The organism is Haloarcula sp. Atlit-120R (assembly GCF_003665885.1).
GTDB classification, from domain to species: domain Archaea; phylum Halobacteriota; class Halobacteria; order Halobacteriales; family Haloarculaceae; genus Haloarcula; species Haloarcula taiwanensis.
In genome coordinates this window covers 1-54,929 of the sequence record NZ_QPLN01000003.1, presented here as the reverse complement: position 1 = coordinate 54,929, position 54,929 = coordinate 1, and the positions used below count along the sequence as shown (strand labels likewise).

Annotated in this window: 59 protein-coding genes and 7 pseudogenes (1 of these 66 running past the window's edge); 33 read left to right on the top strand and 33 right to left on the bottom strand. The window is 54.8% G+C overall.

What is annotated here, in order from left to right:
* A protein-coding gene (locus DVK01_RS12170) for a Cdc6/Cdc18 family protein (RefSeq protein WP_101351648.1) crosses the window boundary here: on the top strand, nucleotides 1-1,050 show its 3' portion. It extends 195 nt beyond the left edge of the window; 1,050 of the gene's 1,245 nt are visible here — the last part of the coding sequence; its start codon lies off the left edge, out of view; its stop codon occupies nucleotides 1,048-1,050.
* A gap of 649 nt (nucleotides 1,051-1,699) precedes the next feature.
* Here the strand turns inward: DVK01_RS12170 and DVK01_RS12165 are convergent.
* From DVK01_RS12165 to DVK01_RS12160, 3 genes are all read right to left on the bottom strand, one after another.
* On the bottom strand, nucleotides 1,700-2,101 hold the full coding sequence (locus DVK01_RS12165; RefSeq protein WP_233560793.1) for a hypothetical protein: 402 nt from the start codon (nucleotides 2,099-2,101) through the stop codon (nucleotides 1,700-1,702).
* Nucleotides 2,091-2,231 (bottom strand): hypothetical protein, encoded by a 141-nt coding sequence (locus DVK01_RS22255; RefSeq protein WP_198560269.1) that lies wholly within the window; start codon nucleotides 2,229-2,231, stop codon nucleotides 2,091-2,093. The genes DVK01_RS12165 and DVK01_RS22255 overlap by 11 nt, the downstream gene beginning before the upstream one ends.
* Before the next feature lie 307 nt (nucleotides 2,232-2,538).
* Nucleotides 2,539-2,901 (bottom strand): HalOD1 output domain-containing protein, encoded by a 363-nt coding sequence (locus DVK01_RS12160; RefSeq protein ID WP_121513175.1) that lies wholly within the window; start codon nucleotides 2,899-2,901, stop codon nucleotides 2,539-2,541.
* A gap of 521 nt (nucleotides 2,902-3,422) precedes the next feature.
* Here DVK01_RS12160 and DVK01_RS12155 point away from each other — a divergent pair.
* On the top strand, nucleotides 3,423-3,866 hold the full coding sequence (locus tag DVK01_RS12155) for a hypothetical protein (protein ID WP_232794586.1): 444 nt from the start codon (nucleotides 3,423-3,425) through the stop codon (nucleotides 3,864-3,866).
* Between the two features lie 198 nt (nucleotides 3,867-4,064).
* On the opposite strand, the gene DVK01_RS12150 is transcribed toward DVK01_RS12155, so the two are convergent.
* Both DVK01_RS12150 and DVK01_RS12145 read right to left on the bottom strand, forming a co-directional pair.
* A complete protein-coding gene (locus tag DVK01_RS12150; protein ID WP_101351645.1) occupies nucleotides 4,065-4,721 on the bottom strand; it encodes a lactate utilization protein in 657 nt (218 codons plus the stop codon).
* A 580-nt stretch (nucleotides 4,722-5,301) separates the two neighbouring features.
* Nucleotides 5,302-6,258 (bottom strand): bile acid:sodium symporter family protein, encoded by a 957-nt coding sequence (locus DVK01_RS12145; RefSeq protein WP_121537313.1) that lies wholly within the window; start codon nucleotides 6,256-6,258, stop codon nucleotides 5,302-5,304.
* Between the two features lie 549 nt (nucleotides 6,259-6,807).
* Between DVK01_RS12145 and DVK01_RS12140 the strand changes: the two genes are divergently transcribed.
* A complete protein-coding gene (locus tag DVK01_RS12140; RefSeq protein ID WP_199722337.1) occupies nucleotides 6,808-7,245 on the top strand; it encodes a hypothetical protein in 438 nt (145 codons plus the stop codon).
* 36 nt (nucleotides 7,246-7,281) lie between these two features.
* Here the strand turns inward: DVK01_RS12140 and DVK01_RS12135 are convergent.
* Nucleotides 7,282-7,557: pseudogene (locus DVK01_RS12135) on the bottom strand (transposase); the annotation flags it as partial.
* A gap of 179 nt (nucleotides 7,558-7,736) precedes the next feature.
* Here DVK01_RS12135 and DVK01_RS22555 point away from each other — a divergent pair.
* A pseudogene (locus DVK01_RS22555) lies at nucleotides 7,737-7,952 on the top strand (hypothetical protein); the annotation flags it as partial.
* Nucleotides 7,953-8,115: 163 nt separating this feature from the next.
* Here DVK01_RS22555 and DVK01_RS12125 read toward each other — a convergent pair.
* The 3 genes from DVK01_RS12125 to DVK01_RS12115 form a co-directional block, all read right to left on the bottom strand.
* Entirely contained in the window at nucleotides 8,116-8,463 is a 348-nt protein-coding gene (locus DVK01_RS12125; protein WP_158598766.1) for a hypothetical protein, read from the bottom strand.
* 137 nt (nucleotides 8,464-8,600) lie between these two features.
* Entirely contained in the window at nucleotides 8,601-9,350 is a 750-nt protein-coding gene (locus DVK01_RS12120) for a glucose 1-dehydrogenase (RefSeq protein ID WP_101351643.1), read from the bottom strand.
* A 194-nt stretch (nucleotides 9,351-9,544) separates the two neighbouring features.
* Nucleotides 9,545-10,102 carry a TetR/AcrR family transcriptional regulator gene (locus tag DVK01_RS12115; protein ID WP_101351642.1) on the bottom strand — a complete coding sequence of 186 codons (558 nt, stop codon included), beginning with the start codon at nucleotides 10,100-10,102 and terminating at the stop codon, nucleotides 9,545-9,547.
* Between the two features lie 387 nt (nucleotides 10,103-10,489).
* On the opposite strand from DVK01_RS12115, the pseudogene DVK01_RS12110 reads away from it, so the two are divergent.
* Nucleotides 10,490-11,182, top strand: a pseudogene (locus DVK01_RS12110) (VOC family protein); the annotation flags it as partial.
* A gap of 400 nt (nucleotides 11,183-11,582) precedes the next feature.
* On the opposite strand, the gene DVK01_RS12100 reads toward DVK01_RS12110, so the two are convergent.
* A complete protein-coding gene (locus DVK01_RS12100) occupies nucleotides 11,583-11,855 on the bottom strand; it encodes a hypothetical protein (protein ID WP_101351640.1) in 273 nt (90 codons plus the stop codon).
* Nucleotides 11,856-12,003: 148 nt separating this feature from the next.
* Here DVK01_RS12100 and DVK01_RS12095 point away from each other — a divergent pair, with 148 nt between their 5' ends.
* On the top strand, nucleotides 12,004-12,567 hold the full coding sequence (locus tag DVK01_RS12095; RefSeq protein WP_101351639.1) for an HTH domain-containing protein: 564 nt from the start codon (nucleotides 12,004-12,006) through the stop codon (nucleotides 12,565-12,567).
* A 222-nt stretch (nucleotides 12,568-12,789) separates the two neighbouring features.
* Here DVK01_RS12095 and DVK01_RS12090 read toward each other — a convergent pair whose 3' ends face one another.
* Together DVK01_RS12090 and DVK01_RS12085 are read right to left on the bottom strand one after the other, a co-directional pair.
* Complete coding sequence (locus DVK01_RS12090; protein ID WP_121536909.1) at nucleotides 12,790-14,181, bottom strand: ATP-binding protein; 1,392 nt, start codon at nucleotides 14,179-14,181, stop codon at nucleotides 12,790-12,792.
* Between the two features lie 331 nt (nucleotides 14,182-14,512).
* Nucleotides 14,513-14,713, bottom strand: a complete 201-nt coding sequence (locus tag DVK01_RS12085; RefSeq protein ID WP_121536907.1) for a hypothetical protein — start codon at nucleotides 14,711-14,713, stop codon at nucleotides 14,513-14,515.
* Between the two features lie 198 nt (nucleotides 14,714-14,911).
* Here DVK01_RS12085 and DVK01_RS21850 point away from each other — a divergent pair, with 198 nt between their 5' ends.
* A complete protein-coding gene (locus tag DVK01_RS21850; protein ID WP_157829449.1) occupies nucleotides 14,912-15,052 on the top strand; it encodes a hypothetical protein in 141 nt (46 codons plus the stop codon).
* 12 nt (nucleotides 15,053-15,064) lie between these two features.
* On the opposite strand, the gene DVK01_RS12080 is transcribed toward DVK01_RS21850, so the two are convergent.
* A complete protein-coding gene (locus tag DVK01_RS12080; protein WP_101351924.1) occupies nucleotides 15,065-15,478 on the bottom strand; it encodes a TRAM domain-containing protein in 414 nt (137 codons plus the stop codon).
* 1,093 nt (nucleotides 15,479-16,571) lie between these two features.
* Here DVK01_RS12080 and DVK01_RS12075 point away from each other — a divergent pair.
* Nucleotides 16,572-16,838 carry an AbrB/MazE/SpoVT family DNA-binding domain-containing protein gene (locus tag DVK01_RS12075; protein WP_121536905.1) on the top strand — a complete coding sequence of 89 codons (267 nt, stop codon included), beginning with the start codon at nucleotides 16,572-16,574 and terminating at the stop codon, nucleotides 16,836-16,838.
* Between the two features lie 3 nt (nucleotides 16,839-16,841).
* Nucleotides 16,842-17,243, top strand: coding sequence for a PIN domain-containing protein (locus DVK01_RS12070; RefSeq protein WP_121536903.1), 402 nt, complete (start codon nucleotides 16,842-16,844; stop codon nucleotides 17,241-17,243).
* Between the two features lie 136 nt (nucleotides 17,244-17,379).
* On the opposite strand, the pseudogene DVK01_RS12065 reads toward DVK01_RS12070, so the two are convergent.
* The 3 pseudogenes from DVK01_RS12065 to DVK01_RS12050 all read right to left on the bottom strand — a co-directional run bounded on the left by DVK01_RS12065 (nucleotide 17,380) and on the right by DVK01_RS12050 (nucleotide 18,853).
* A pseudogene (locus DVK01_RS12065) lies at nucleotides 17,380-17,631 on the bottom strand (hypothetical protein).
* A pseudogene (locus DVK01_RS12060) lies at nucleotides 17,628-17,857 on the bottom strand (hypothetical protein); the annotation flags it as partial. The pseudogenes DVK01_RS12065 and DVK01_RS12060, both read right to left, overlap by 4 nt.
* Before the next feature lie 545 nt (nucleotides 17,858-18,402).
* Nucleotides 18,403-18,853, bottom strand: a pseudogene (locus DVK01_RS12050) (radical SAM domain-containing protein).
* 63 nt (nucleotides 18,854-18,916) lie between these two features.
* Between DVK01_RS12050 and DVK01_RS12045 the strand changes: the two are divergent.
* On the top strand, nucleotides 18,917-20,551 hold the full coding sequence (locus DVK01_RS12045) for a hypothetical protein (RefSeq protein WP_233562773.1): 1,635 nt from the start codon (nucleotides 18,917-18,919) through the stop codon (nucleotides 20,549-20,551).
* 168 nt (nucleotides 20,552-20,719) lie between these two features.
* On the opposite strand, the gene DVK01_RS12035 is transcribed toward DVK01_RS12045, so the two are convergent.
* From DVK01_RS12035 to DVK01_RS12025, 3 genes are all read right to left on the bottom strand, one after another.
* Nucleotides 20,720-21,028, bottom strand: a complete 309-nt coding sequence (locus DVK01_RS12035) for a hypothetical protein (RefSeq protein ID WP_147435167.1) — start codon at nucleotides 21,026-21,028, stop codon at nucleotides 20,720-20,722.
* Nucleotides 21,029-21,410: 382 nt separating this feature from the next.
* Entirely contained in the window at nucleotides 21,411-22,103 is a 693-nt protein-coding gene (locus DVK01_RS12030) for a hypothetical protein (RefSeq protein ID WP_101351632.1), read from the bottom strand.
* A gap of 191 nt (nucleotides 22,104-22,294) precedes the next feature.
* Nucleotides 22,295-22,975 carry an IS6 family transposase gene (locus tag DVK01_RS12025; RefSeq protein WP_121536901.1) on the bottom strand — a complete coding sequence of 227 codons (681 nt, stop codon included), beginning with the start codon at nucleotides 22,973-22,975 and terminating at the stop codon, nucleotides 22,295-22,297.
* Nucleotides 22,976-23,095: 120 nt separating this feature from the next.
* Between DVK01_RS12025 and DVK01_RS12020 the strand changes: the two genes are divergently transcribed.
* The 5 genes from DVK01_RS12020 to DVK01_RS21845 all read left to right on the top strand — a co-directional run bounded on the left by DVK01_RS12020 (nucleotide 23,096) and on the right by DVK01_RS21845 (nucleotide 27,068).
* The gene (locus DVK01_RS12020) at nucleotides 23,096-23,569 is read left to right on the top strand and encodes a hypothetical protein (protein WP_233562772.1); all 474 of its coding nucleotides are present in this window, start codon (nucleotides 23,096-23,098) and stop codon (nucleotides 23,567-23,569) included.
* A gap of 52 nt (nucleotides 23,570-23,621) precedes the next feature.
* The gene (locus DVK01_RS12015; protein WP_121536899.1) at nucleotides 23,622-24,998 is read left to right on the top strand and encodes a hypothetical protein; all 1,377 of its coding nucleotides are present in this window, start codon (nucleotides 23,622-23,624) and stop codon (nucleotides 24,996-24,998) included.
* Between the two features lie 60 nt (nucleotides 24,999-25,058).
* Nucleotides 25,059-25,547: a hypothetical protein gene (locus tag DVK01_RS12010; protein ID WP_121536897.1), complete on the top strand. Its 489-nt coding sequence runs from the start codon at nucleotides 25,059-25,061 to the stop codon at nucleotides 25,545-25,547.
* 53 nt (nucleotides 25,548-25,600) lie between these two features.
* Nucleotides 25,601-26,743 (top strand): hypothetical protein, encoded by a 1,143-nt coding sequence (locus tag DVK01_RS12005; protein ID WP_121536895.1) that lies wholly within the window; start codon nucleotides 25,601-25,603, stop codon nucleotides 26,741-26,743.
* A 184-nt stretch (nucleotides 26,744-26,927) separates the two neighbouring features.
* Nucleotides 26,928-27,068 (top strand): hypothetical protein, encoded by a 141-nt coding sequence (locus tag DVK01_RS21845; RefSeq protein ID WP_158598765.1) that lies wholly within the window; start codon nucleotides 26,928-26,930, stop codon nucleotides 27,066-27,068.
* 184 nt (nucleotides 27,069-27,252) lie between these two features.
* On the opposite strand, the gene DVK01_RS12000 is transcribed toward DVK01_RS21845, so the two are convergent.
* Nucleotides 27,253-27,447, bottom strand: coding sequence for a hypothetical protein (locus DVK01_RS12000; protein ID WP_232794580.1), 195 nt, complete (start codon nucleotides 27,445-27,447; stop codon nucleotides 27,253-27,255).
* A 243-nt stretch (nucleotides 27,448-27,690) separates the two neighbouring features.
* Between DVK01_RS12000 and DVK01_RS11995 the strand changes: the two genes are divergently transcribed.
* Entirely contained in the window at nucleotides 27,691-28,674 is a 984-nt protein-coding gene (locus DVK01_RS11995; protein ID WP_101351627.1) for a DUF3592 domain-containing protein, read from the top strand.
* A gap of 805 nt (nucleotides 28,675-29,479) precedes the next feature.
* On the opposite strand, the gene DVK01_RS11985 is transcribed toward DVK01_RS11995, so the two are convergent.
* A complete protein-coding gene (locus tag DVK01_RS11985) occupies nucleotides 29,480-29,776 on the bottom strand; it encodes a hypothetical protein (RefSeq protein ID WP_101351625.1) in 297 nt (98 codons plus the stop codon).
* 475 nt (nucleotides 29,777-30,251) lie between these two features.
* Here DVK01_RS11985 and DVK01_RS11980 point away from each other — a divergent pair, with 475 nt between their 5' ends.
* From DVK01_RS11980 to DVK01_RS11965, 4 genes are all read left to right on the top strand, one after another.
* Nucleotides 30,252-31,061 (top strand): DUF6498-containing protein, encoded by an 810-nt coding sequence (locus DVK01_RS11980; RefSeq protein WP_121536889.1) that lies wholly within the window; start codon nucleotides 30,252-30,254, stop codon nucleotides 31,059-31,061.
* Between the two features lie 818 nt (nucleotides 31,062-31,879).
* Nucleotides 31,880-32,368: a hypothetical protein gene (locus DVK01_RS11975; protein ID WP_101351623.1), complete on the top strand. Its 489-nt coding sequence runs from the start codon at nucleotides 31,880-31,882 to the stop codon at nucleotides 32,366-32,368.
* A 260-nt stretch (nucleotides 32,369-32,628) separates the two neighbouring features.
* Entirely contained in the window at nucleotides 32,629-33,009 is a 381-nt protein-coding gene (locus DVK01_RS11970) for a hypothetical protein (RefSeq protein ID WP_101351622.1), read from the top strand.
* Nucleotides 33,010-33,338: 329 nt separating this feature from the next.
* Nucleotides 33,339-33,800, top strand: a complete 462-nt coding sequence (locus tag DVK01_RS11965; RefSeq protein WP_101351621.1) for a DUF3592 domain-containing protein — start codon at nucleotides 33,339-33,341, stop codon at nucleotides 33,798-33,800.
* Nucleotides 33,801-34,533: 733 nt separating this feature from the next.
* On the opposite strand, the gene DVK01_RS11960 is transcribed toward DVK01_RS11965, so the two are convergent.
* Nucleotides 34,534-34,794, bottom strand: a complete 261-nt coding sequence (locus DVK01_RS11960) for a hypothetical protein (protein ID WP_101351620.1) — start codon at nucleotides 34,792-34,794, stop codon at nucleotides 34,534-34,536.
* Nucleotides 34,795-34,842: 48 nt separating this feature from the next.
* Between DVK01_RS11960 and DVK01_RS21840 the strand changes: the two genes are divergently transcribed.
* Entirely contained in the window at nucleotides 34,843-35,016 is a 174-nt protein-coding gene (locus DVK01_RS21840; RefSeq protein WP_157829448.1) for a hypothetical protein, read from the top strand.
* Between the two features lie 154 nt (nucleotides 35,017-35,170).
* Here DVK01_RS21840 and DVK01_RS11955 read toward each other — a convergent pair.
* Nucleotides 35,171-36,811: pseudogene (locus DVK01_RS11955) on the bottom strand (transposase).
* 64 nt (nucleotides 36,812-36,875) lie between these two features.
* Nucleotides 36,876-37,706: a TrmB family transcriptional regulator gene (locus tag DVK01_RS11950; protein WP_199722335.1), complete on the bottom strand. Its 831-nt coding sequence runs from the start codon at nucleotides 37,704-37,706 to the stop codon at nucleotides 36,876-36,878.
* Between the two features lie 291 nt (nucleotides 37,707-37,997).
* On the opposite strand from DVK01_RS11950, the gene DVK01_RS11945 reads away from it, so the two are divergent.
* From DVK01_RS11945 to DVK01_RS11935, 3 genes are all read left to right on the top strand, one after another.
* The gene (locus tag DVK01_RS11945) at nucleotides 37,998-38,804 is read left to right on the top strand and encodes a TrmB family transcriptional regulator (RefSeq protein WP_121536885.1); all 807 of its coding nucleotides are present in this window, start codon (nucleotides 37,998-38,000) and stop codon (nucleotides 38,802-38,804) included.
* Between the two features lie 226 nt (nucleotides 38,805-39,030).
* Nucleotides 39,031-39,249, top strand: coding sequence for a HalOD1 output domain-containing protein (locus DVK01_RS11940; RefSeq protein ID WP_233562771.1), 219 nt, complete (start codon nucleotides 39,031-39,033; stop codon nucleotides 39,247-39,249).
* A gap of 268 nt (nucleotides 39,250-39,517) precedes the next feature.
* Entirely contained in the window at nucleotides 39,518-39,871 is a 354-nt protein-coding gene (locus DVK01_RS11935; protein ID WP_199722333.1) for a helix-turn-helix transcriptional regulator, read from the top strand.
* A gap of 450 nt (nucleotides 39,872-40,321) precedes the next feature.
* Here the strand turns inward: DVK01_RS11935 and DVK01_RS11925 are convergent, their stop codons facing one another.
* Together DVK01_RS11925 and DVK01_RS11920 are read right to left on the bottom strand one after the other, a co-directional pair.
* A complete protein-coding gene (locus tag DVK01_RS11925) occupies nucleotides 40,322-40,732 on the bottom strand; it encodes a hypothetical protein (protein ID WP_121536881.1) in 411 nt (136 codons plus the stop codon).
* On the bottom strand, nucleotides 40,729-41,523 hold the full coding sequence (locus DVK01_RS11920) for a ParA family protein (protein WP_121536879.1): 795 nt from the start codon (nucleotides 41,521-41,523) through the stop codon (nucleotides 40,729-40,731). Before DVK01_RS11920 ends, DVK01_RS11925 begins: the two co-directional genes overlap by 4 nt.
* Before the next feature lie 313 nt (nucleotides 41,524-41,836).
* Here DVK01_RS11920 and DVK01_RS23000 point away from each other — a divergent pair, with 313 nt between their 5' ends.
* Together DVK01_RS23000 and DVK01_RS11910 are read left to right on the top strand one after the other, a co-directional pair.
* On the top strand, nucleotides 41,837-42,472 hold the full coding sequence (locus tag DVK01_RS23000) for a YIP1 family protein (protein WP_121536877.1): 636 nt from the start codon (nucleotides 41,837-41,839) through the stop codon (nucleotides 42,470-42,472).
* Between the two features lie 481 nt (nucleotides 42,473-42,953).
* Complete coding sequence (locus DVK01_RS11910) at nucleotides 42,954-43,532, top strand: stage II sporulation protein M (protein ID WP_121536875.1); 579 nt, start codon at nucleotides 42,954-42,956, stop codon at nucleotides 43,530-43,532.
* A 104-nt stretch (nucleotides 43,533-43,636) separates the two neighbouring features.
* Here the strand turns inward: DVK01_RS11910 and DVK01_RS11905 are convergent, their stop codons facing one another.
* The 3 genes from DVK01_RS11905 to DVK01_RS11900 all read right to left on the bottom strand — a co-directional run bounded on the left by DVK01_RS11905 (nucleotide 43,637) and on the right by DVK01_RS11900 (nucleotide 45,309).
* A complete protein-coding gene (locus DVK01_RS11905) occupies nucleotides 43,637-44,113 on the bottom strand; it encodes a radical SAM domain-containing protein (RefSeq protein WP_121536873.1) in 477 nt (158 codons plus the stop codon).
* 133 nt (nucleotides 44,114-44,246) lie between these two features.
* Entirely contained in the window at nucleotides 44,247-45,116 is an 870-nt protein-coding gene (locus DVK01_RS21615) for a hypothetical protein (RefSeq protein WP_147435166.1), read from the bottom strand.
* Complete coding sequence (locus tag DVK01_RS11900; protein WP_121513829.1) at nucleotides 45,109-45,309, bottom strand: hypothetical protein; 201 nt, start codon at nucleotides 45,307-45,309, stop codon at nucleotides 45,109-45,111. Before DVK01_RS11900 ends, DVK01_RS21615 begins: the two co-directional genes overlap by 8 nt.
* 803 nt (nucleotides 45,310-46,112) lie before the next feature.
* Between DVK01_RS11900 and DVK01_RS21610 the strand changes: the two genes are divergently transcribed.
* Together DVK01_RS21610 and DVK01_RS21605 are read left to right on the top strand one after the other, a co-directional pair.
* Entirely contained in the window at nucleotides 46,113-46,661 is a 549-nt protein-coding gene (locus DVK01_RS21610; protein ID WP_147435164.1) for a hypothetical protein, read from the top strand.
* Between the two features lie 192 nt (nucleotides 46,662-46,853).
* On the top strand, nucleotides 46,854-47,972 hold the full coding sequence (locus DVK01_RS21605; RefSeq protein WP_147435163.1) for a hypothetical protein: 1,119 nt from the start codon (nucleotides 46,854-46,856) through the stop codon (nucleotides 47,970-47,972).
* Nucleotides 47,973-48,183: 211 nt separating this feature from the next.
* On the opposite strand, the gene DVK01_RS11885 is transcribed toward DVK01_RS21605, so the two are convergent.
* Nucleotides 48,184-48,435: a hypothetical protein gene (locus DVK01_RS11885; protein WP_121513185.1), complete on the bottom strand. Its 252-nt coding sequence runs from the start codon at nucleotides 48,433-48,435 to the stop codon at nucleotides 48,184-48,186.
* Nucleotides 48,436-48,682: 247 nt separating this feature from the next.
* On the opposite strand from DVK01_RS11885, the gene DVK01_RS11880 reads away from it, so the two are divergent.
* Nucleotides 48,683-50,713, top strand: coding sequence for a hypothetical protein (locus DVK01_RS11880; protein ID WP_121536869.1), 2,031 nt, complete (start codon nucleotides 48,683-48,685; stop codon nucleotides 50,711-50,713).
* Nucleotides 50,714-50,863: 150 nt separating this feature from the next.
* Here the strand turns inward: DVK01_RS11880 and DVK01_RS11875 are convergent, their stop codons facing one another.
* Together DVK01_RS11875 and DVK01_RS11870 are read right to left on the bottom strand one after the other, a co-directional pair.
* A complete protein-coding gene (locus tag DVK01_RS11875) occupies nucleotides 50,864-51,124 on the bottom strand; it encodes a hypothetical protein (protein ID WP_121536867.1) in 261 nt (86 codons plus the stop codon).
* On the bottom strand, nucleotides 51,121-51,417 hold the full coding sequence (locus DVK01_RS11870; protein WP_121536865.1) for a hypothetical protein: 297 nt from the start codon (nucleotides 51,415-51,417) through the stop codon (nucleotides 51,121-51,123). The genes DVK01_RS11875 and DVK01_RS11870 overlap by 4 nt, the downstream gene beginning before the upstream one ends.
* A 152-nt stretch (nucleotides 51,418-51,569) precedes the next feature.
* On the opposite strand from DVK01_RS11870, the gene DVK01_RS22995 reads away from it, so the two are divergent.
* On the top strand, nucleotides 51,570-51,809 hold the full coding sequence (locus tag DVK01_RS22995; RefSeq protein ID WP_121536863.1) for a FaeA/PapI family transcriptional regulator: 240 nt from the start codon (nucleotides 51,570-51,572) through the stop codon (nucleotides 51,807-51,809).
* On the opposite strand, the gene DVK01_RS11860 is transcribed toward DVK01_RS22995, so the two are convergent.
* Entirely contained in the window at nucleotides 51,770-51,973 is a 204-nt protein-coding gene (locus DVK01_RS11860; RefSeq protein WP_121537305.1) for a winged helix-turn-helix domain-containing protein, read from the bottom strand. The genes DVK01_RS22995 and DVK01_RS11860 overlap by 40 nt on opposite strands.
* Before the next feature lie 479 nt (nucleotides 51,974-52,452).
* Here DVK01_RS11860 and DVK01_RS11855 point away from each other — a divergent pair, with 479 nt between their 5' ends.
* From DVK01_RS11855 to DVK01_RS11845, 3 genes are all read left to right on the top strand, one after another.
* On the top strand, nucleotides 52,453-53,133 hold the full coding sequence (locus DVK01_RS11855; RefSeq protein ID WP_121536861.1) for a transcriptional regulator: 681 nt from the start codon (nucleotides 52,453-52,455) through the stop codon (nucleotides 53,131-53,133).
* Complete coding sequence (locus DVK01_RS11850) at nucleotides 53,130-53,447, top strand: PadR family transcriptional regulator (RefSeq protein WP_121536859.1); 318 nt, start codon at nucleotides 53,130-53,132, stop codon at nucleotides 53,445-53,447. The genes DVK01_RS11855 and DVK01_RS11850 overlap by 4 nt, the downstream gene beginning before the upstream one ends.
* Nucleotides 53,448-54,480: 1,033 nt before the next feature.
* Nucleotides 54,481-54,780: a hypothetical protein gene (locus DVK01_RS11845; protein ID WP_121536857.1), complete on the top strand. Its 300-nt coding sequence runs from the start codon at nucleotides 54,481-54,483 to the stop codon at nucleotides 54,778-54,780.
* Nucleotides 54,781-54,929: the final 149 nt, after the last annotated feature.

The window sequence follows — 54,929 nt, the reverse complement described above, 5'->3', positions numbered from 1 at the left end:
ACGCGGTATCTAATCGACCATCTCGAAGAGGACGCGGCGAAATACGAGGATATCGACCTCACGGTGAAGATGCTAAACTGTGATGGCCTTTCCAGCAGCTATCAGATCGCTACCCGACTCGTCAACGAATTCAGGGACGAAACGAGTCAGATCAGTACGACTGGATATCCTCGTGCGACGGTGTATGATATGCTGTGGACCGAACTCGACTCCTGTGGCGGTACTATCTACATCGTTCTCGACGAAGTCGATCACATTGAAGATGATAGTATTCTCTATCAACTCCCGCGTGCGCGAGCGAATGATAATCTAAGCTCTGCGAAGATCGGTATCATCGGTATCTCGAACGACTTTTCTTTTCGCGATGATCTCTCCCCAAAAGTCAAGAGTTCGCTCTGTGAAGAGGAGATCCAGTTTCCCGCATACGACGCAAAGGAGTTGATCCAGATCCTGCGACAACGCGCTGACGTAGCGTTTCACGATGGCGTTCTCGAAGATGGTGTCATCGAACTGTGTGCTGCATACGGCGCGAAAGATGCGGGTGACGCGCGACAGTCACTCGACTTGTTGATGAAAACGGGTGATCTGGCCCGCGACAAAGCCACCGACACGATCTCGGAAGACCTTGTTCGAGAGGCACGCGACGTTCTGGAACGCGGTCGGATCCAGGAAGGGATCTCGGGACTGACCCAACACGGTCATCTGGTCGTGTACGCAATGGTTACGCTCGACCAGGAGGGGAAGACGCCGGCCCGGACACGGGACATCAGACCTCGATACACGAACTTCGCCGAAAAGGCGGGAATCGACCCACTCGTTCCACGCCGAATGCGTGACCATCTCGGTGAACTGTCGATGTTAGGCATTATCTCAGCAATCGAGCGAAACGAGGGACGACGTGGGGGAACGTATCGCGAGTACTCTCTCGAGATGGACCCGGAAATGATCCTCGCAGCACTTGAGAAGACCGTCGACGACGTTGGAATTCACAAATCCGTCACTAACCTCGTCGACAGTGAAGCGACGCTCTCGGATTTCCAGTCCACTTAGGAACGGCGGACATTGTGGTGTCGAACCCAACCGATACGGGGCCATTTTCAGGATATAGAACAGCGGACAGAGTGGTGTTGTCACCGACGACCGGGAGTTTCTATACTTTAACATATAAGTCGTAGAACTCCGGACACGGTGGTGTCTATTAGCGACACCACTGCTTTTGCTGCGATAACTCCTCATGTGTAGCCTATCGGTACTACATTTGAGAATTACACGTGAGTAATATGTATAACCAAACTATCTTTCACTATGGACTGGCCGAACGTTGTTTTCGCGTCAAATGATTGTTTATTTGAAGAAACTAGAGATAATTTCGTCTATCTCTTGGCTCGTCACTCACACCTGCCAGGGGCTTTTGACACACCCCAACTCATACGTCTTGTCAGGTCCTCCGATTCCTCCTAATGTGACAGCCTCCGCGTCGTGAACGACGCGGCTTCCCTGCATGGGAATACCAGCTAATCGCTGGTAGTGGGTTCCGACCCGAACTCACCGAGCGTCATCTACTCTGATTGGCTCTGTTCGGTGTGGATCGTGGTGCTGTCACAGCCACTCCCGTCCTGTGGCGAGTCATTGTTTGCCGGTTTCAGTAGCACACTCTCTCCCCACGGGTCTGCCCGTTGTGCGATATTGATAGCGCCGTTTATATCGCCTTCAAACGTTGTGACGCGACGGTTGATGCGAAGTGGTATCCAGAAATTCGGCCCGTGTCCGGGTTGGGGTACTTCCCCACGTAGCTGTGGTTCCGGTCCGCCGAATAGTCGAACCGGGCGGCACGGTTGACCATCCGTGTCGGGTGGTCGTCGTCCAGCTCCGAAGCGTTGTACGTGTCCCGCAGTTTCGGCACGTAGCTCTTGAGCGCGTCTTTGACCTGATACGGCAGGTCGTAGGACGTCACAATGTCGTTGACTGCCGACTTCGTATCAGCGCCAGCGCCGAACGCCTCGTGTAGCCCCTTGTGATACAGGTCGTGGATTTGTTGTAGCTTTCGCTCTTTGTGGGCTGTCGGTGGTGCGAGTGATGCTTTGAGCGTCTTAGTCGGCATCAGCTGCCTCTAATCCCTTTTCGATTAGCTCGCGGTATGCTCGTGGGTGACGGACACCGTTCTCACGGACATACTCTTTGACCCGTTCGTGGAGGTTGCCGTCCCGCTCCATGTCTACATCTGTTCGCACAGAGCTGTGTAAGTGACTGTGTAACTAAACGCTGACATCTGGTATTCAGTCAGGCGACAGTCCCGGCGGTTGTCGCCCGGAGCTTACGCGATTCCCACCCGCCCTGTTCGCTCCTCGGTTCCGACCAATCGGAACACTCGTCACTCACGGGAAGGGCGGGATTCTCTCGCTGTATCAAGATGTTGTTTCCTACCGAGTGGCGGTCCGACGTTTGGTCCGCAGTTCTGGTGTCGATCAACCGGTTTAAATATCTATCGAGGTACACAAGCGACAATCTACTGAGCCGGACGGACCCGTATCATTGCGATTAGTCCTGCTTTCCGCTGCTGTTGTCAGCGGCTGACAGCTGTATCAGTCCGTCAGCGCGAACTGTCACCAGAACACCCTGATATTGAAAACTGATGGTCTGCGTTGCTGGCCCGGTCGACCGGTTCGGTGGTGAACCAAATAGTAGTGTCTCAATGGCTCCGATATCGATGTAGTCGTGCAACGGCGACTCATGATACGTGTTTATTTCTCGCCCCGCCAGATCAGCGATAGCCTGAACAATGACCCAAGCAAGCTCCTGCTCGCTGGTTGGGTCGTACCGAACCTCAGTTAGAGTGCCCCCTGGTGGTTCAAATAGGCCCGTATCCCTCCCAGCCTCGTCGGTTTGGCTCTCGTCAGTCATTTATCTAGTAAACAACTGGAACGTACATATAATACGTGTATGAATATTCGGGCATAGCGAGCAGTTTATTGCTCCACTATTTCCTAACAGAATAGTCAGACTGTTTGACTATTCTATATAGCTATACTCAAATTCTGCCGTCTGAGTCTACACACAACACGTGAATCTACTGGCGAATATATCGAAATACTTGATAACAATAGTCATGCACTGTCGGGTAGAATCAGACTGTTGAGGTGTCCGTCTCCATGCACCAACTATCCAGACGCCAGTTACTCGGAGGCGTGTGCTCGGGAGTAATTGCACTTGCCGGTTGTAGCGGCGACCAGAACAGCGGCTCAGACGCGACAGAGAGTGGCGGTGGTGCCGAATCAACGCCAGAACCCGCTGCGACAACCGCTACGGATAAATCGACCGTCAGCGGAACCGACGACAGACCGACACAATTCGGTCAGATCGCACGGTTCCCGGAATCGTATGCGATGACAGCCACGATGCAGTCTGCGGGACGGACTGTTGAGATGACTGGTCGGTTCTATCAGGGGGATATGTACTGGTCGTTCGACCAGCAAGGTCAACAGATGGAGCTGTATCACATTGGAAACAGCACGTATACCGTTGCTGGCGGGCAGTGTTTCCGAGGAACGATGCAACAGGGGATGGACCGTGACGAGGTTGATCCAAGCCGGTTCTCCAACCGGCCAGAGGAAAATCCAGACGTCACGCCGGCCGGCCGTGACACCATCGATGGTGAAGCGGTGTTGGTGTACGAAATCTCTCAGAGTCGCTCCCGACGGCCGGTTACATACTATATCCTCGCGGACTCCGGATATCCGCGCCGTATTGAAGCTGGGTCAATGCAGTGGGACTTCCACTCCTGGGGGTCAGTCGAACCGATCCAGAAACCCGAAGGAAACTGCCAGTCGATGCCCGGTGGCGGCACGATGGCTGACGGTGGCAGTTAATCGTTCAGTTAGACGTGACTTGATGGAGCTATTCGGAGAGCAAATGCTCTTAACAAACTCTTTAGGATTCTTACTGGGAGTCGGCCCCGACTGTCGACCTGTGCCAGTGTACAGGAACTTCCTTTGATAATATACGAAGGTCGGCAACGGAAAGCGACGCGACTGAGTATCACCGTCTGGCCGCTCGATGTGCTACAGTCAGTAGCCGAGGTGATCCCGGATGAGGACCACGGTCGTACGGCCCTCTTCGAGTTCTTGACGGAGGATGAGTTGCTTGGCGATTGCGGAGTCGACGCCGTACGCCTCCTTCGCACGCTCGTTTTCAAGTGGGTACGCGACGCTCTCCAGTCGGTCGAGCGCGTCTTCGAGCGTCGGCACGATTTTGTTCACGCCACTGACGATGACGACGTTACTGGCCGCGAACGGATACGCTCCGATGCGGCTCCCCGAACGGTCCGCCGCGACGAGTTCGCCGGTCTTGGAAATACCGTTGATGCCACCGAGGAAGTAATCGGCCGTCTGTGACTCTCGGCGGGCAGCCTGGCGCTTCGCGTCGTCATCGATACTCCAGATCTGGTCCGGCAGACTTTCCCACTCGTGGTCCCCCTCGGTCAGGTAGTCGACAAAGCCAATCTCTTCGAGCGTCGTTGAGTGGCCGTTCATTACAGACGCCTCTGCCGGGATGAGCGACTGCAGTTCCGTGAGCGCCTCGTCGGCTGAGTCAACAACGATGACATCGAACCCGTTTGCCTCTAGGTTCTCGACAGTCTCTTCGATGGTCTCTTCGGAGGCCAGCTCGTCCAGCGATTCGTCGATGTCCGCATCGTCCGCGTAATCAGATTTCTGTTGAGACATATTGTGTTATGTGAGTGTAGCAGCATCAACATGGAAGTGTAGCTACCACAAAAGTGCTCGCGGACACCGGTGTCAGGTAGTTACATTGGTGATACTCCATTCTCAGGTATGATGTACTGCGTCGATAGACTCTCCGTGAACACCACTGTCTAAGGTGCAGATTTTCAATCCCAGCGTGATCAGACGCGCCTCTGTCCGAAAACAGCAGGAGGTCTCTGATTGCCCACTCCGATATCAACTGCTGAAAACCGGGGGGTAGCATATATTGCCCCGCATTCCTCATGTTGTGCTATCAATGCAAATGGCTCGTAAGGAACCTACAGACACTTTCGGGACACCATCGAAGATGGTACTGTTCTGCCCGGACTGTGACTTTGAGAGCGGGATGGTCGGGGGAGACTGGAACGTTTCGAGCACCGGATATACGACTACTTATCACTGCCCGCAATGTCGGCACTCGTTCAGCGTTGGCAACCGCCGGTGACACACAGGCAGAGTCTGTCGGACGCAGAGAGATAGTGGTCATGCAACACCGAAAACCGGGTAGCTCCGACAATCGAGTACGGCGGAAACCCGTGGTTTAGTCGTCGCTCGGCACAGCTGAAAGGGAATTCTGATTCTCGCCCTGCCAGCTAAAGAAACTCGCCAGCGCCGGTCCCGTGATGTTGTGACAGACGCTGAACAGCGCGGGGATGAGCGCGGCTGCAGGCTCGAACAGGGTCGTCGCCAGCGCAACCGCCAGTCCGCTGTTCTGTAGGCCCACCTCAAACGCACAGGTCCGAACCCGGTCTTTTGACATCCCAGTTGCCCGACCGACACCGTATCCCGAGCCAAGCCCGATAGCGTTGTGAGCAACGACTGCCACCAGCACGAGCAGACCAGCCGTGAGAATGTTGTCCACGTTCGCCCCGACGACGCCGGCGACAATTGCGACGATGGCAGCGACACTGATAACGGGGAACACGTCGGTCCCGATTTCAGCGGCTTTCGGCGAATAGCGGTCCAGCAGATATCGGAGCGTGAACCCGAGCAGCACTGGAATAATGACGATCTGGATGATGCTCTGGAACATCTCTGCAAAGGTAACGCTGATCTGCTCACCGAGAGTGAACACTACCCAGGCCGGCATCACGATCGGTGCTGCAATAGTCGTGAGGGTCGTGATGGCGACAGACAGGGCCACGTCGCCTCGACCGAGATACGTCATCACGTTCGATGCGGTCCCACCGGGGGCGGCACCAACTAGAATGAGACCGATACCGACAGCATCTGGAAGATTGAGCAGAACGTAGAGCCCGTACGCAGCGGCAGGCATCACCAACCACTGCGTGACCGCGCCGATGCCAATGTCCACCGGGTCCTCGATCAACCGCCGAAAGTCTGCCGGCTGAAGCGTCAACCCCATTCCAAGCATGATTAGCCCGAGCAGCGGGGTCACGTAATTCAAAACTGGGACGAACGGATCTGGCCTGATGAGAGCAAAGCCTGCCAGAATAATAACCCAGACGACAAAGTATTTGCTCGCAGCACGACTCACCGCTCGAAGCGTCGATATCGAAGTCACATATCTGGATGATGAACAACGTAAAAAAAGTTTACTCCGGATCGTCGTAACGCCGACTCACGAACTCGCGGCTGGAGGCGAGTACTGCTCCGTCGGCATCCCGGTTGATGGCTAATTTCAAAACTAATCCGGATATTTGATACAACGCTTGAGAGTGAAACCACTCCTGTGGCTGAACTGCTAAACTCTGATTCTCTTTTTAGAGATACTCTGATTCACCCACCTCTGGCTGTCTAAAGACTTCTACTAGCTGAATAGACTGGAAGGCACCGAACCAATCAGCAACGTACAGCTGATGTGATATACTGCTAACAGATACGATATAATCGACTGGTTCGGCCATGCTCTACACTGTTACTTATCACCGATTGATGAGTCACTGCTGTCCAAGCGTAACCAACTAGAAACTACAATTAGTAGTATATACCAACCAGGCTGGGGCATGACCAATCAACCCTCGCTACTGCTACACTGGGAGCGGCACCAGTACAGTGCCACAGTTACAGCGGAGGTGAACCGCCGGTGAGCACCCTTGCACGCAATATCAGCTCCTGGCTCCTCATCGCCACTGTGGTTGCCACCAGCGGGATAGTCGGAACAACAGTTGCACTCCAGGATTCTGCACAGGACGTACAGACAACGAACAAAGCCCTTCGCGCTGAAAACGAGGAACTGCGCGAACAGTTGAACGAGACCCGTGAAGACCGACAGGCCGCGCAAGCCCGTGCTGAAGAACTCAACAATCAGTTAGAAACACGCAACCAGGACGTAGAAAGACTCGTTTCGGAACTAGAGAGGAAAGAAAAAATACTCAATGCCAGCCAGGCCCGGCTTGCGGAGTCCCGAGAAAGTCAAACGGGTATGTCGCGATCTGAAATGGAAAAACGGCTTGATTACCTCTGTGCCCAACCAGAGAACAGGGAGAGATTCGGCTGTCAAGAGTTCGGTCACGATGAGTGACAACTACGGGCCGGCTTCAAAACTGGTGAGCGTTGTTCCACGCTGTTGCGGGACGTGCTGGCTATCAAACTCTCGCGCCAGCAGCACGTTATCGACGTCGACGCGTCTTTCAGCTGAATCAAGCACATCTTCGACGATTTCCAGTCGTGCCTCGCCTTTCCGTACCGGGCGGGCATCGAGGCCGAGTGGAACAGCGTTACCGACCAGTTGGACTGTCGGCCACTGGCACGCGTACTCGTCTGTCTTCTCTTTCGTCCCGATTATCTCATCCTCGTGGCTGGTGTGGTCACTGGTGAAGGGGTCCGTTTGCGAGGCATTGCGGCAGTTGGTAATCGAAGCAGGTTCGAACGGTGTCGACGTTCGGGGCGGCTGGCCGGCCGAAAGAAGCGATGCCGAGCGTGCGTGGGAACTCGAGAGTACGGAGATTTCAAGACAATCTATTGTAACGACAGAAAACTCGGAGTGCCCCGCATCAGCGCTCCGCAACGCAGGTGCGGCGAACCGCGAAGGCGATTCAGGAGGAAGCGGCGACCAAGGCCGTCAATGTGCTTGCGCCGAACGCGAGTCAGTACGGTGAACGAACGCTCGGTGCCGTGTTTCGGGATGTTGATGGGATTCCGTCAGAGGTGCTTCGAGAGCTGGCGCTCACTAGGGTGGCGTTACAGCCGACGCTGTCGCAAGCTGACTATCAGCATGTTGCGGCGACGGGTAGAGCGCTACCAAACAATCGCTGGCCAGCCCTCACGACTGTTGGGTCGCCAACGACCGATTGGTTTCTGGCCATCGTTTGTTGCCCAAGTAGTTCCTGAAACCACCGCTCAGTAGGCGTGCAAAGGGACACTGCTCTGGAGAAGGGCGGGTAACAGGGACTCAGCGCAGGTAGTGGTAACTCACTACAAGAACGAGCCCAAACACGAGGTGCGTGAGCAGGCCCATCGCTCCGAGGTTCGGCAGCGGCGGAGGGCTGGGGAAGCCGACGGCCGACAGCCACAACGGCATAACGACGCCGGCGGCGACGATCCAGAGGACCGCGGCGCACCCGAGACCAAAACCGACAACGCCGCCGACCGACTCCCCGACGGCTGCCAGTCGCGGCTGCGGTAGCGCCGCCGCGAAGACGACGCCGAACACCGCGCTGATCCTCGCCGGTTCACGTCCGGAGATCGCCTCCAACAGCTCCGGATTTTTGGCCTGAGGAGACGACTGCATTCTGCGCACGAGCCAGCGTTCAGCACTGGCTGGCCCCCGTCGAGGCCTGCACCTTTTCGTGCGGCCTTGATTCGGTTATGAGTGTGCGAGGTGCTTGCTAACACACCCTGACTGCTCTCACTGTCTTTTTTAACCCGACCAGGTAATTACTGCTGGGACTCACCGCCGTCTACCGGTATCGCCTGTCCGGTAATGAACGACGCCTCGTCCGAGCAGAGCCAGAGGATAGCGTTTGCCACTTCTTCTGGCTGTGCAGGTCGCTGCATCGGTACTTTCGATATGATCTGGTCCTGCTCTGATTCAGACAGTGACCGTAAGGCCGGCGTGTCGACGATTGTTGGGCAGACTGCGTTCACACGAACGTCCTGATCTGCAAATTCAAGTGCAGCCGATTTCGTCAACCCCACGATACCGTGCTTACTTGCACCGTACGGTGTTCGGCCAGGGCTGCCACGTATTCCGGCCAGTGAGGCGACATTGACTATTGCACCGCCACCAGAGTCCTGCAGCGCTGGAATCTGGTGTTTCATCCCTCCCCAGACTCCCTTCTGATTGACTGTATTGATGCGATCCCATTCATCCTCCTCAATGTCAGTTATGGGGGCAGGCTCGTTCCCCGTCGCTGCGTTGTTTACGACGTAATCGAGCTGTCCGTACCGGTCGATAGTTACCTCAACTGTCGACTGAATTGACTCTAAGCGGCCAACATTTGTTTCGAGAAAGGTTGCGGTCCCGCCCCGGTCCTCGATCTGTGTGACTGTTTCAGAACCCCCGTTCGTATCGATGTCAGCGACAACGACAGACGCCCCCTCTTCAGCGAAACGCGTTGCCGTTTCTCGACCGATACCGGATGCAGCGCCGGTAACAAGTGCGACAGCCTCTTCCATCTCGTACATACTTTTATATATTGAATATTTTGTCAAAAAGGTTCTGATCGATCCCAGCAACAGACAATCTGGGCGCTTAGAGCGAACGCAGCGACTCTAACGGAAATACAGATACTGCACGCCGGTATCGCAACCGAACTCAGTTGCTGGCGGTATCTCAAGAACTGATGTACCTATTCCGGCGAAGAACAACGTATCCAGAGTTAGTTCGAATCCGTCGTGATTCGCTCAATCTGCGTATTAATTGCAGTCCGCAATTCAGCGATGGATTGCTCGGGCTTGTATACGGTGAGACGGCGGGTACGAGTGCCTGTCAAGATGGACAAGAACAGCTCTGCTTCAACAGCTGGATCAATGTCGGTAAACTTGCCAGAGTCGACGCCACGCTGAAAAATCGACTCAAGCGTGTCCTTGATCTCTCTATCGACCTGTAGATACTGCTCACGTGCCGCTTCGTTGTGTGGTCCGTTTACGCGAAGTTCAAACATGGCTAGTTGGACTTGATACACGTCTTCATCCAGTGTTGGCGGGAGAAGCGTCTCGACAAGTGTTTCAAGCTCTTTTTGTGCTGACCCTTCGCCATCCGGTAGTTGCTCAAGAAAGTCATGGAGGACGTACTCAAGGAAGTCAACCAGTAGATCATCACGACCGTCGTAGTGATAGTAGAGCAGTGTCCGACTCCGTTCAAACTCGTCGGCGATATCCTGAATAGTGAGGTTGTCGTACCCGTGCTCACTCAGCGCTTGATACGTCGCCTGCATGATTGCTGTCTTGGTCGACCCGAGTTCATCAGGACCAGTGTACTGAGTCACTACCCGAGTAATACTCTCACTATGAAGTGGTCTTTTCGGAGTCTCGGTCAATCACACTGAGTTAGAGAAGTGCTTGGTTTGAGAGTGTGTGCAGCCTGCTGAATTGATTGCAACGAATGCAGAAACACTGTATTCGTCGCAGGCACAAGGCGGAACAACAGTACTGGAGTGAGTATGCCACAGCGGGATATCTCGAAGACGCGATAGGATTTGACCTACCCGCCGAACGGACGGCACTTCCCGACGTGCGGTCTGGTGCTGGTGGCTTCGACGAAGCTCGGCAGAATCCAGACTAACTGACACCAAGTTCACGATGTTTCTCCCTCTACTACTCACATGCTCACTGATACATCCGGAATCCACCACATCATAGGCATCGTTCGTGACGCCCAGAAGAACGTTAACTTCTACAGCGACGTGCTCGGTCTCCGACTCGTCAAGTAAACGGTGAACTTCAACGACAAGTTCACACGCCATCTCTTCCACGGTGACGAAACTGGCTCACCGGGCACTGCTCTTACCTTCTTTCCGTATCCCACCGAAGACGATGGTCGTCCCGGCAAGCCACAAATCAGCACCGCTGCGCTGACCATCCCGTCGAACTCGGTGTCCTACTGGCAGGACAGACTAGCCGAACATGATGTCATCGTCGAGGGACCACTCGATCGGTTCGATGAGACAGTCCTTCGGTTTTCCGACCCGGACGGCACGCAACTCGAACTCGTCACTGGCGAGTCGGCTGTAGAACCGTGGGCGAAGGGTCCGGTTCCAGATCAGCACGCGATTCGTGGCATCCACGGCGTAACGCTACTATCGACGAGCATCTTTGTCACTGCGAGTGTACTGGAGACACTGGGATTCGAACTTCGCGATCAGGCGGGCGACCGAGTTCGATATCAGACACAGGGAGAGCGTGCGTCCGTCGTCGGTCTCCTCGACCGGGACGCCGAGTCTGGGCGAGAGGGTGCTGGATCTATTCATCACGTTGCTGTGCGGATCGCTGAAAAAGCCCAACTCTACGAGTGGCACGTCGCTCCTCGAACGTGAGCCGATGGTAGAACTCGTCAACGAGTGGCAACTGTGGTAGCGCCCCAATATGTTCCATCGAGACGTTACACCCAGCCATCCGGCAATCGTTCTCCATGGCGCTGGACTAACTCGAGGAACGGTTCGATCTCAGCGAACCGAGGCCCTTGACTAATCTCATAGGTCTGCTCATCCAACACGATGTAGCCAGCGTCGGCCAATTTTGGGAGGTGGAGATGGATATATTCGGCGTGGATCGGCGTCCCAGTGTTTGACTCATCGGTTCGGATTTCTGTGAAGTGGACTGTCTCCGTCGGTTCCGTGGCAGCTAAGCCTGTCAAGACCCGCCGACGAGGTTTCGCTTTGAGACACTCACAGAGTGTGTCCCAGGGATTGTGTCCAGTCATAGCCACGCCTCCTCCAGCGTCGCGGCCACGATTATAGTGACAACCTGTCTTGCGAGAACCGTGGCTGACAGCCACGAGAAGCCAGCTAGTGCGGACAGATGATGCTGCATCTTAACTGCCGCTGTCGCCAGTGGGCTGGCGGGGATGACCGCAACGAACGCCCCGAGTCCGTATTTCTCATCAATCTGCCCGCGCTGCCGGTTCTGGTTAGTATACGATACCCTCTCCATCGGTGTACAGCGGTCCGCACTATTTTCGGTCGCTTCCATCGACACCTTTGCCGACGATGGTAGGGGACAAAAACCGGGACGACCGTTTTAGATCTTCTACCGAGGGTTTATGACTATCAAGAGGCCCCTGTATCAGCGTCAACCCATACTTCTTGCCTTTATTACCCAGGTTGTCTAACCAAATCGTATGGCTCGAGTCCCGTCGGCGTTCGCTGATGAATTCGACGCCAAAGGAGACCGGTTTTTCGCGATTGCCGAGCTGTTGTACGCCAACCCCGACCGGCAATACACCCAGCAGGAACTCGCCGAGCGATTCGACTGCTCAACGACGACGATCAGTAATCACACCGGCGAGATGAGTGAGTGGCTCGACCGTCGCGACAGCCAGACCACCTACGCCTGGGACGTCGACGTCCACGATCCAGGCCACACGGAGACCACTATGGCTGTCCAACGGTTCTATGCCGACCTCTGGAATCTCCTGAAAAAACACTCTCGGACTGGCCCGGGGGCGTTCGCCCTTTTTGGGTTCATAATGCTTCTCACCGGGAGCGTCGTGTTCTCGTTCTACGTGGGGTTCACGTTCAATCTTTTTGCCGAGTCAGCACTCCCGGTCAGTGTCTATCTGGGTATTGCCATTGGGTGTGTACTCACTGGCATCATTGTGACACTCTGCTCACCGTATATGGCCTGGGTGAGCGGATTCCTGTGGCCACGGCTGCCTGAGGGCCCGTTTGGCAAGGACAAATGACGATGGTCATTACGGACTGTCAAAACCCAGTCACTCTGTTTGATTAGTCCTGGCCGGGCTCGTCGGTATCAGACTCTCATACGAATGGAAAAGCAGTATATAAGACTTCAGTGACATCCTCTATTACGTCGTCGAGTTCAGAGAGAGTATCCAAGACTGACAACGATATACTCAACCTGTTTCTTTCCCGTCGTATATAATCGGTTCAACGCAGACTACCCTTTAGGACGGTGTGAGAAGATCATCCATCTTTGCGAGATTCCATAGCGACCAGTGCTCGTCGAGTTGATCTTCGAGTCCTTCAACGAACCCACTCTTTGAGAACAGTGCGAAGCACTCTTCCCGATCATCTGGCCCCCATCTAACTGTCCCTGCTTTTGCCTGCAGGTCATTGACGAGCTCCGTCCCGACTGGCTCCGATGCCCACTTGCACTCGGCGAACAGGATTCGGTTATCGTTCGGTGCGAGCCCCACAATATCGACCTCGTCTTCCCCGTACCACCACCGCCCGACCTCCGAGTACGGTTCGAACTCACCGCGTCGAATCCCCTCCCACACGGCTTCCTGACATATGTCCTCGAATGCGGTGGCGACGTGCATTGGAAGATCAGGGGCGATCGTACCGTCGTAGACGATATCCGGTGCTTCTTCGATACTGGAGCGGTTCGGCTCAACGTACCGGAACCAGAACCGAAGGAACTCGTCAGCGACGCGGTACCGCGACCGCTTCGACTTCTTTCCGGATGCTGTCACAGGGATTTCCCGATCGATCAGTCGGAGTTGCCGCAACGTCTGTAGATACTTCGATAACGGACCGGCATCGATTCCCGTCGCTCCTGAGATCTCGTTCGGCGTCGTGTGCCCTAGCGCCACCGCTTCGAGAATACTCATGTACCGCGCGGGATTCCGGAGCTCCGTCCGAAGCAAAAACTCCGGCTCGTTGTACAGTACTGCTGACGGCGATAGCACCTGTGACCGGACGTTCTCCGCGAGCGATCGTCCGTAATCGAACAGCGTGAGATACATCGGCGTCCCACCGGTAATCGCGTACGATCGAATCGCGTCCGCGATCTCGTAGTCGATGACCTCACGAGCCTGCTGAAATGAGAACGGTTGCACGTCGAGTTGTCCCGTACGACGACCATACAATGGGCTCTCGTGGCCGAGTACCTCAGATTCCATCGTACTCACACTAGACCCACAGAGAATCAGCATCGAATCGGTCTCTTGGAGTTGTTCGTCGACAAATCCCTGTACGTAGGATGGGACTGAGTCGTTCTCCGAGACAAGATACGGGAACTCGTCGATCACAACCACTACCTCCTCAGAACGGAGTTTCTCCCCGAGGTAGTCGAAGGCCTCGTCCCACCCGTCGATCCGTGGAGTACGATCGTCGAAGAACGCTGCAACTTGGTCGATGAACTTCTCGCGCTGCCGATGCTCGGCTTCCTGCGCCGCGAGAAAGTAAATATGCGGCCGATCAGTACAGAACTCCTTCAGCAACTCCGTCTTGCCGACACGCCGACGCCCGTAGACGACGAATACGTCCGAGCCAGGCGACTCAAACGCAGTTGAAAGCGCATCAATCTCTTCTCTCCGGTCATAAAAAGTCATACTTTGAATAATGATTACTACGATAATGACTTATGCATTTTGGCGTGACCCTCCAACGCGTTGTGCAGTGCTTCAAGACCCTGCTCAAGCTCTTGGGCAACGTCGGATTGGTCCACTTCTTCCTTCGCAAGTGAAATCTGTTTCAGTGCTTCTTGTAGCCTGTTTTCACTTCCATCAGTGAACCGCTCACTCTCTTACCATGAGTAGTACGGGGTGAATTCACACGGGTTCTGGTCAATCGATTATTCCAGAGTAGCTGACGTAGTAAAACGCTTGTCAGTATTTTTCACGACGGCAGCAAGCACGGCCTGGCCCATGTTGGGGGACGCACTCAGTCTAGTGATCGGAGGAGGAGTTTGAGTGCCTGGTGAGGGTGCCCCGAGTCATGTAGTTTCTCAACCTCCTCAGCGATTTCGGGTGGTATTTCGTCTGTGGAGATGAACTCTTCAACAAGTTTGGCAATCTCTTGTTCATCTGAAGTCCATCCAGATCGGGCTTCTTCATCATCTGAATACTGGTCGTCCCCTCCCATGCTACTGATTCACATGAAACTGTCACCCAGATCTTCATAAATCTATGCCATAATATGAGTGGTTGTATCACATGTGTAGGACCAGTGGAGAAGAGAGTACCTGCTACGTTCAAATAGCAAAATAGCGTATAACATGTTTTTAATATACATCTAGCAAATAACCAACAAATATATGAGATTACAATAAAACACAGGAATGTGCCCTCAGAAAACGTCGAAACTGAAACCGACAACCCCGTAGAAAAGCACATTCGGCACGCTCACCAGCAGACGGATGATGACGAAGTGCGCTATCACCTCCGTGAAGCCCTGCAGCTCGTCTACGCCAACGAAGAATAGATCCGAGACAGCTCACTCGTAGGAACTACCCCGTGCAACAATCTCAGCGAAGGCGACGTTTTCTCTAACATCAGTAATCTCTACAGTAACACGCTCCCCAATCTCGGTGTCGGGCACAATCACTACGAACCCTCGCTCAACACGCGCGAGTCCGTCGCCTTGGTCGCCGAGATCTTCGATGTCGACGGTGCGTTGTTCACCTTCCACGACCGGCGGGGTCTGTGGCCTGCGGTCTCTCTGTAGCTCTGTCTCACTCTGTGTGGGTTCACTATCTGTCGGAGGCGAAAGCAGTGCAACGCGGTACATTGCACCGGCCTGCAGAGACCCAGTCTGTAGTTCCTGTTTGGGCACTTCAATCACATAGGAGTCGTTGCGTTCTTCGACAGTACCAGCAAACAAACAGCGTAGTTGAGGCGGAATATCCATCGTCATATCGTACGCAGTGTACGTCTTCAGCAGCATTTGAGTCTATGGTCTATGACTACGCTGGTCCAGCGATTTCGTTGGATCCTCCGGGCGATGGTCTCCGTATCGGTTGCTCCGTTCCATCAGTCCTGCTTCCACTTCGCGCTTTCGCGACTGTCGTCGTCGCGCTACAGTCACCGAACTGCCTCTCCCAGAACGGCCCACTGCCTCTGAGAGGGGTTACAAGAGCCACAATAGCGACACACAAACTCACCAGCAACTGACTGTCCCGCAGCTGGGCTCATAGGGGCAGGTGTGGTACATAGTATTCCATAGGGCTATACACTAATGTCTCGATTAGTGGGTTTATACGCCTTGAGAACGGTGTTCTAGATATGATTCAGCGGGTGTGGGAAACGGTCAAACAGTACCTTGAGTCGGGTGCAGACAACCACGCCGCAGTTGATGCGTGCATAGAATGTGGGGACCCATCGTTCCCGGGCGCTGGCCGGTGTGCTGATTGTTTGGACAACTAACGAGACCAGTCCTGAGGGGCACTGTTCCTCACTTGTGACAGCAGCGCCAGCACCCAAGAGATGCAGTGAGACGTCCGGTTCCAGTATACATTCATGCTGCAGTCTGGCAAACACTTATCCTCGACGCCGGTCGAGTTCTGCACGGAAAGAACACTGTCACACGCTTCTTCCTCCCCGTTCCATGCCTGATGACACGCGAAGTCTCGGCCGCTGCCCTAACTGTGACGAGCGTATCACGAGTCCGTGGATTCTGGTCGAATATGAGCGAGACGATGGTACGGAGGACATCTGGGCGGAGTGTCTGACGTGTGAAGATGTCGTTGCGCCGGAGTAATCACAAGTTCAGTCTGCGTACTCTCCGGGAGAAGTGGCCGATAATGGTGTTTCAGCTATCCGCGTTGAGGATTCGACGCAGCGGTCTTCGTACCGAGTTTTTCGTATCTCCGATTTGGTCAGTACAACTCAAGCAGTAAATGAGCTTGAAAATTGGTCGGACTGGACGACTCAATATGGGTGGGAAATCTACTGTATTTACGGGAATATTTTTTATTCTTTCCCACACTAAGGCTGAATACGTCATGTCGAAGACGACAGACGAACGAGGACGGATCTACCTCCCGAAGGATGTCCGCGACCGGTTCGGTGACCAGTATCGTATCGTTGAACTCCCGAGCCACGTTGCACTCTTCCCAGTTGACGAGGACCCGCTAGAGGGCCTCCGAGCGGCCGTTGGCGATGCCTTTGCAGAGACAGAGGCCGACAAGCTGAAAACTGAATCGCGGAAGGCGATCTCACGAGAGATTCAAGAGGGAGCGAAAGACCGGCCACAAGATGGCGAGGCGTAAGTCGTGTACGTTGACACTGACTTTCTCACCGCACTGTTGAAGGACGACGATTGGCTTCAGGACGCCGCAATCCGCGCCCTCGAAGAGCATGATGACATACATACCTCGATACTCGCGTACGCCGAGGTTCTGGTGCTGTTCTACGACCGTGAGGCGGCCGAGTACGAGATCGATGCGCCGCGGGCAATTACCAACCTGCTCGAACTGGTTCCAATCGTGCCGGAAGAGCACGAGGACGCGGTTCTGGCCGCCGCAGCGTTCCTCGACGAGTATGATCTCTCCCCGTTCGATGCACTCCACGCTGGACTCGTCACAACCGGCGAAGAGCGAGTCCTTTCGACCGAGCAGGACTACGACACTGTCGGCCTCGACCGCGCATCGTTGGAACCTGCGCCCTCTGAGTGAAGATGGTAGATACGCACATCTACTGACTGGGTATTTCTGGTGAGTTTGTGAGAAACAAATGGCAGGCGGAAATCACTCGGTTCTTGGCTAACCAACAGTCGTGGGAGGTCTCCTTTTTGTTGGTTAGCGACCTTCACTATACTGTCGCGGCCACATGCTGATACTCGGCCTGGGACGGCGTCGGCTGCAACGTCAACCAAGCCAACGCTAACTCCCTAAGCACTTCCGGCGGCACACCCTCCGCGTCCCGAAGCACGGCGTCGAGCGTCCATGCACCATACTAACTCGCGCTCGGCGCAAGCATGTCCACGGACTCAGTAGCCACCTCCTCACGAATCGCCCGTGCAGCACGCCGCACCCGCCGCCGTTCCTCGACGGTGCAGCTCATGCCTCAACACCTCGCACGAGATCGCCGACAAGCGATCCACCGACGTGCGGCCCAGCGTCCCAGCCGCGCTCACCACGCGCGTGTTCACACCACTCTCCGAGCGTCTCGAATGGCGTCTCTGCCAGCACAACCTTCTCTGCTTCACCATCGACCGAAACAACAGCCACAGCGAACTCGTAGCTGTCCAATGGGCCGCACCCTCGCCGTCGACCCCAAGGAAGAGCGGGGCCTTGGGCGAGTGGCTCGTGTACGTGATAGGCAGTACAAATTACGTATCTATCGATAGGAAGTGGGAAGCCAACAGGACTCCAGAAAAGTTAGAACAGCCACAGTCCGATGTCAGTACGTGACTACCAATGGCCCTCCTCCCCAGTGGACAAATCCAGAATACGTCGCAACTGTCATCGGCGTCCTTGCAACTGGTGCTCTCGTGTTCTACAGTTCACTAACTCAGTCTGGCCCGACTGTCGATGAAATCATATTCGTAGTGCTCGCTATCACGATCCCTGTTACCATCGCTTACGAACTTACTCGTCGGTTCGGATGATAGGCACACTTCCTGAACGGTTCGTCCAGGGGATCGAGGAGAGAAACAAATGACGGTTAGAAATCCGAGTGGGGTAGCTAACCAACAGCTGTGGGTTCTGCCCGGGTCTTGTTGGTTAGCACTTTTCGCGACACCGTGTCCTGCCACGTACTGATACTCAGCGTGTGCCGGCGACGGCCGTAACGTCGACCTGCCGGACCCTGACGCGGTGCTTGATAGATACGTCAGATGAGATGCTCTATGGATTCGCCGCCCCGGGCTAACTCGGACTGCTCAGGTGGGGCGTGCGTATCACGCTCGGAGAACGACTCCGGTGAGACGGCCTGTTGTATTGCTGTGAGCTTCGACCGCAGTTGGCCGCTCGTCGAGCGCACCAGCTCATCGTCTGGCCAAGAATGGACATCGAGCCTGTCGAAGCGCGTTGCAACTTGCTGGACCGTGTTCAGTTGGTTGAGGGCGTACTCGACCCAGTACTGGTGGCTGTCCTGCATCTGCTGGAGTTCCTCGACCACGTCGTCGTAGCCGGCTTGCTCGGCGGCGGTGAGACACTGCTGGAAATTCGCGCCACGGAGGTTGATTGGTTCGTGGAAGACGACGACCTGCCCCGAGTGCTCTGAAGTAGCTGAGTAGTTCGTGAAAGTCGTCTTCGCCCATCGTCGGGTATGTAGGTGACATCGAGACGAACACCGACACACCGGCCTGCTGGAGCTCGTCTACCGCCTGCCAGCGACCATCGAGGTGACCGGTGCGAGCGGAACCACAGTTTCGAAAGACCTCGCTATCGGGACCGTCGGCACCGTTCAGACGACGGTCAACGTCTCCACGCTCGCTCACGGCCCCGCGAACATCAGCCTCTCAGCTGACGGCGTCAACATGCGAGCGGAGGTCGTCTCGCGCAAGACCTTCGACAGCGACGGCGATGGCATCCGTGACTCTGTAGAGAACCAGAACTGGACGCTGCCGACCGCCGCCGCAAGCACGTTCTCGACGGACCCGTACGACGCTGATACTGACGGAGACGGCATCCCCGACGGGGAGGAGGTCATCTACAGGACTACCGCTGAAAACGGCACGCTCACGACGAGCATCGCGGTCGCCAACTCCGACCCGACCGAGGTCAACAGCGACGGGGACGAACTCACCGACCTCGAGGAAAACCGCGGGTGGAACACCTACCTCGCGCGCTCGCCCTCAACAGCTGAACAGTTCGTCAGCGCCCGCCAGAACGGTGGGGACGCCCTCGGCGTGCTCTGGAAGCAAAACGTCAGCTCCGACCCACTGTCGACAGACACCGACGGCGACCTGCTGGACGACCACGAGGAGCGTCGCCTCGGGACCAGCCCGACTGTCGCCGACTCCGACAACGACGGCAGTGACGACTACTACGAGGTTTCGAACGACTACGACCCGACCATCCACGACCACAAAGCGCCACTGGTCGAACCACTCGAGGTCAGCGCCGACAACACCGCCCGAACCAGCTACACAGCTCGCGTCAGCGTCTCCGACCAGAGCGGCATCTCCCGAATCGAGTTCTACAAGGCCGGAAGCAGGCAGTGGTCGGGCCTAGGCGATGGCGCGACCGCCCGAAACTTCGACGCCAGCATCGAGGTTGAGCGTGACGCGCTAGATGCCATATACACCGGCGCAACCGGCTTCTTCACGCCGGTGACCGTCGACGCCAGCGCCACGGATATCCACGACAACCGCAAACGCACGGAGCTCAGCGGGCCGGACACGTTCGGACAGGCGGCCGACAAATACGCCAGCTTCCCGGCCAGTCTTGGCAAAGGCGGCTTCGTCGCCTGGATGGGCCTCTCCTCGGGCGCGTCGACGGTGGTCGGCGAGAGCGTCGCTGGCGTCGCCCAAATGGTCTCCGACCCTGGCGGCTACGCGAGCCAGATGGCCCAGCTGGCGACGACCATCGCCAACAACCCCGCGATAATCACGAAACTGCCCCAGATGATGGCGAGCCAGCTCCGCCAGCAACACGAGACCCGCAATCCCTTCGACTCCCGCGAGCAGTACTACCAAGAGTTTGGCGGCGGCTGGTCGCTGGGCTACTCGACTGGGACAGTGGCGCCCGCGTTTGCCTCTGGCGGGTCGAGCGTCCTCCAGAAGGAACTGAGTAGTTCATCGAAGCTCAGACGGCTGGTCGACGCCGCCGGCGCGCTCCTGCAGATGGACGACGCTGCTACCCAGCGCCGGTTTGTGAAGACCCACAAGCAAGGTGACGTTTCGACAAACGAACTATCGACGGCCGTCAAGCACTACGACAACCTCGATCCGAGCGGCAAAGGCGCTGCCGACGATGTCCTTGCTGCAACCGGCGACGACGACGCCGAGAAACAGCGGGCGGCTCTGGGTGAGTAGCTCGCGTGCGGTATGATCAGTACAGGTCACACACCTATCACGCCCGGCGAACACTCCCCAGAAGTCTATCGGAAACGCCATGCAAGATATAGAGGATCAATGCAGCGATTGGCGTCCGTTGGTGATACGACAATATCGGTAGATCGATCGGTCAGAGACGTTCACCTACTACACACCATTCCTTGAGATGACAACCGTCACTGTCTGGCCGTCCCGTCCCATTGCTTGGACAGTCCAGCCGTACTCTTCAACAGCCGCGCGGAGGTCATCAGGAACGAGATCTGGATTGCCTGCGTCACAGTAGACACGCGGGAGAAAACGCCGCAGCCCTTCTGGGGGTTCTCGGCGATGTTTTTCAGGGAGTGCGACTTGTCCGCTTGCTTCGTCTGAAAACCCTTCAGCCCGATCAATGGCGTCATATCCGAGGTCATAGACAGCATCAAGAATGGTGTCGAGCGAGACCTGCTCCCCGCACATCTGTAGCTCTCCTCACCTCTGACTTATGAGGAGGACGATGATAAAGCTGCGCAGTGACTCGTCACGTAGCATAATCAAAGCTGTCGTATTCACAACTGACCGATGCTTTCGGTTTCGAATAGACTGCACCGTCGTGCAAGACTCGCGCTCTGTATCTTGCACGGCTATCAGAACACCTCTCAGAACTGGTAAAAACCTGACTATTAATACGCACACCCGCTGAGCGGATAGTTCCCTCAGCAGTCGTGAAACGACCCTGTTGAACTACTGCTGGTGGACTGAGTTTTTAGTGGCTTGCGTATCTGTACTGACCGTCCCGCACGCGAATTACTTACTCAGACCGACCGCTTTTTTCAGCGTTGACGGCGACGGCGCGAATAGATTACAGATGAGTCAAATAGCGGTGGCCACCGGCGGCTACTAGCCCGAGTCCAAGGAGCCACTGGAGTACGCTGGCGACGAACTGTATCACTGGCTTGCCTGGGGAGTAACTGGTGGTTACGACGGCGAAGCCGTCATCGGTCTCGACGATCATCCCACCGTCGTCGTACTCGTCTGCGGAGACAGACGGTAGATCGGTGTCTATCTCTGCACCGTGGACATAGTGGTCAGTCGTAAACGAGTCCCGCTGAATCACGCGGGCCAGTTCCGGTGGTGCTCTCTCAATGGGAACGGCGATAGCGTCGAGCGTCTGCATGGCTGAATGAGGGGTCAGCGTAACTCTGACCTGCCCTTCTGGCACCGTCTCCGAGGCACGATGCGTCGTCTGGGTCCGTTCGTAGAACTGCCCACCGTGGACGGCGTATGGCTGGCCTGCGGTCCAGTACTTGTCCGTTCGGTCGATGGTCACCGTCCGCGGTTGGCCACTCTCATTTGCCAGCCACGTCTCCAGCACACAGAGTTGTGCGCTGCTGGTGTCGGTCCAGCCATCACATCCGATGCCAGCGATGCTTTCCGGTCGATTTGCCCACTCGCCGTCGACAGAAAAGCGCATACTGTCGTCGGTGGCGGTCACGGATACGCGCTGGTACTCGTAGCGCTCGCCGCCGGGTGAGATAATGTGGAAGTGACCCACATTTAACAGGAGAACGGAACCGATGAGCAAAAAGATCAATCCTCTACGGGCGGGTGCGTCCAAAGCCACGAATTACCGATCCTGTATCGAATAAATATATGTTTGCTTCGGACAGTCCGGACTCTAGGGTACGTGTACCTCTCAGACTCGTTGCTACCAATTAGTATATATATTTGCCACCACGGCACTGTCTAGTTCTGGATCTCCTCAGCTGGCGTTTTTCCGTCAAGAGCTTGGATCGGTCGTTCGTGGTTGTAGTGGTGTCTGAACCGTCTGAGCCACTGTTTCGCGCTGGATTGACTGCCCCTCCAAAACGTGTGGAAGCGGTCGATTCGCATGGTCACAGTTTGGAACCATTTTTCGGTGTGGTTCCGGAGTCGATAGTCGAGCCGACCGCTCAAATCGTGGCGTGAGAGGGCAGTCAGATAGCCGCCAGCATCGACGAGAAACACTGTATCGGCAACATCGTGTTTCTGAGTGAGGCGATGCAGGAACGCCGACGCGGGGTCAGTCCCGCGGCGGCTGAACACGTCAACTTCGAGAAGCAGCTTTGATTCGGTATCGACAGCGGCGTACAACCACTTCTTTTCGCCGTCAATCTCGATTTGTTTCTCATCGACTGCGACCCGCAACGGCTGCGCCGTCGGCGGGTCGCCCTGTGCTTCAGACAGTGTATGAACCCAATTCCAGACAGCACCGTGAGAGCGATCGACACCCAGCAAGTCTAAGATCGCAACCGTCTCCCTGATTGACAGCCCCGCAGTATGGAGACGCACCCCAACTTGCCGGACGGATGTCGGGGTGCGCTCATTCTCCCAAATGTCTTGGCTGTCCTCATCTAACGTTTCTCTGAGGAGGTCTGCGAGTTGCATAGGCACTTCTCGCTACGACCTCCTCGCTTCTCAAACTCGCTCAACTAGACAGTGCCCACTGGGCTGTATTATCAAACATCGTATGATCTCAGTATTGGCGTAACAATTACCCGGGCTGTAATGGATGATGTCGGCCTGTACGTCGGCTACAACTGGGGAGTACTTGCTGTGGGTCTTATGCTCATCGCCGGGCTCGGCCTGATACTGATACTTGTCCTACGTATGCTAATAATCTACGTAACATACGCGTTGCTCCCGCTTTTACTCGCATTCAAGGTCGTGAACGTCGGGCCATGGAAGCGTGTCAATGTTATGGGTGAGAAATTCATCAAAGTGAGCGCGAAGTTAATGCTGTTTGGAGTATTGGTAACAGCGTTAATCTGGTCAAGTACACTGCTGACTGATTTCAGCACGTACGATAGTGCCTCCAGCGGAACGTTTGCCGGCGGGGCCACGGTTGATGACTCTCTGCCTGATGGTAGGTTTTCGACGCACGGACAACTTGCACAGTATATTCCGGACTTCTTTTTGCTCATCACACCCTTGCTGATGATCGACTTCGTTGGGATCAAACTAATCATGGATCTGTTATGACGGGCCCCTGTCCAGCCGACCCGTATCGACAATTCTGCAACGGAGGGAACCAATGAGTCTCGCGTTTCGGATCCAGTCTGTGCGAGAACACACGCAATTGCCTCTCACTGTCGGCTCCGACGCTACCGGACGGTCGGTCCCACTCGCTCTCGTCGGTCTCAGGGATCCCTTTCGAGACTTCGCCAATAGCGTATTCGCTGCCGTATTCGACCTCATCGTGAAGTTATTTGCAGATATCATAGATGAGTTCCTCCGCATCAGTCCTGCGCACCTCCAGCAGTTGGAATCCATATATCAGATCAGCGTTACTATACATTTCGCACTGCTTTTAGTGTATGCAGTATCCGTCTTTGGGTCGTTCCAGCTGTTCCCCAGCACAGAGAAGACAGATCCCTATCGGTTCGGTGTTCGCGCTCTCGCCGCAACGACATCCATCTGGATTGTAAATCCACCGGGCGGGGGCGCGAATCTCTTTGGGAAGGGTGCATTTGCGTGGGCCTTCGTGGTCACGAATAATCTCTCCACATGGTATCTCAGTCAAGCTGGTACGTCTATTTCCTTCCAGAGTGGCACAATCGCTGGTGCGCTGAGCGGGCCATTTATGTTGCTTGCAGTAGGCATCCTCATCGGCAAGGTCATACTTCTCGCTGAGATCATTTTGCTGGTCCTGCTCGTGGCACGGCAGGTGTTAGTTCTAGTCACATATGGGTTGTATCCGGTCCTCATCCTCCTCTGGGTTGTCGACCACGGGCCACTGAAATACGGGAATAACCTCGCGTCGAAGATGTTCAAGACTGCAGTAATGCTGTTGGCTGGTGGTGTCCTCATAGCGGCCGTATTTACCGTCGGACTCGGTCTCATCGGTGGCAGTAGTCAGATATTCGCCGGTGGGACGCCAGCGACCCAACCAACAGCGCAGGGGCCACCAGTCCAGGGCGGTGTGTTCGCTAGCTCAGGTGGTGGTGATGTACTGCTGAATTTCCTCATTAAGGCCGTCATCATCATCGGGATTCTCGTCCTCCCGACCCTGATGCTGACACAGATGTTGGGCGCCGTCGGAACTGCTGTTACAGGCATTGCACAGGCTGGTGCCGCGGTTGCAACAAGTGGTGCAAGTGCTGCCGCATCAGTCGCTGGACAGGGCGGGAAAATGGTGGCAAAGAAAGGTGTCAAGAAGGGCGTCAAAGCGACTGCAAAGAAGAGCATGAAACAGGCCAAAAAGGGCGTCAAAAAGCGTGCAAAAAACGGCTTCAAGCCGGGTGGAAAAGCTGGAAAGTCAGGCACGGGTCGGTCTTCCAGTACGATGTCGCCTAACGCACAATCGCTGACGGATGTCTCGACAGCACAATCCACGCAACAGGCTGAACCGGATGATTCCGAGGCAGATAGTGAAACGGGCTCACGACCACAGCGAGGGCCGTCCGATTGACTGTATTATTTCACATCTAGATAGGAAATATTAATATGGGAAATAGAAAAGGTGAATTAGATGGCGGAGTCGGGGCCCGAGCGTCTGGAGGTGGAGTCAACGTACGGCCAGGTGCTGGCTGTACCATTCGTAGCTCCGCTGCTGGTCGTTGACGTCGGGCTTGAGAGCCTCATCCAGTGGATTAATGAGCAACTGTTCAACGCAGTGTTCGAACTCATCGAGATCCTGTTTTCAAGCGTTCTCTCCGAGATGCTGAAGCTAGAGCCGTCGATGCTTGATCAGTTCCAGAGTATGTGGGACCTCTCGATGGTGATCTACTTCTCGTTGTTGACTATTTTCGGCCTGTCCTATCTGGGACTGTTCCAGTTGTTCCCGGACAACGAGAAGATGGACCCGCACCGGTTCATGTCACGCGCGCTGGCAGCGACGCTCTCGCTGTTCATCGTCAATCCGCCTGGAACTGGCACACTGTTCAGTCGCGGGCCTTCGCGTGGGCGTTCTCGATATCCAACGCGAGCATCGATCTGTTCCTCAAAGGCGTCAATCTGAACGCTAGCTTGCCGAGCAATCCCGTCGCACAGACCTCCGTAGGGTCGTTCGTGATGTTGCTGTACGGAATCGGGATTTTGCTCGTCGTGGTGCTCTCTCAGATTGTGCTGTTCGTCGTTCTGGTCGCCCGGCAGGTCCTGGTGTATCTCACCTACGGCCTCTTTCCGCTGTTGATCATCTTCTGGGTGGCTGACGTCGGGCCGCTCAAGTACGCCAAAGAACTCGCTGAGCAACTGTTCAAGGCCACGGGAATGTTGATTCCGGGCGGGATACTCGTTGCCGGGATCTTCGCCGTCGGAACGAAGTTCACCACCAGAACGCTCTCGACGTTCAGTGGCGGTGGCACGGGCGGAACGACGACGGCTGTCTTCGCCAGCGGGCCGAACCCACTGATTCAGATGGCAATGCCGGCCATGGCAATCGCTGCGATGTGCCTGCTAAGCAACGTGCAGCTCTTCATGATGTTTGCCGGCTCCCTTGGCGGTGCTGCAGGGGCCGCTGCCGGTAAAGTGTCAAAAGGCCTGTCCGCAGGCAAAAACAAAGTTACCGGTGCAGTCGGCATCGGCGGCACCGGCGGCACCGGCGGCACCGGCGGTTCAGGCCCGACGCCACCGTCTCAAACGGGCGTTGTCGCATCGACTGTCCCGATGGAGGGCGGTGCTACCGACTCCCAGTCAGGGTCATCCGTGACCGACAACACGGCTCAGGACCTCTCAGCCACGTCGGTGGCGGAATCAGGACAAGCCTCTCTGGAGCAATACGAAGACGGAACGACGCCAGATGCACCGGCAAATCCGACTTCAGACAGCGACAGGTACCAAGAGCCAACGGAGCCCTCGCTCAGTGAACTCGACGACCGCGAGGAGTTTGAGGCCGCAGTCTCCGACGACTGGTCGGACGAGCAAGTCGACGACCTCTGGGAACTCAAGGGCAAACACGAGGACGGCTCTGTGGGCCAGAGTCTGGCGGCTGAAGTGCTCAAATCTGGTGCGGCAAAGACAGTCGGCACAGTCGTTGGCGGCGCCGTTGGCGGGCTTCCAGACGCGCTCGTTGGCGGCGATTCCTCTGTTCAGCTTCGGCGGCCGCACGACCCTGCTGACGGTATGTCGCCACCGGGACGAGCTCTACATTGTCGATACTCTCTCCCTCTATCTCTGACGACAACGCGCTCGCACGCTCGCTCACACACTCGATGACTGCTTTGCGTTCGATACCGCGGAGTGCTCGTAGCCGCTCAGTAACGAGCCAAACGTCTGCAAGCGTGGCTATCATCTCCTCGTCGTCAAGATCATCGAAAGCGAGGTCGAACTGCCGGTCGGGGTAGTCAGCGAGGAGGTCAAAATCTGTCATACCGGCCCGAATTCGTTCGCGGATCTGCTGTTGGTCTCGTCGACGCTGGTGTTCGTCCTGCTCGGCAAACGCCATGCAAATCCGGGACCGCTGTGTCTTCGTCAGGAGCGAGGCGGGTTTGGCGACGGCGCTATCGTCATCGACCACGGGTGGACTGGGGACGCCACATAGCTGTGTCACTGTTGGACTGGAATGCCGTCACGGGTGTTTCCAGTTGTTCGACCGGTGGGGCTGTCGGTGTGGTAGACACGATTAGCATCGTTAATTTGTGTCGTCTCAACAGGCAAAAACGACTGCGGGTCGCTCCGGACACGCCATCTTCTGATGAATAGTGTGTGACGGATTCATAATCCGATTAGTCACGCCATTCGTTGATGAATGTTGGGGCGATGACGCCAACGCCGATGAGCACGGCGAAGTGAACCCATTGCTTATCAGTTACAGCTGTTGTGCCGTACACCGATACGAGGCCGAGTATGACGAAGACTGCTGTAATCTTGGTTTCTGTGCTGACCAAGTTATTCGACTTTGTGGAGGGCTGTTCTGACACGTTCAATCGTTCAGCTGCATCGCACATATACTCTTTCTACAATTTCAGAGCCAGCAACTACCGCTGACCGAGCCCGATACAGGAAGCATAACCGTCTACTGAGCAACTGCGAATGATTCTGTGACATGCTCTTGCCGTGCAACAAATTACCCCGAATCCCGGGACAACTGTTAAATTGAGGATCGGGTATACGTGCGATAGACATCACTCTCATACTGTTGGATTGCCATACTCCTGACCGAAATGAAACTCCCCGTGGGAATCACGACCCTCCACCTCTCACGAAAGAGCGTGTACCTGCTGGTCTTGGCGGTCGCCCTCACTGGGGGCGGTGGGTACAGCTACGTCCAGCAGGGACAGGCGGTTAGCGGCGCAGTCACGGTCCAAGCAACGGTCGACAGCGCACAAGTGGAGCGGATAGATAGTCGGCGAAGCATCGATTACGAACCGGAGGTCAAGTACACGTACGAATATCAGGGCGAGACGTACACGAGCGAGCAGGTGTTCCCGGGGCCGACCATTCGAACCTACTCGGATCGGTCGAAAGCGCAGTCCGTCGTTCGGTCGTACGAGCCGGGGACGACAGTCCAAGCGTACGTCCGGCCATCGGCTCCGAGCAACGCGTTCCTGATCAGGGAGCGGACCCCGTGGCCGACGCGAGCGCTCGCCGTCGGGAGCGTCCTGCTCGGCCTCGTCGTGCTCGCCGGACTGGGGGAGAAACGTCCGGGGCGACACGAGCCCCGCCCGGAGCGCGAGGTGCGGTCGCCGCCGTCCCGAACGTGGGTCGAACGCAACGACGAGAGGCTCCGTCGGCTGTCGAAATGGACACTCCTCGTCTGCTTCGTGGCGTTCTGGCTCTCGATGGTCGGGTTGGCGTTCGGCATCCTGAGCCTGAGCGAGGGGTCGGCACAGACGGTCGAGGCCGACCTGCTCGGACCGGTCGGTATCCCGCTGCTCGCGGCGGCCGGCTTCTGGGTCGGCATGATCCTCTCGCTGTGTCTGTACGGTCTCCAGTCGTTCAGTCGGTACCGACGGCTCCGGCGGCGGCTCTCCGAGCCGAGGCCGCCGAGTCCGTTCAAGCACCCGAGTCGGCTCGTCACGATACTCGGGACCGACAGAAACGAGTTATCCGAGTACGGCCAGCGCGTCCGCATAACCGGCTGGGCGTTTGTAATCGCTGCAGGGATGATAGCCATAATCGTACGGCTCCTCTATAGAGCTGTCTGAGGCCTATCTGGAGCCGTCGTGGGACCTGCCGATAGCAGGTCCTAGCACGGGGTCGCGGTCCGTCAGCGGATCAAGTCAGGAGCAACCGCAACCCATGCCGAACAGCCCTGCAAGTCGTAAAAAAGATAGAGGTATCGCTGTCACACTCTGGCTGTCGCCACGACGAGTTGATAGCCGTTCTGGGTGGGCGTCGGCTGCAACGTCAGTCCAACCAGTCCGAACTCCCGGAGCACTCCGGGTGGGACGCCGTCGGTATCTCATAGTTTGGCGTGAGAAACAGCGGGCACTGACTCAATCGCTCGTGGTAGTCTGGTCAGTACGGTTGGCTTGGTCCAAGTCGGCAATAGCTCCTGCCATGCCGAGAAGCATGAGCCCGTACCCAGCAAGCCCCGCCGGGACTGATGTTTGGAGAAGTAGTGACCCAGTGAATGCTCCAAGGCCACCAATAATGGCCCCCAGTTTCCTTGTTGACCGAGTGGGGTTCCGACGAGAAAGAGACACCCACTGCTGCTTATGTGCCAAAATCATTGACGTTACCGCCCCATAGAGTGGGAGGAGCGAGAGCATGATCAGGTGGTCCGCTGTGGCGAACTGTACTGCAAGAGCCGTCACTGCGAGTCCAACGCCTACTGAGATGGTGTATCGGAGGAAAGGGCGCATAGACGAAATTACAGCTACCAGAAACAAGTACGATACGGAATTTGAATACAGGCTTTCCGATCTTACTGAGTTGTTGTTTCATTCCATGCTGATGCCTCAAGAACACACTTGGCCAGCAGCAGTGAGTTCGAATCTATCACCGCTCTTAGTTGATAAGGAGGTTGGGTGTGACAAACAAAATTACGAGCATGCTCACCAGCACGACGAGTGCTGTGACCCGCAAGATGCCAGCTGCCCGTCGTCGAGGTTTCGGCAGGGACTCGGCAATGCCGGAGAGGGCCATCCCAGCGCTCAGACACAGTCCAGCATAGAACGGTGCCGCCCCTTCGACGATGACGTAGTACCCTTGCTGCCCGGCCAGCAAAAGTGCGCCACAGAGGTACACCACTGCAAGCCCTCTGGAGGGTTCGCCGAACACGGTTTCATCGATAATGGAGGGCATCGAGCGTGTCATCTCCCGCGACGGTCAAATGTTGCGGGGATTCGCGTACCCGCCACTAGGCTGAGTCTGGATTTAGCGTGACCTGCTGATAGGGTGCTGGTTCACGTCGGTATCTCTCACGGCTACTCAATCTTTCCTTGAGTCAGGAAGAACACGACTACGCTCAGTCGGAAGCACACAGCATCCTGAACGGCTAACAACCAGCCAGGGCTCTACGAAATCTTCTCCCGCTTGAATGATTCGTCAATACGTTATATATGGATGAACCAAAGCATCCATATCGTCGATTTCAGAAATAAGCAGTCAGGGAGGAGAACGCTACAATGAGCGGTCACCAGTTCCAATAATTCAATATATACTGTGCTGAATTTACCTCTGGTTGCTGATATCACCCTTCTTTACAACGGCACTACCGAAAACGCCGTCGAGCAAGTGTGCTAAGTGAGAGACACATCAAACACATCATCGCAAGATAATGCAACAGTTGTTCCCTCCACGCACATCGCTACCTGATGCAAAGTTATTCTCGGTATTCGTGGCTAACGCCGTGCCTGTAGCCGGGTTACTTCTGTTCGAGACATCAGCGGCAGCACTGTTAGTGTTCTATTGGCTCGAACTCGGCGTGACTATGGTCTGGGCCATTGTACGAGCCATGTTTGCTGGGAAGCTTCCCAGCGAGGAGACTGACCGCGAGCCGTTCAGCGGGTCTCAGTGGGCGACGTTACGAGTTATCTTATCAAGCAGGTTCTTTGACGATAGTGATGCAGACTCAACATCTACCGGCTCCAGTTGGCGAGCGCGCCAGATTCCAATCCCAAGAACCGAGGTTGGTATCTATCTCGGGACCATTCCTGGGCTCATTATCGTTATTTTCTTACTCAGCGTAGTGTGGGCTGGATTCGGTGGGATAGTCGCTGGGCCAGTTGTTGCCGCGGCGAACATGACCGAAACTCCGGCATGGCCACTTACTGGTGCCGGTGTCGTCTTTCTGAGTGAAGGGTGGCAAACAGTTTCAGACTATTTTTACCGCGACGGCTACCGTGAAAAATCAGTCTGGACAGCAGTCAAGGGGGTGTTTTACAGAGGACTCGTGATCGTTGGTGTTGGATTACTCGTGTTGCTGACTGTCCGTGAATCTATAGAGGGTACGCCAGTCAGTCTTGAGCGTGCGGCCAGTGTCCCACTATTGTTCACTGTTCTCGCCTCCAAGTTCCTGATCGATCTTGTCGCATACTATGTCAACGGGCTTGAGCAGTCATTTCAGGAGCTGCTGTTTCCTGATTGAGCTCGCCCTGTACTGCCCTAACTGGTTTGTTTCTCCCTGTATTGGCCGAACCACAACTTGTAGGGCAAGTCGTTATTCAACTCTCAGAGTTATCTTCTCTGTTGATGAGATGAATAGACTGCTCAGTAGACTCCGAGTTGATCGGTCGGCCAAGGCCAATACTGAGTCCTGAAATCAACGAATTTTTCATTTATATCTTGTATGTTGTTATTGATGTTGGGGCTCACTTTGGCTAGTTATGTGCCTATTTCGCCTCTTAAAATAGGGGCAAGCGACCCCATTGGAATAGTCCTGACTGTTGCTCTCGTGGTGGTTGTAAATCTCATTATTTATGTCCTGAAAAAAGCGTTGAAAACAGTATTATAAAACGACTTTCAGACAAGTGTAGAAAGCCCGAAACCGACGATGGTTCATGTCGAAAACTTCCGGCTCGACAAGCAACGTCGCTTAATACTGCGAGTACAGAGGTGCGAAATGTGTCCCTGGACAGAACTCTTGTGGGTACAGTCCTGTTCGGAGCTCTCACACTGAGTGTTTACGGATCTCTGCCCGGAGTAGCCGGTGGGGCCATCGCGACCGCAATAGGGGTGGCCGCGACGATCCGCGGAGTCGAAAACGTGAGCGATTGGTGGAGATTATTCACCACTGAGTCGGTGCCACTTCGTGAATCTATCACGACTGACGGGTTAGTTCGAGTCCACGGGACCGTTCGCCCGCCTCGATCAGGCGACACCCTCGTATCACCGATTCGGGGAGAAGAGTGCGTAGCATACGAGTATAACATTACCCGTCAAGTGCAGGGGACTGGAGACCCTTCTATGGACGCTGGTATGGAATACAGTCCGTTCATCGTTTCTGACGGGACGGCCGAGATATATGTCAATCCCACCGATGAGAGTCTCTCACTGAACCACGAGATAAACACGGTCACAGGTTCTGAACTGCTGGAACGAGTAGATGAAGCAAGACTCGATCTGGACCCGTCGGCGCACACGGACTCCGGCTTGTTCAATAATCCAGTCGAGTTAGTGGAGGGAACACTCGGTGTCGGCGAGAAAGTACACATCGTCGGGAAAGCACGCACAGCGCCGGAACAAAGGGCCGCAGGTGCAGATGCAGTCATGACACCGAAGGAGGGACACCTGATAGTAGCAAACGATGAGCCACAAAGTGCCGCGTTGAGAACGGGTGCTCGAGGACTCTTTCTGCTAGTTCTCGGCATCTTACTCAGTGGTTTCGGCTTAGTCGCTTTCATGACCAATGTCGGCAGTCTAATTGAGATATTGCAGGTTATCGGTAGTGTTTGAGTTGTGGTATCCTCGGCCCCTTGTGCTGGGTGCAAATGAACGCGTGTTGATCATCAACAGTCACGTCCACGTCGCGACTGTGGCAGTCTTTCTGGTTTTATCAGATCTTCTGAACGTCGTGTAAACTGGAAGGCGTAGGTCGATAAGAATGAGTCCGATTGGATGTGGCTGAGAAAAACACTTGGATGGCTGCGAAGACAGGGCACTTCTCAGCACATACAACAATTAATTAGCCCTCTCGCCCTATATGTCGAGACAGAATGCCAATCTCCAAGGAAGAATTCGAGTCGGGAACAGTAGAAGTGAGTGGTGACGAACCGATTGCCAACGACGAAGAGGGACCAATCGAAACTGAAAAAGACCTCATAACATCGTTCTTAAGCGAGCGCCCGGACAAAGCATTCACTGAACGGGAAATTGCTCTCGGCGTTGATTTTAGCCCTGTATTTATGGATCGGACGCAGAATCCACTTGGGGCGTTCGCTGACGGTCTGATCGACTTCGCCGGTGATGTTGCCGCCACGACAATCGTCGTCAATGATATTGACGAAGCACTCACCGAACTTGTTGAAGAAGGAATCGTGACGACCAAACAAATGGAGACGGAAAGCGGAACTTCAGTCTATTACAAACTGGCATAGCTCACAGTAAGGGCTCACTTGTTGCTGTCGGCCTATATACATCGCATCCACCCGAGCGAGAGTTCTGAGCACTCTCTATATTTGCACAGCATCGAGAAACTGCGGGCATTGAGGCGGTTGTTTGTGGTAATCTGGTCAGTACAGAGGTTGTATATGTCACTCTGTGAAGCTGTATGACGATCTGGATATTGAACCAGCCCGGGAGCGGGTGAAGGAGACAGACGACTTCCCGCCGCTGTCGCGGGTGGCCCAACCTCCCCGTGGATTAGTGCATTGCGCAGTGAGAACACACCGAAATCGGTATTTAGTATTCCTAAATAATTACAGATGTGTCAAAGCTGTCTCTGATAAGTATAACACTGGGGGTTATGCTGCTCGGAGCTGCTGGATATATCGCATACTCCCAACAGCAAAGCCTCTCATCCGGAGTACAGATTGAAGCCACCGTAGAGAGCAAAGATATCACCTATTCCTCAGACAATGGAGGTAGGTACACACCCCACGTTACGTACAGCTACACGTACAACGGAACCCAGTACACTTCTGAGAACATCAGACCGGGGATAGGAACAAAAACGTCCAACACAAGGACTGCCGCCGAAAACAGAATCGACCAGTATAATGTCGGGGAGACAACCACGGCCTATGTTGTGCGAGGCTCGCCCTCGAAATCGTATCTCAAAAAGAAGAGTAACCCGCTTCCACTTATGACTAACCCTCTGCCCGCTATAATCGGCGTTTTAGGCTTGGCCTTTGTCGGATTACCAGTCTACAAATCCGCGGCTTCTTAATTGCGAACTGCTCTGTCGAGGCGACACCCATCCACTCGGATACTGAATCTATGCTCTGTGCTCTGCTCTACGTCTCAAATGCCATTCGGAACGAGGTTATCACATCTTGAGGTCGGGCTCACATATGAGTGGCACGTATCGACCCATTTGAGCGGCACTGACTCCCACACCTTGCGATGGCTGATGCGCGCTCTGTATCCAGCAAGTTATGATGAACATCAATGCAATCTGTCAGAAATGTCAGCTGTCATTCGCAGGCCTACTGACCAGCCAATCCACGATCAATAGTTCTGCAATCAGCACCCTGTTGAGCGGTCCTACGCCCCCTTTCGACTAACCAACACTGGACCACTTCTGCCACCAAGTGTTGGTTAGCAGACCACCACCCCGGAAGTACAAGCTATCTTTATTACACCCTATCACAGGCCGCCAGAGTATCGCCTCCACAGCCACTCAAGTGCCCGAACTGCAAATCACACCCATCTCGATCCTCCAGAGCAAGCCCACTCAAACACGCATATTCTCGCACTACTCGTCCCCTCCCGGAAGTACAAGGGGGCTTTACATACAACTCGCCCGTCAGCCACAGATACGTACTCGCGCCGTTGTGGGGCCTGCCTCACCAGGCCCCGGCGCGGGGTCGCGAGCTGTCAGGAGTCGTCTCGGAAGCCATCGCAACCCATGCCAAATAGCTACGCAAGTCGTCAAAAAGACAGAGGTATCGCTGTCGCGCTCAGGCCGTCGCCACGACGTGTTGATGCTCGTTCTGGGCGGGTGTCGGTTGGAGCGTCAGCCCAGCCAGCGCCAGCTCCCGAAGCACCTCGGGCGGGACACCCTCAGTCTCGGGAAGCACGGCATCGAGCGTCCAGGCGTTGTGTTCCGAACGCACCGGCGGCGTCGTCTCGACCAGCACGGTCGGCACGGTCTCCCGCAGCGCCCGGGCAGCACGCTGGATACGCTTCCGGTTCTCGACCGTACAGCGGACCGAACTCATGCTTCCACCGCCCGGACGAGATCGTCGACAGACCTCGGACCCTCGTCGATGGACGACGTCGACGACGGCCCGGTCCCGATCCTCGAGGCCGCCGACGTCGACTCACGTCTCGATGTCCGGCCCGAAGAGTTCAGTGAGCTCAAGACCAACCAACAATCGGCGCTGCTTCGGTATCTGCGCCGTCTTACTCCTGAGGCTACAGTGGGTTTAGCGGGTCTGTGATGGGTGGTTTCGGGCGAATTTTCGAGGCGAAGCTGCTTCGGATCTACTCTCGATAGTCTTTTTATGTCGTACTACTAACCAGACCGGTGAATTTCTAAGATCCCCGGCAGCGTTGCCACTCAGGAATCCGTATTGCCCCGGACAGAGTATCTCTCTATCCGATTCCGGTCTCCTTCTTCAGCAGCGTGAGCGTATTGTCACCCGTCAACTCGACATAGAGAGCAAATCGACCGCTCGCCAAATCGAGTACAGGAGGCACGCGAACGCGAAGTCGAAGAACCGTAGCCCGAAATCATCTGAGGTGGTGGCAGCCATGAACCGTTTGATCGACCTGTACCCACTCTTGATCTCCCAGCGATAGCCGTACTCCGTGAGGTGACCACTCCCGCAATTCGTCATGAACACCGAGTACTGCCGGTGATCGTCGTGTTCGAAGTCTTCTTTTCGACGATAGATCAGTGTCGTCTTGTGCCACTCACTCTTCTCGAGATGGAGTTTGCGGTCAGTCTCGTACCGGTCCTGGTCACGCTGGAGCAATCGCTTCGCCTGAGCCTTCTCGCTGGTCTGCATTCGCTTGGGAACGACGTAGGAAAGGCCGCGCTGGCCGATCATCTCTAAGACGTGCTGGCTATCGAACTCCCGGTCCGTCAGCACGTTATCGACGTGAACGAGACCCTCAGCCGAATCGAGCAAGTCATCGACGATCTCCAGTCGTGTCTCCCCCTTTTGCACCGGCCGCGCGTCCAGCACAATCGGGACGGCATTGCCGACCAACTGCACCGTCGCCCGCTGGTAAGCGATTCGTCGGTCTTCTCCTTCGTCCCGATGATCTCGTCTTCGTAGCCCGTTCTATCGCCCGTGAATGGGTCAGCTTCGGTAATGTCGAGTGCGACGATCCCTGCTCGAAAGAACTGCTCTGTCTCGGCAACTTCGTTCAGGAGCCGAGTGATGGCCTGTCGGTACATCTCTCGCACTTGGTCAATCGAGCGGTCCCGAATCTGCTCCCGATGGGTGTGGCCCAGCGGCGTCCGATCCCGAGTCGACTCGTAGACGAAACTGCGAGCTCCCTCGTTCGCAGCCAGCCGTTCGCGAAGTCCGAGACATGTCTGCAGGCCCCAGTAGGCGTTCTCGTGGATCTCACACCCTCGCCACGGTCCAGCGAGAATGCTGGGAAGACGACGCGGCTGATGTGACCGCTGATCTTCGCTGCTTCTTCTAAAACAGTCTGGTCGTCTGGATCGGTCGCCCCAGACTCGTCGTTATGATACTGGAGGTTCCGTTCCGGGTCACGAGGAGCCGCAATACGGCATTCTGTGCGTTGATGAGGAGCGTCCGAGCCGTTCTCTCAACTGTCTCACGGAGGTCGGCACTGAAGCGCTTGTTCCAGCTGCGCCAGAGTGTCGACTGATCGGGAACGGAGTCGAACTCGAGCGAGCGACGGGTACCTGAGTGCTGCCGAAGACACTCGACGAGCGCTGTTTCGTGGTCCCAGCCGTACACCTCTTTCAGCAGGAACGCTCTGAAGAGCTGTGGCATCTCATATCGGGTCGGACCGGAGTACTGGTTGTGGGGATTGAAATCCACGTAGGAAAGTGGATACTGACAGACGAACGCCTTGACCGAGTCGTGGGCGTTTTGCTCGAACCAGATCCCAGAGCGGTCCGGAAATCCTCATGAGCGCCGTCAGTGAACGCTGGTCGTACAGTGGTGTCGAGTCGTAGGCCGGCCAGTCGAGATACTGTGTTGTCGCTATGGAACCGAAGATCTCCCGCCGAGAGACGGCAATCGGTGCCATCCGGGACATGTCTGCCGGTCTGGGCTTATTATCTGAGGTTCTCTCCGACGCTCACGAGCGGGACTCAGGTCTCCTCAGCTTCGGGATCGTTCACAGACAGCAATCCCGTCGCCATCAGCCGTCGCGTGATTGCGACCAGCCCGTTGTCGAATCCGCGGCCGAAGACGCCTTGTTCGTGCTCACGGCCGTCTGCCCCCGTTTCGGTGAACGAACTCACCAGAATCGCCTCGCGGTCGGCCAGTAACAGGCGACTGATTTCGGTATCGTCGCCTGGAAGCGGTGATCGGCTCAACCAATCCAATTCCGAGACGAACACTTTGACACTAGAGAGGGCATCTTGAACCGTGGCCTGGAGCTCTTCATCGACCGTCCCGATGATGACGTTCACACCTCGTTCCTGAGCCGACTGTAGTTGTTCGGCCAGCTGGTCGGTGAAAATACTCTTGTGGCCGACCACGAGGAGCAACTCCTCTGTCGCTCCCTCGACCAACTGCCGTGTCCGGCTCGTAATGCCCCGATTCCCTGAGATAGACCACACCTCGTGGGTAGCCTCTGTCGAGTCTCCCTCGTCAGCTGGGTCGAGTCCGCTCAGGGCGCTCCGGAGTGACTCGGTCCGCTCGGCGTACTTCGACTGGAGAGTGTTGACAGCCTCGTCGATGGAGACCGCTCGAAACACCTGCGGGTTCGAGTGCTGGGTCTCGACTAGTCCCTTCGATTCCAGGACGCGAATCGCGTCGTAGACGCGGGTCCGGGGCACCTCGGAGGTCTCGCTGATGTCCTTGGCCGTCCCACGCTGGCGACGTGCGAGCGCCACGAACGACTTGGCCTCGTACTCTTTGAGCCCGAGTTGCTGGAGCAATTCGATCGCTTGGTCTTGGTTTGAAACATCGTCCATTGGTCCCAACCTCGATTGCTACCTTCTGGTTCGTGCCCTGGGTGTTTAGTACGTCGCACGAGAGATACCGATGTCACTCAAATCCTCACAGAGTACCCTCGTCTTTGAATGTTTTGGGCGTCTCAGAACCGGTACCATTCGGACATTCACTCAGTTAATCACAGTACTTCTTTGTGCGGGTAGCACGAGGGGTAGAGTGGCGTGTAGGCACAGATTTGGTCCCAACCTCTCTGTCGCTACACGTCAGAAACCACCATACCCGGTGGTTTTCACGTGATTGGTGACGAGCTAATGTCCGGCGACCCATCCGACCTCGCACGATCCACGGCCGTCAAGCAGCTCAAAGCGCTTGGCCTCAGTACCTACGCCGCCCGGACATTCGTCGCCCTGGTCAGTCTGGGCGAAGGGACTGCACAGGACGTGAGCGACGTCGCTGATGTCCCCCGAACACGTGTCTACGACGCAGCCGACGAGCTTCATGACCGCGGTCTCGTCGACGTGAAACAGTCGAGTCCCAAGCGATATTGGGCCATTTCGACGGAGACGGCCGGCCGTCACTTCGAACAGGAGTACGACCATCGAGTGATGGTCCTGACAGACGCGCTCGACCAGCTTGCATCAGCGAATCGCAGTACTGAACAGCAGGGTGTCTGGACGGTAACCGGCCGGGACACGGTGACCGAACGCGTAGTGGATTTCATCTCGTCCGCTGATGATGAGGTCGTGTATATGACTGCCGAGGAGCTACTGACCGACGAAATCACTGAGTGCCTCTCGACCGTCAGTGACCGTGGGGTCTCGATCCGGCTCGCAGAGATGTCAGAATCCGTCGAATCCCGACTCGAAGGGAACGTACCTGACGCGCAGCTGTTCGAATCGGTGTGGGAATGGTCGGATACGCCTGCTGGTCGCCTCCTCATGGTGGACCAGGAAAAGACGCTCGTAAGTGTGCTCGTCGGCGGTAACGGTGAACACCCACCCGAACCGCGTGACGAAACTGCTATCTGGGGCGCAGGTCAGACGAACAGCCTTGTCGTCGTGCTGAAAGCGCTGTTTACCTGGCAGCTCGACGACGACCGCGAGGCGGCCAATAAATAGTCACTCAGATTCTCATACCAATTTTATACGGGCCCAGATAGTAGGGATGGTACACGAAGCCATAGCGGTTTCCCCCGCTTGTGGTTCGCCCTACGGCAATTAGTGACGGAAAATGCACGACGATACAGACGAGGGAGGTGGCTCGGATCCGACCGGCCAACCCGAAAGCACAGATACAAGCCCCACTACGGTTCGTCATAACTGGAGGAAATCGGGCCGCCCTAGTGTGGCGATTGTCGAAGCAGTTGCGGCGGCCACCAACGAGGAAATGACTGACCTCCCACCGTTACACGAGACGATCGAAGCCAGTGCACTCAATACGCTGCTTGATCGCCAGTCGTCGTCGGTCGCAGTCTCATTTCAGTACGCCGGTACTGACATCTCAGTGGCCGAGGACGGCGGCATCGAAGTCCGAGTTGATGGACTCCCTCGGGAATCGGAGTGATACCCACAACTACCGAGTGATCGATTGGTGTGGTAACTTTGTAGAAACTACATTACATTAACTCGGCTATGATATCAAAACACCCACAACCCTATTCCTCTGGGGACCCTATTCATAGTACGGAACACAGCACACACTGTGCGTTTAGCCCACCGTGAGGGCTGCTTGAAACGGGAGTACCCGTTCGCAGTCATCCATTTCTCTTCGCGCAACGGTTGCGCGGAACGCATCACCAAGTGACGCGTTTCGCAACAAGATCCATCTACAAATGTCGAGCAAAAAAAACGAAGGGTCTGGCGGCACACTGAATGAACTGTTCGAAATACTCAGCCACGAGTACCGGCGTCGCATTCTCCTGGCCGTTGCCCAACAGAACCCGCAGGACGAGGACGACATCACATCGGAGGCAGTCGCGGAAGAGCACGGTGACGATGGCGACGCGCTCGAACATGTAAAGACGGGACTTCACCACGTACATCTCCCAAAACTGGCCGACGCAGGTTTCATCGACTGGGATCGTGATTCCGGAACTATCACACGCGGCCCTCGGCTCGAGGAGATTGAGCCGCTTCTCAAATTGATGCACGATCATCAGGACGAATTGCCTGAAGACTGGCCGTAGGTTCTACAGGCGGAGCAGGCCGAGTGCCTCGGGGCTTGACCCCGAGGCGGTTCACAGAACCGTTGCCATCGAACTGCAGTGAATCCTCCCCTCGCAGGTGTTGTGTGAGTTGGTCGACAGGCGTCCCGTCGGGTGTGTCAGCCATCCGGCGGAGGGCCTGTCGTCGCTGCTGGTAGGTCAACAGCTCTAGTGCTGTCTTGGTCGTCATCCGCTGTTCTGAGTTGTTTATGAGTAGTCCCACCATGTCCAGTCGGGACATCAGCTGGCACGAACATGGACTAGATACTTCACTGACATAACGGAAACCCGTGCCGTTAACCCGGGTCCTCAAAGCACACAGAGGATTCGAGGTGGAATTGGCTCATTCTGGTACATATTGATCTCAAAACCGTCTGCATTGAGATGGCCAGTCTCAACTTCCGAGCCTTTCCGCCGATAAACCGTATGCTACTATAACGAATCCAAACGCTCTCGTATCTCCGAAGCGTCCAAACCCTCCAAACTCTCCAAACCGTATTTGACCACGAGTGGGTAGAACGCGCGGTTCTTCTCGAACTCCTCGTCGTATTCGTACTCGTACTCCGCCTTGAGGATGTTGTAGAGGCGTTCGAGGTCCTTCTTCTGGGACTTGGGCAGGTACATGTAGGTCCCGACTTGCTCCTCCTTTACCGACCCGTCATCGACATCAGTTTCGTCTGGTTCGGAGGGTTCGGAGGGTTCGGACTGTTTGTCTGGTTTGGACAGTTTGGACGATTTGTCTGTCTCGGCTGGTTCGTCCGTCTTGGATTCACTCACGTCTTGGGCTCGTTCGTGTGATTGCTTCCGTCGCTGTCGCAGTCGTTCGGAGCGGTCGTCGCTCATGCAGTCACCTCCTGGAAGTCGAACTGCTCGTCGAGGTTTGCGGCCAGTTGCTCGAAGACCTCGATCTGGTCACAGTCCGGTTCCTCGACGAAAATTGAGGCCCCATTGGAGAGGGCGCGCTGGATCGCGGCTCGTTCGCGGACCTCCCACGACGGTGTATCATCGAAGGCGTTGTCGATCCACTCGATCATCTCCTGGGCCTGTGTCTTCCGAACGTCGATCCGGTTGATGACGACCCCTCGTTCGTGGATGGTAATCTCGTAATCGCGCTCGAGCGCGCCGATGTGGTCAAACAGTAGCTCGAAGGCCCGTTTGCTCGTATCTTCTGCCAGCGCCGGAATAAGGACGTTCTGTGCGGCAAACATGGCGTTGTCCATGAGGTTGCCGAGGAAGGGCGGGCAGTCGATGATGATGTACTCATACTCGTCTTCGATGTGTTCCAGCGCGAGTGCGAGTTGCTCACCGGAGCGTCGGGAGAGTGTGAGCTCCGGTTCGACAGCAGTCATATCGATATTCGATGGGATGACAGCCATCTCCTCGTGCTCGCGGACGAGCTCACCGATGCGGTCGCGCTGCTCGGAGTCACTGAGAATATCGAACAGTGATGGTGGCTCGCTATCGTACGCTTCGCGAAGGCCGAGGTTCTCTGTCGCGTTCCCCTGTGGATCGAGATCGACAAAGAGGACGTCCCGGCCACGGGCATTCAGTGCCCCAGCGGCGTTGATGGCGACGGCTGTCTTCCCAACACCTCCCTTCTGGTTACTGACTGCTATTTTGGCTGGTTCGGCCATACAAACTATCAAAACTGTCCGAACTACTTAGTACTGCGTCAGACGAGCGTCGTCGACTTCGGATTTGAGGGAGAACTCTGGTGAAACCCGCGCAGTGGTCAGAACACGGCGGTAGTACAAGTACTGGCGGTCGCGTGGTAGTAATGTGGAGTGTCCCGTGCTGAGTGTAGCCGTTGTGATGAGTATACTGAATGGGTCCAAAACCGCCCCAGTGGGTCTAACAGCTCGGGGCTTTGGAGGCTGCCAGAGTGACGAGCGCTGGAAGATAGAAGTTTACAGTATAATTAATTAGCCCTGATTAATTAGCTGGCATATGGTCTCTGAATTGATTTATGATCCTGATGAGTTTTTCAACTCTCAAGCATCAAGCGTGTCGTTTCGGGGACCAATTTTAATAATTTTAATGGCCGCAGTAACCAACTTGATAACTCCATTAATAATTATTTATAGAATAGCTACCGCCGCTCCACAGGAGGTGCGGTCATTTGTCATGTTTATCGGATTCTTAGGAGGAATCTCTGGCCTATTTAGTATATTTATTATGTGGTCTCTCACTAGTATATTTTTTCACACTGCGGCATCATATTTAAACTATAGTGGATCTCTACGGGAAACAGCGCTGCTTTCAGGATGGGGGTTTTTTCCACAAGTTCTCACAGGTGCATACTCGGCAGGGATGACCCATTACGTCACTGGACAAATATTCACACCAGAGAATGTTAACCAGGAACAACTTCAGCTACTAATTACATCGGTAGTACGTAATCCGGCTTCAAGTTGGATCTCGTTCATTTCTATACTCGGCGTTTTGTGGAGTTTTTTTCTGTGGACGTTAGCGGTTAAAAATTACTATGGAATGTCGTTGAAGCGTTCTGCAATTATTTCAGGGATCCCGTCGCTGGTTATAATCTTACTGAACTCGTATACACTAATTAATCACATCCTATAATATGTTAAAATCAGGGATGGTTTTGGATGATGCCCTACCTTTGATTTGATATTTCATGCATCCCGAATTGACAATTACCAATATGCTTATTGAACTATGATATCATATTCGTCTCATATGAAGTGGACACAAATCGTAAACATACTATCAGCCAGTTCGCTCGTGACGGCTATGATCATTGCTGGTCTGGTCGGTGGGACTACAGGATTAGTTTCTGCAGAGGATGTTACACTTGAAGAAGGGGATGCTTCCGTATCTCAAACCAATGCTGGCCATGTCCTCGTCGGTGAAGTTTGCGAAGAATCCGACAATAAGAAGCGGTGCCAAGCGGTGAGTACGTACTCTGATCTATCCTCTCTCGGGACCACTGCCGCTTTGTGTGCTTATGGTGGTCCGGTAGGATGTGGATTAGGTGTTACACTCTTCGCCTGAGATTAACACCGGCTGGATCAAGTAACGTTTAATTTGACTTTAGGAATCTATGAATGAGCGTTCATTTACATTCTTGAGGGGCTTATATACAAGAAATAGATATCCTTTATATACCTCAATGGTAATATATCTGACTGGTGTGTTGCTCGCCTGGATCATTCTTGCGACTAGTGATCCGGATGTAGTTGCAAGCTTTGCGTCGGGAAACAATCCAGCACAAACACCCGTACAGAACGATATGAACATCTTGACGAATAACCTGATAGCCACAGTAGGAATATTCGCAGGAATATGTACTTTTGGCACCAGTGCAATCGTCATAATCCTAGCTAGCGGCTATGTTCATGCTACAGCGGTTTTACTGCTCACACCATCTCTCCCGGAGTTTGTTCTTCTTTTCGCGTTACACTCAATCATCGAAATTCCCGGCATCTGGATTGCAGGTAGTGTTGGACTGCGAGTGCCATTCGACTTCACACGGTACATTTTATTTGAGAATTATACCTTGGACACAACTAGAATAGCGCTTGATTTGATTATTTTAGGGTCTGTATCAGTCGCATTTATCTTTGTTGCAGCTCTTGTCGAGATGTTTATATCGCGTCAGGCTTACAACTATATTTCTTGAATTTTACCTTCTACAACCGGTTAGAACCCATATTATGATGGTTGACACACTGCGGACATGGCTTGAGTGTAAACACACTGCAGGTGTATTGTCAATTAATAAGACTACTCCAGTGATCGGTCAGAGGAAGTATCTGTCTCACGCTCGGAGAACGACTCCGGAGAGACGGCCTCTTGCATCGCTGTGAGCTTCGACCGCAGTTGGCCGCTCGTCGAGCGCACCAGCTCATCGTCTGGCCAAGAATGGACATCGAGGCCGTCGAAGCGGGTTGCCACCTGCTGGACCGTGTTCAACTGTTCGAGGGCGTACTCGACCCAGTACTGGTGACTGTCTTGCATCTGCTGGAGTTCCTCGACCACGTCGTCGTAGCCGGCTTGCTCGGCGGCGGTGAGACACTGTTGGAAATTCGCGCCACGGGGATTGATTGGCTCGTGGAAGACGACAACCTCACCGAGCGCTCTAAAGTAGCTGAGTAGCTCGTGAAAGTCGTCTTCGCCCATCGTGGGGTATGTGGGTGACATCGAGACGAACACCGACACACCGGCCTGCTGGAGTTCGTCTAACGCCTGCCAGCGAGTCATCGGCGATATTCGCGATGGACGGGCAAGTTACATAGAGACTGATGAATTGTAGGCGAAGATCGAGTGGACTAAGGATTTGATTGGTGCATTCGTCCACCAGCTGTTGGCGATTAAGCGAATCATCATCGAAGTATCAGACAAGTACCGCCCCGATCCAAAACACTATGCTGAGCAGCGAGAGGGCCGCTGGAGCAGATGAGAGAAGCCGTTCACCCCTCCCCATATCAACACGCTTCCACCTGCCTTTTCGGCCATTTTCTTCGAACAGTTCTTGAGCTAGTGATGGATAGCTATCATCAGTAGTTGACTCATCAGGTTCGGAGAGGTACTCACGTCCGACATACCTAATCGGAAGTGACAGCACTGTGTAACCGAGATTTATCCATAAAAGCTGTATAGCTGATATTTCAGAGGAGAGTAAAAATACCTGTGCAGATACTATCCCAAAGAGTATTGCGACTGGAATTCTGAGCGTTCCACCTAAAAATGCGTCATATGCTTCCTGAAGTAGTACCTGATTTTGGCGTACCGCACTTGCATACCTACTCTGGATAGATAGTGAGTGGCCAGATGAGGGTATTTTGTTGACTGGTATGACGACTTCAGACGAATCGAAGTGAATCGAACTTCGATACCCCACGGTCAGATTAAATAGTTTGTACTCTCCCTTCAGAAAGAAAATTACTGCTGTTGCAAGAATGGAAATAGAAAGGAGGAAATTGATCGCGATAATTCCTTGCAGCGTCACAGCTGACATCTCAATTGGGAGTTGACCAGCTGGTTTAGCGTATGCTGCTGCCTCTCCGGGGATTTTTGGAATAAGATCATATGTCGCGACAGCAATCGTCGCAATCACGGCGACTATCGTGATGCTAGCACCTAAAAAGCCCATAGCAAGGGACTGAAGATTGTGATACCGGTTCTGTTGCCACGTCAGCATTTGCTGTAGGGCATCTCGATCTGCATATGAGACCTGTAAATCTGCATCTGACGACTCAACCATTGATCTCCTCAATGAACTGGAAAAGAATCGTTAGGAGCGTAACGATGACAATGAGGGGGATTGCGAGGTCTACAAAGAGATTTACCAGCGAGGCGGTATTCCCGCCTCGCAAGCTTTGTGTGATAATGACAAGGGTAACTACCGCGAATATCAATATGAGCAGATTTGATGCTGTCTCAAAGGCATCGGCCATACAGAACGTACACCATCACTAGTAAAATCAGTTCTGGGATAGTCGGTTTCATTTGTACCACAATCAGGTAAGACGTGGATACAGGTCCCATCTTGTAGCTAACCGTACTAAGAACCAAAGCCTGTGCTCGACTGAAGATAATAAGATCTCAAAAGATTCGGTACCCCACTCTTGTTCTCGATAGTTGGCAGCAACTTCGCCGTCGATACCAAGGAAGAGCGGTCGGCCTTGGGTGAGTAGTTCACGTTCGGAACGGTCAGTACAGGGTAACCACACATTATTCAACACGTTGACCAAACCGACATCTATCAAGAAAGATATAATAGATGCAGAGGGTAGAGTCAGCACAGGTCTCGGCGTGGCGGATCAACCGCCGGTCTCGGACAATGGGGGCGGAGGCCGTACGTCTTCATTGAGGTTCATGATGTTGTCGGGACCACTCAGATAATCAAGCATGTGCCGCACTTGCTTGTCCTCCGTCCGTTGGTAGAGCAACCGATCGTCATCTAGGATATCCCCTGCGCAGAGTTTCTGGTCTGATTAACGAGCTGCCCCTCGAAATCCACATATTCCCCCCCCCAAATTCTGTGACTGTTCATCGTTACTATGCCATGTTACATCAGTGTGCTCGGGCCTCCTCAATAACAATCTCAATCAACTAGTTATTGCTATTATTAAATAACTCCAGTAGCCATATTTATACAATATCTCATCGTAATCCTTGCTAAGTCATGCACAAATATACCCGCCGGCAAGTGCTTTCAACGGGCACTCTCAGCGGTTTCGGGCTGCTCACTGGATGTATGTCGAGTGATGATAATACCTCTTCAGATACGGAGACAGTTACGCCTAAAACAGTTTCTGGAGGCTCACTCGTTGAAATTGGAAATCTTGAGATCTGGCCTCGACGAGTGTATCCGGTTAGAGAAATCGTTGATCCTGAGGTATCTGATCATGTCTACAAGGCCCCGCAGGATACACAATGGATTCTATTTACAATTCGTTTTAAGCACTTAGGAGAAAAAGAAACAGAAGTTCAAATTCCACGGTGGACTAAGTTTGGTTTCATAGTAGGTGGGAATTCGTATCCTGCTAAGCTTACTATTCAGGAAGATATAGAGGAAGAGAATTTTCACCCTTGGAATACAGAGCCTGGAGAATCGATTGAGTCATTTCGTTCAACTGAAGAATCACTCCACCATCCCGCAAATACAGAGAAACGTTTCGGGATTATACCCATTCCACGAAAGCACCACTATACAGAAGGTAAACTAGGGTACTCCCCTGATATTGATAACACGTATGAGATCAAGTGGGACAGTCTAAAACAAATTTATGAAAAAATACCATAGGTTATCCTTGATGATTCGTGGGTGCATAGCTACAATGCGTGTCAAAGCAGGTAGGTTTCTCAAAATCTGAGGTGTGCAAAAACCTAATTTGTTTGACACCGTGTCATTACTAAGTTAACATGATCAAAAATAGATTAAATAGTAATGAAATTAGCATAAAGCATTAATTACTGCTCACAATAATTACTACACATGACGAATAAGAGGCGCCGTCGGATCATTAAAGGATTAGGGATTGGTCTTTTTTCAGGACTGAGCGGTTGCTCCAGTACGAGTTCAGAGCCTGATAATCCAACCAAAATAAATTCTAATCAAAACACTCCCCAAAGCACCACTAGCTCACAGGAAACTAGTACCCCCTCCCGTTCAAAGCCAAAATTAGCTGGATACGGGTTTGCAGAATACGGGATTACAGGAGATGTATATGTTGAAGAGGACAATCCCGAATTTTTACAGATGGACCTCACGAATAAATCCGGTCGAACTTATCCGGCAGTTCATATCGAGTTCCTAGATAAAGAGACATGGAGAACCCAGTATGGACCAGGAGAACATACGAATGTCTTCTTAGATGTAGGGGAACCCCTTGAACCCGGAGGACGGTCCCCAATTGAAAAATTCACAATTTACCCACAATTGTGGCCAGAAACACTCCCTGATACAACACCGTATGATCCGAGGGAGGTGCCCAGCGATCTCATTAACGAGCAGAAACAAATTCTCCACGGAGAAATAGTATCTGATGAGATCCATATCCCCCTTCCGGATACGATTGATGCCTCGTCAGTGAGCCATGGATTTATTCAGTCAATTCCTACGCCAACTGAACAGATACGATTTGAGATCGGGAGCGACTCGGACCTCGCTGTCGACTCTAACGCCGGAATTCGAATACCTAGTGAAATACTCCCGTCAGCATATCACGGTGGGAATCCATACCGTATGGAACTTACTGGAGTAACCCAAGAACTTTTCCGGCTCGTCACCCTCCCAGTTCCTGAATTCTCGATATCGAACTTCACTGCTAACGGAGAAGTTGACTCGGAACAATTAGTATGGGAAGATCTATCGTATGATCTAACAGTCGGTGATGCACTTGTTGATGAATTTACCCTAAAAACAGCTGTGGACGGAGTTCCTGGTGGATTCGAAGAGACATCAGTTCAACCGGGCACGACGAATAGTATTAGCCTTACAGCAAGCACAGATCGGTCACTTGGTCTCCCCGTAGAGACAGAACAAATTTCTATCCTATCGATGACGCCCTACCCCGTTGCTGAAGCAACAACGGACATCTCTATTTCTGAGTAGTAGCCTAATTTATCCGACCATTGGATCATGTGCCACTTAAAACCTGAATCAAGTCTATGATATATAATGCCACGGGTTTGTTCCATGCTTATTGAGCAACTGTTGCAGGAAAATACCCGAGCAATAGGTGGCTGTCAGGAAGTGGAGTTAGGATAGATAACCAACAATTATGGGTCCTATACACCCTTTGTTTGTTAACGCTCTATTCAACCTACACTGTCGCTGCCACGTGCTGATACTCCGCTTGCGACGGCGTCGGCTGTAGTGTCAATCCAGCGAGCGCTAACTCTCGAAGTATCTCCGGCGGAATACCTTCAGAATTACGCAACACAGCATCGAGCGTCCATTCATCGTACTGACTCGCACTCGGTGCAAGCACGTCGACCGACTCGGTCGCCACCTCGTCTCGAATCGCTCTTGCAGCCCGCCGCACCCGCTTGCGTTCTTCCACAGTGAAGCTCATGACTCAATACTCCGGGCAAGATCACCGACGACAGCAAGGGGCAGGCGTATGGGTGGTCCCTACTTGACCAGGACTGTGAGGTCATGGTGTGGGATCAGCAGTTGGCGGTTCCAATGGGCGAGTGTAATCATCATAAATACATATAGAATTGATACTTCTTCGTTCTATATCATGTTGAAGTCTCTTTTAAGCGCCTGTAGTGGTGCATGTCGGTAGATTTATTCTCTTCGTAAAGTGACAACGTATCATGGATTCGGGCCAAGTGATCGCAATTGTGTTGGCAATCCTTATGTTGCTTTCTGGGTGCTCGGGTCTTGGCGGAATAGACCAGACTGAGCCAACCCGGCCGGAGTCGACTGAAGTAAGCGATAGCCCAACTGAAGAACCGGAACGCGATACCGAAGTCACTGCTGCTACATCGACAGTAACACCGACATCGGTAGACTCCGATGATGACGGGCTGAATGACCGGCGTGAAGCCGAACTCGGAACGGACCCAGACAAGGCTGATACAGACGGTGACGGTCTCAATGATCATCGTGAGGTGACTGAGCTCAAAACGGACCCAACCTCAGCAGATACGGACAATGATGGGCTTGCTGATCCCACTGAATTGGAGCGTGAGACAAGTCCACGTAGCCGCGATACGGACAACGATGGGCTCATAGACAGTGCTGAAATTGAGCATGGTACGAATCCCACTGTTCGGGACACTGATGGGGACAACCTTCTCGATGGCTGGGAGGTCCACAGCGAGGTTTATCCAAACGCGAATCCACTGCACAAGGATATTTACGTCGAAATTGACTACATGAAGAGCTACTCGCTCCCTGACGAGGAGCGAGCACTCATCAGGTCCAAGTTCGCTAATGCACCGGTGTCAAATCCGAATGGAACGAACGGGATCGACCTTCATCTCGTAAGGAGTGAACAGGTTCCCTACACTCGTACGCTTGGTGGTATGAGAACAGACGAATACGAAGAGAAGTATTTTGACCACCGCGGGCAGGCATATCATTACGCGATTTTGGTTGACCGGAGTTCTCTCTCACCTTCTGTCGATGGTGGCGCCTCTCCGGGGTTGGTACACGTGTCGGGGACCGTTGACGACACACGCATGGGGACCACGTTCATACACGAACTTGGGCACTCGTTGGGCCTAATGCCTGATATATACCATGGCATCGACAGCACTGATGTTCCGTTTGACGAATACCCGAGTGTACTGAACTACAACGCTCCCTCGGATCACTACAGCTACACCTCAGAAGCCGCTTCCAGCGATGGCTTTGACGACTGGGAGTATATCGAGCAGAAAATGCACACCCCACCAACTCGGCTCATGCCGGCCCCTAATGCTCTAGATCAATGCGTTGCCGTTTCGTTTGCAGGCGGCGATGGGTCCGATAGTAATCCGTACCAGATCGAGACACTCCATCAGCTCGAGTGCATCGGCGTCGACTCTGATGCGAATTATGAACTCGTCTCGGATATTGACGCAACGTGGCGCACTGGGTTCGACCCGACACCACGTTTCTCTGGAACGCTCGACGGGAACGGCCACACAGTTCGTGGACTTACCGTTCATCGGTCGGGCAGCGCCGGTGGGCTCGTCAGGGCACTCAACGGTGGCACAATCAAGCGAATTCATCTTCGAAATGTCTCCGTCCGTGGACATGAGAATGTCGGAGGCATAGCCAGCACCTCAAGTGGTACGATCACGCAGGTTACGGTTACAGGGAGTGTTCGTGGAGAGTGGCGTGTCGGCGGTGTCGCTGGCGTTGTTGCCGAGCCGAATGCCAACTACCGGATTGGCGAGATATCCGCCGTCGAAGTGAATGCCACAGTTGTTGGTGAACACAACGTTGGCGGTCTCGCCGGCAACAGCATTGGAAACCTAACAAACTCAGCAGTCTTCGGCAGCATCCGAGGCGAATCGGAGGTCGGCGGACTGGTAGGAACGAACTATGCACCTGGTCGGGTCGCTTCCTCGTTTAGTGCCGCGACTGTTAGCGGCGAAGAGCGTGTGGGTGGCGCTGTCGGTCGAAACTACGAGAATGGCCCGGTTGAGGATGTCTACTGGAACGCTGACACCGCTGGCCAGCCAGCGTCGGCCGGCAGCCCCACGTCAAACGGGCTTTCCGTAGACGAGATGACTGGAGAAGCCGCCACAGAGAGTATGTCTGGGTTTGATTTCGGCGGGCCATGGGTTACAACCGACGGCTATCCCGTGCTTGACTGGCTCTCTGAGCGTGTCACACGCGAGATACGTACATAGCCAGTCTTGAGCTTACTCGCGCCATCGTGGGGTCTACCTCACTAGATCCCGGCGCGGGGTCGCAAACTGTCAGGAGTAGTCTCGAAACCACTGCGACCCATGCAAAGAACACACATGATTCAGTAAAAAGTAGAGGTATCGCTGTCTCGCTCAGGCTGTCGCCACGATGTGTTGATGCTCGTTCTGGGCGGGCGTCGGCTGCAACGTCAGTCCAGCCAGTGCGAGCTCCCGAAGCACCTTGGGCGGGACACCCCCGGTGTCTCGAAGCACGGCATCGAGCGTCCAGGCGTCGTGTTCTGAGCGAACCGGCGGCGTTGTCTCAACCAGAACGGTCGGCGCAGTTTCCCGGAGGGCACGGGCGGCACGCTGGACACGCTTCCGGTTCTCGACCGTGCAGCGGAGCGAGCTCACGCTTCAACACCTCGCACGAGATCGCCGACGAGCGAGCCGCCAACATATGGCCCAACATCCCAGCCACGCTCCCCACGTGTGTACTCGCACCACTCTGCAAGCGTCTCGAAGGGCGTATTCGCCAACACAACCTTGTCGGAGTCTCCACCAGCGGCGACAACAGCCACGGCGAATTCGTAGCTATCCCAGTAATGCGCGGCACCCTCGCCGTCGACGCCGAGAAACAGCGGGCGGCCCTGGGTGAGTAGTTCGCGTGCGGTACGTTCTTGTGGATTGGATTGCGTAGTTGCCATTGGTTCTTCCTGGAACCACGCGCCTCGGTGTACTAGCACCGGGGCGATTTCGTAAGAAATCGACCAGCAGCGCGTGTGTTCCTATCTAATTTGTTGTGGCGGCACACCAATAAAACTATTGTTCTGTTACAACAATAAGGATGTAGCTCCCTATGTCTACGAAGGGCCCGGAACCAACAGTCAGCGATCGAGAACTAATCGAAGCAATCAATCGGACCAGCAGACCATTTGCGACAGCTGGTGAAGTCGCTGAATTGGTCGATTTGTCCAACTGGAGAGTACGTCAACGTTTAGAGCGCCTCGACGAACAGAACGAAATCAATCGGTCTAGAATCGGCGGTGGTCCTTTCATTTACTGGTTAGATGGGTCGTTCTCTGATGAATCTAAGTAGCGTCGCCCGTAATCAGTGAGCCACCACGCCCTGGCATTCCCGATTTTATCAGATTCCACCAGCCTCTCTTCTTCTAACCGGCTGAGTCGTTTTGATGCTGCTTGTTGACTAATTCCGACCATCTCTGCGATTTCTGTCGTCCCGAGAGCAGGCTTATAGGCCATATGCATGGATCTGAGCAGTTCCTCGTCAGAGACAGCCGGGTCTGGCCCAGGACGGTTAGTCACATCCTATCTGTCGCTCCCCTCGCTAAAAGGGATATTTGTTCTATAACCGTTGTGTCTACACAACCTATAAGTGGGGCCAACTACCTTGTTTATCATATACGACGCTGACTGAAGCGGTTAATCCCGAATAAGCGTCGCACCGAACCCATGACAACCGGCAAGCCCACCCACGAAGAGTCGCATCGCTCGCCAGCGCACTTTCGCCCACATATTCGCCCATCGGAAACCGCCAGACGGCAGCCCGGTCGCTCACATTCGCCCATCATTCGCCCATCGCCTGAGCGGCCCACGAACACGCCACAGCGGCCCGCAGACGAAAATCGGCTCGCGAAAATCGACTTTCGCCCACGCGGTCGCCCCAGCCTTATCAGCCAACTGCCCAACCCAGCAGCCATGCCCACGCAGGGAGGCAACCAATGACCGCCTGGCACGACTGCACCGCCCTCCAGCGGGATCTCCTGAAAGCGATTGCAGACCACGACCACTACGACCGCGAGGCCACTGCCGACGCCCTCCAGATCGCCGTCGAAACCCGGCGCGAGGCCACACTCGATGACGCCCGCGTCACGGACAGCCTCGCCGAGCTCGAAGCGAACGACCTTGTCACCACCACCGACGGAACCTACGCCCTGACCGACCGCGGCCAGGACGCCATCACCCAGGCCGCCCGGTCGCTGGCTATCGTCACCGGCCACGATCTGGTCGCCACCGACGGCGGCACCACCATCCCCTCGCACACGGCGGCGGCCACCCGACTCGACACCGTCCTGCAGGCCGCCGAACCTGCCCTCGCTGACGAGGAACTCGAACTGCTGGACGCTGTCAGCACGTACCTCCGGAACACGGACGGCTTCGTCGTCGAGACGCATGCCGAGCCCGCAATCCGCAGCCACGCGTGTGAGGTTATCGCCACCCGCGAGGACGGCCACGGCGCACCTGCTGGCGATGTACTGGACACGCTCGCCCGCGAGTACGGAGCCCAGCGGGCGCTGACGGCGCTGTTGGATTTGCTCGTGCAGGGCGACTGTTACCAGCCCCAGCCAGCGACGCTGGGGCGCGTCGACACCGACACCGCCGACACGGGAGGTGGCCGATGACGACCTACCACGAGCTGACGGGCTTCCAGCGCGACCTCCTGGAAGCCATCGTCGCCGTCGACGACGACCCCTACGGCCTCGCGCTCAAGGACTACCTCGACGAGCGCTACGCCGACCCCATCAACCACAGCCGCCTCTACCAGAACCTCGACCAGCTCGTCGACAAGGGCCTGGTCAACCGCGACGCGCTCGACGCCCGCACCAACGTGTATACGTTGACTGACGCTGGCAGACACGAACTCCAACACCAGGCGGAAACACTCGCAGGCCTGTGTGATCTGCCCCGACCTGCCGCCGATGGGGGTGCACAGTAATGCCGCACCGACCCACGCAGCGCCGTTGCTCAGCGATCAAGAACGGGAACACAGTCGGCCGGTGTTGTCAGAGGCACGCAATCATCGGGCAAGTGATGGCCGACTGGTACCCTGTTAGAATGTACGTAGAAGTTCCACATAATCGTTTCTGTAAAACTCGTTACTGTCGTCCGAGTCGCGAAATGGTCCGCCATCGAATGCGACGACGGACCGGCTCTCGTGCCTCTGACAAGTCTCCAGTACAAAGTGTCCTGCTTTGTGCTGGCAGTTACCATGTAACAGGTGGCTATAAATGTAATTTACGGCTCACGTTAGAACCAGAATACATCACGACGGATTCGGAAAAGCGGGCTCCGGAACTGAAACAACTGATAGGTTGGGTGAAGGTATCAAACCCACGCCTGTGTGAACTGCCCCGACCCGCCGCTGAAGTCACACTGACTCAGAAGCGTCGTCAGAACGCACGAGTTCACAGTGTCGGTCAGCAGACCACTGGTTGCCAGCTAGAGGGAGCGCAACTGAAGCCACTCATCTGCTGGTATCAAAAACCCCCCGGGGTGCTGGTCCCAAGATGGTGCGTTGCACGGACCCGGCGGCAAGGGCTCCAGAGTCGGGAACAACACCCGCATAAGTGTAGACAAAACATTATAAATAGGTCTTGTGGCGGCCGGTCACAGCAGCGCGGTCACATGGCTGGTATGCCCATCGCTGGACACGCTGCAGGTACAGCGTCGCCCAAGACTAGCCAAAACGACCGGTTTCGCTGTGTCGGCAATGTAAGGAATGGTGGGCAGCCGGGGGGAAGTGGCGTGCAACGCACCATTGGAAGTCGTCATCCACGACGACAGGTCCTGGCCCCAGGCCAATCGATGAATTGGGTGGGATCCATGGGGAGATGGAGCGGGGACCAGAACCCAACCGACCACTATTCACTTGGTAAGGAAAACGCCTGTGATATCCTCCCGCAGTTTACTCATTCGCCGCCCAGTATGAACCCGCTGACAGGCCGCTCCCGACTCCGGGAGGTGGCCCGATGACCGCCCAGCCGAGCGTCGGCGAGATCGTCGCCATCACGACCACCGACAGCGAGCCGCTGTTGCTGGTCTCTCACTGCCACGAAGAGCACGCTATGGGCGTGTTACTGGCCGACCTCGCAACGGAAACGCTCCATCGGCTGCGGGCGTCCGAACCCGACACAGCCACACGCCAGCAACTGGCGCAGGCCATCGGTCAGACTGACGAGCTGATGTCGTTCACGGTCCCGACCACAGATTGTGCGCTGGTTGAACGCGACAGCAGCCGTCCTAGCCCTTTCGAAGGGGAGGATGCCTAATGGCCCGCGCCGACCCATCGTTGGGCACTGCGACCGACACAGCGACCACAGAACCCGATCAGTGGCGACTCCGCTACATGGTCGGCGACCTGGAACACTACACCGAGTGGACGGCCGACTTCCCCACCATCGAGAACTACTACGACCAG

What these genes read in the sequence shown, in the direction of transcription:
- DVK01_RS12085 (WP_121536907.1), bottom strand. Translation starts at nt 14,713, where the DNA reads ATGGGAGGGGACGACCAGTATTCAGATGATGAAGAAGCCCGATCTGGA.
- DVK01_RS12015 (WP_121536899.1), top strand. Translation starts at nt 23,622, where the DNA reads ATGAGTCTCGCGTTTCGGATCCAGTCTGTGCGAGAACACACGCAATTG.
- DVK01_RS11910 (WP_121536875.1), top strand. Translation starts at nt 42,954, where the DNA reads ATGAATGAGCGTTCATTTACATTCTTGAGGGGCTTATATACAAGAAAT.
- DVK01_RS12035 (WP_147435167.1), bottom strand. Translation starts at nt 21,028, where the DNA reads ATGTGCGGGGAGCAGGTCTCGCTCGACACCATTCTTGATGCTGTCTAT.
- DVK01_RS11975 (WP_101351623.1), top strand. Translation starts at nt 31,880, where the DNA reads ATGGACGCTGGTATGGAATACAGTCCGTTCATCGTTTCTGACGGGACG.
- DVK01_RS12115 (WP_101351642.1), bottom strand. Translation starts at nt 10,102, where the DNA reads ATGCAGGCGACGTATCAAGCGCTGAGTGAGCACGGGTACGACAACCTC.
- DVK01_RS11980 (WP_121536889.1), top strand. Translation starts at nt 30,252, where the DNA reads ATGCAACAGTTGTTCCCTCCACGCACATCGCTACCTGATGCAAAGTTA.
- DVK01_RS11855 (WP_121536861.1), top strand. Translation starts at nt 52,453, where the DNA reads ATGACCGCCTGGCACGACTGCACCGCCCTCCAGCGGGATCTCCTGAAA.
- DVK01_RS11985 (WP_101351625.1), bottom strand. Translation starts at nt 29,776, where the DNA reads ATGCCCTCCATTATCGATGAAACCGTGTTCGGCGAACCCTCCAGAGGG.
- DVK01_RS12150 (WP_101351645.1), bottom strand. Translation starts at nt 4,721, where the DNA reads ATGTCTCAACAGAAATCTGATTACGCGGACGATGCGGACATCGACGAA.
- DVK01_RS11950 (WP_199722335.1), bottom strand. Translation starts at nt 37,706, where the DNA reads ATGGACGATGTTTCAAACCAAGACCAAGCGATCGAATTGCTCCAGCAA.
- DVK01_RS12095 (WP_101351639.1), top strand. Translation starts at nt 12,004, where the DNA reads ATGGCTCGAGTCCCGTCGGCGTTCGCTGATGAATTCGACGCCAAAGGA.
- DVK01_RS12005 (WP_121536895.1), top strand. Translation starts at nt 25,601, where the DNA reads ATGTTGCTGTACGGAATCGGGATTTTGCTCGTCGTGGTGCTCTCTCAG.
- DVK01_RS21840 (WP_157829448.1), top strand. Translation starts at nt 34,843, where the DNA reads ATGGACGACGTCGACGACGGCCCGGTCCCGATCCTCGAGGCCGCCGAC.
- DVK01_RS11935 (WP_199722333.1), top strand. Translation starts at nt 39,518, where the DNA reads ATGTCGAGCAAAAAAAACGAAGGGTCTGGCGGCACACTGAATGAACTG.
- DVK01_RS22995 (WP_121536863.1), top strand. Translation starts at nt 51,570, where the DNA reads ATGTCTACGAAGGGCCCGGAACCAACAGTCAGCGATCGAGAACTAATC.
- DVK01_RS12080 (WP_101351924.1), bottom strand. Translation starts at nt 15,478, where the DNA reads ATGGATATTCCGCCTCAACTACGCTGTTTGTTTGCTGGTACTGTCGAA.
- DVK01_RS11960 (WP_101351620.1), bottom strand. Translation starts at nt 34,794, where the DNA reads ATGAGTTCGGTCCGCTGTACGGTCGAGAACCGGAAGCGTATCCAGCGT.
- DVK01_RS11945 (WP_121536885.1), top strand. Translation starts at nt 37,998, where the DNA reads ATGTCCGGCGACCCATCCGACCTCGCACGATCCACGGCCGTCAAGCAG.
- DVK01_RS12010 (WP_121536897.1), top strand. Translation starts at nt 25,059, where the DNA reads ATGGCGGAGTCGGGGCCCGAGCGTCTGGAGGTGGAGTCAACGTACGGC.
- DVK01_RS11995 (WP_101351627.1), top strand. Translation starts at nt 27,691, where the DNA reads ATGAAACTCCCCGTGGGAATCACGACCCTCCACCTCTCACGAAAGAGC.
- DVK01_RS12090 (WP_121536909.1), bottom strand. Translation starts at nt 14,181, where the DNA reads ATGACTTTTTATGACCGGAGAGAAGAGATTGATGCGCTTTCAACTGCG.
- DVK01_RS12075 (WP_121536905.1), top strand. Translation starts at nt 16,572, where the DNA reads ATGTCGAAGACGACAGACGAACGAGGACGGATCTACCTCCCGAAGGAT.
- DVK01_RS11925 (WP_121536881.1), bottom strand. Translation starts at nt 40,732, where the DNA reads ATGAGCGACGACCGCTCCGAACGACTGCGACAGCGACGGAAGCAATCA.
- DVK01_RS11920 (WP_121536879.1), bottom strand. Translation starts at nt 41,523, where the DNA reads ATGGCCGAACCAGCCAAAATAGCAGTCAGTAACCAGAAGGGAGGTGTT.
- DVK01_RS23000 (WP_121536877.1), top strand. Translation starts at nt 41,837, where the DNA reads ATGGTCTCTGAATTGATTTATGATCCTGATGAGTTTTTCAACTCTCAA.
- DVK01_RS12020 (WP_233562772.1), top strand. Translation starts at nt 23,096, where the DNA reads ATGGATGATGTCGGCCTGTACGTCGGCTACAACTGGGGAGTACTTGCT.
- DVK01_RS21610 (WP_147435164.1), top strand. Translation starts at nt 46,113, where the DNA reads ATGTCGAGTGATGATAATACCTCTTCAGATACGGAGACAGTTACGCCT.
- DVK01_RS12155 (WP_232794586.1), top strand. Translation starts at nt 3,423, where the DNA reads ATGACTGGTCGGTTCTATCAGGGGGATATGTACTGGTCGTTCGACCAG.
- DVK01_RS11845 (WP_121536857.1), top strand. Translation starts at nt 54,481, where the DNA reads ATGACCGCCCAGCCGAGCGTCGGCGAGATCGTCGCCATCACGACCACC.
- DVK01_RS12025 (WP_121536901.1), bottom strand. Translation starts at nt 22,975, where the DNA reads ATGCAACTCGCAGACCTCCTCAGAGAAACGTTAGATGAGGACAGCCAA.
- DVK01_RS21605 (WP_147435163.1), top strand. Translation starts at nt 46,854, where the DNA reads ATGACGAATAAGAGGCGCCGTCGGATCATTAAAGGATTAGGGATTGGT.
- DVK01_RS12120 (WP_101351643.1), bottom strand. Translation starts at nt 9,350, where the DNA reads ATGTACGAGATGGAAGAGGCTGTCGCACTTGTTACCGGCGCTGCATCC.
- DVK01_RS11880 (WP_121536869.1), top strand. Translation starts at nt 48,683, where the DNA reads ATGGATTCGGGCCAAGTGATCGCAATTGTGTTGGCAATCCTTATGTTG.
- DVK01_RS12165 (WP_233560793.1), bottom strand. Translation starts at nt 2,101, where the DNA reads ATGCCGACTAAGACGCTCAAAGCATCACTCGCACCACCGACAGCCCAC.
- DVK01_RS11870 (WP_121536865.1), bottom strand. Translation starts at nt 51,417, where the DNA reads ATGGCAACTACGCAATCCAATCCACAAGAACGTACCGCACGCGAACTA.
- DVK01_RS12100 (WP_101351640.1), bottom strand. Translation starts at nt 11,855, where the DNA reads ATGGAAGCGACCGAAAATAGTGCGGACCGCTGTACACCGATGGAGAGG.
- DVK01_RS11970 (WP_101351622.1), top strand. Translation starts at nt 32,629, where the DNA reads ATGCCAATCTCCAAGGAAGAATTCGAGTCGGGAACAGTAGAAGTGAGT.
- DVK01_RS11860 (WP_121537305.1), bottom strand. Translation starts at nt 51,973, where the DNA reads ATGGCCTATAAGCCTGCTCTCGGGACGACAGAAATCGCAGAGATGGTC.
- DVK01_RS21615 (WP_147435166.1), bottom strand. Translation starts at nt 45,116, where the DNA reads ATGGTTGAGTCGTCAGATGCAGATTTACAGGTCTCATATGCAGATCGA.
- DVK01_RS12160 (WP_121513175.1), bottom strand. Translation starts at nt 2,901, where the DNA reads ATGACTGACGAGAGCCAAACCGACGAGGCTGGGAGGGATACGGGCCTA.
- DVK01_RS11905 (WP_121536873.1), bottom strand. Translation starts at nt 44,113, where the DNA reads ATGACTCGCTGGCAGGCGTTAGACGAACTCCAGCAGGCCGGTGTGTCG.
- DVK01_RS11900 (WP_121513829.1), bottom strand. Translation starts at nt 45,309, where the DNA reads ATGGCCGATGCCTTTGAGACAGCATCAAATCTGCTCATATTGATATTC.
- DVK01_RS11850 (WP_121536859.1), top strand. Translation starts at nt 53,130, where the DNA reads ATGACGACCTACCACGAGCTGACGGGCTTCCAGCGCGACCTCCTGGAA.
- DVK01_RS11885 (WP_121513185.1), bottom strand. Translation starts at nt 48,435, where the DNA reads ATGAGCTTCACTGTGGAAGAACGCAAGCGGGTGCGGCGGGCTGCAAGA.